At 48.8% G+C, this 55,281-nt stretch carries 67 protein-coding genes and 2 pseudogenes (1 of these 69 only partly in view); 6 read left to right on the top strand and 63 right to left on the bottom strand.

The window, feature by feature from the left end; all coding sequences use genetic code 11:
• From AWJ19_RS17140 to AWJ19_RS17090, 11 genes are all read right to left on the bottom strand, one after another.
• Positions 1-110, bottom strand: partial view of a hypothetical protein gene (locus AWJ19_RS17140; RefSeq protein ID WP_241781786.1) — the 5' end (the start) only. The gene continues 958 nt to the left of window position 1, outside the view; the window shows 110 of its 1,068 coding nt (coding positions 1-110); it begins with the start codon at positions 108-110; its stop codon lies off the left edge, out of view.
• 77 nt (positions 111-187) lie between these two features.
• On the bottom strand, positions 188-1,072 hold the full coding sequence (locus AWJ19_RS17135) for a hypothetical protein (RefSeq protein WP_068725544.1): 885 nt from the start codon (positions 1,070-1,072) through the stop codon (positions 188-190).
• A gap of 444 nt (positions 1,073-1,516) precedes the next feature.
• Positions 1,517-2,827: an ABC transporter substrate-binding protein gene (locus AWJ19_RS17130; RefSeq protein WP_068725542.1), complete on the bottom strand. Its 1,311-nt coding sequence runs from the start codon at positions 2,825-2,827 to the stop codon at positions 1,517-1,519.
• A gap of 81 nt (positions 2,828-2,908) precedes the next feature.
• On the bottom strand, positions 2,909-3,736 hold the full coding sequence (locus tag AWJ19_RS17125) for a carbohydrate ABC transporter permease (RefSeq protein ID WP_241781785.1): 828 nt from the start codon (positions 3,734-3,736) through the stop codon (positions 2,909-2,911).
• A 12-nt stretch (positions 3,737-3,748) separates the two neighbouring features.
• Complete coding sequence (locus AWJ19_RS17120; RefSeq protein ID WP_068725540.1) at positions 3,749-4,627, bottom strand: sugar ABC transporter permease; 879 nt, start codon at positions 4,625-4,627, stop codon at positions 3,749-3,751.
• The gene (locus AWJ19_RS17115) at positions 4,624-5,712 is read right to left on the bottom strand and encodes an ABC transporter ATP-binding protein (RefSeq protein WP_068725538.1); all 1,089 of its coding nucleotides are present in this window, start codon (positions 5,710-5,712) and stop codon (positions 4,624-4,626) included. Before AWJ19_RS17115 ends, AWJ19_RS17120 begins: the two co-directional genes overlap by 4 nt.
• Positions 5,713-5,807: 95 nt before the next feature.
• Positions 5,808-6,551, bottom strand: coding sequence for a glycerophosphodiester phosphodiesterase family protein (locus AWJ19_RS17110; protein WP_068725537.1), 744 nt, complete (start codon positions 6,549-6,551; stop codon positions 5,808-5,810).
• A 5-nt stretch (positions 6,552-6,556) separates the two neighbouring features.
• A complete protein-coding gene (locus AWJ19_RS17105; RefSeq protein WP_068725535.1) occupies positions 6,557-7,291 on the bottom strand; it encodes a glycerophosphodiester phosphodiesterase in 735 nt (244 codons plus the stop codon).
• A 27-nt stretch (positions 7,292-7,318) separates the two neighbouring features.
• Positions 7,319-8,125 carry an HAD-IIA family hydrolase gene (locus tag AWJ19_RS17100; RefSeq protein WP_068725534.1) on the bottom strand — a complete coding sequence of 269 codons (807 nt, stop codon included), beginning with the start codon at positions 8,123-8,125 and terminating at the stop codon, positions 7,319-7,321.
• Between the two features lie 104 nt (positions 8,126-8,229).
• Entirely contained in the window at positions 8,230-8,844 is a 615-nt protein-coding gene (locus AWJ19_RS17095) for a glycerol-3-phosphate responsive antiterminator (RefSeq protein WP_068725532.1), read from the bottom strand.
• Positions 8,845-9,077: 233 nt separating this feature from the next.
• The gene (locus AWJ19_RS17090) at positions 9,078-9,770 is read right to left on the bottom strand and encodes a metal-dependent hydrolase (protein WP_068725530.1); all 693 of its coding nucleotides are present in this window, start codon (positions 9,768-9,770) and stop codon (positions 9,078-9,080) included.
• Between the two features lie 206 nt (positions 9,771-9,976).
• On the opposite strand from AWJ19_RS17090, the gene AWJ19_RS17085 reads away from it, so the two are divergent.
• Entirely contained in the window at positions 9,977-10,762 is a 786-nt protein-coding gene (locus AWJ19_RS17085) for a PaaX family transcriptional regulator C-terminal domain-containing protein (RefSeq protein ID WP_068725528.1), read from the top strand.
• Between the two features lie 72 nt (positions 10,763-10,834).
• Here AWJ19_RS17085 and AWJ19_RS17080 read toward each other — a convergent pair whose 3' ends face one another.
• From AWJ19_RS17080 to AWJ19_RS17060, 5 genes are all read right to left on the bottom strand, one after another.
• Positions 10,835-12,943, bottom strand: coding sequence for a thioredoxin domain-containing protein (locus tag AWJ19_RS17080; RefSeq protein ID WP_068725526.1), 2,109 nt, complete (start codon positions 12,941-12,943; stop codon positions 10,835-10,837).
• 150 nt (positions 12,944-13,093) lie between these two features.
• On the bottom strand, positions 13,094-14,029 hold the full coding sequence (locus AWJ19_RS17075; RefSeq protein WP_068725524.1) for a prolyl oligopeptidase family serine peptidase: 936 nt from the start codon (positions 14,027-14,029) through the stop codon (positions 13,094-13,096).
• Positions 14,013-14,294: a DUF1871 family protein gene (locus tag AWJ19_RS17070; protein ID WP_068725522.1), complete on the bottom strand. Its 282-nt coding sequence runs from the start codon at positions 14,292-14,294 to the stop codon at positions 14,013-14,015. Before AWJ19_RS17070 ends, AWJ19_RS17075 begins: the two co-directional genes overlap by 17 nt.
• A gap of 82 nt (positions 14,295-14,376) precedes the next feature.
• Positions 14,377-15,024: a hypothetical protein gene (locus AWJ19_RS17065; protein ID WP_068725520.1), complete on the bottom strand. Its 648-nt coding sequence runs from the start codon at positions 15,022-15,024 to the stop codon at positions 14,377-14,379.
• Between the two features lie 286 nt (positions 15,025-15,310).
• Positions 15,311-15,583, bottom strand: a complete 273-nt coding sequence (locus AWJ19_RS17060) for a DUF6809 family protein (protein ID WP_068725518.1) — start codon at positions 15,581-15,583, stop codon at positions 15,311-15,313.
• A gap of 115 nt (positions 15,584-15,698) precedes the next feature.
• Here AWJ19_RS17060 and AWJ19_RS34160 point away from each other — a divergent pair, with 115 nt between their 5' ends.
• Positions 15,699-15,917 (top strand): helix-turn-helix transcriptional regulator, encoded by a 219-nt coding sequence (locus tag AWJ19_RS34160; protein WP_082707958.1) that lies wholly within the window; start codon positions 15,699-15,701, stop codon positions 15,915-15,917.
• Positions 15,918-15,973: 56 nt separating this feature from the next.
• Here the strand turns inward: AWJ19_RS34160 and AWJ19_RS17055 are convergent, their stop codons facing one another.
• The 18 genes and pseudogenes from AWJ19_RS17055 to AWJ19_RS16970 all read right to left on the bottom strand — a co-directional run bounded on the left by AWJ19_RS17055 (position 15,974) and on the right by AWJ19_RS16970 (position 31,655).
• Positions 15,974-16,360, bottom strand: coding sequence for a hypothetical protein (locus AWJ19_RS17055; protein ID WP_068725515.1), 387 nt, complete (start codon positions 16,358-16,360; stop codon positions 15,974-15,976).
• 362 nt (positions 16,361-16,722) lie between these two features.
• The gene (locus AWJ19_RS17045) at positions 16,723-16,977 is read right to left on the bottom strand and encodes a hypothetical protein (protein ID WP_068725511.1); all 255 of its coding nucleotides are present in this window, start codon (positions 16,975-16,977) and stop codon (positions 16,723-16,725) included.
• A 36-nt stretch (positions 16,978-17,013) separates the two neighbouring features.
• Positions 17,014-18,177, bottom strand: a complete 1,164-nt coding sequence (locus AWJ19_RS17040; RefSeq protein WP_082707957.1) for a copper amine oxidase N-terminal domain-containing protein — start codon at positions 18,175-18,177, stop codon at positions 17,014-17,016.
• Positions 18,178-18,324: 147 nt separating this feature from the next.
• On the bottom strand, positions 18,325-19,542 hold the full coding sequence (locus AWJ19_RS17035; RefSeq protein WP_198536586.1) for a glycoside hydrolase family 5 protein: 1,218 nt from the start codon (positions 19,540-19,542) through the stop codon (positions 18,325-18,327).
• A 292-nt stretch (positions 19,543-19,834) separates the two neighbouring features.
• On the bottom strand, positions 19,835-20,350 hold the full coding sequence (locus tag AWJ19_RS36735; protein WP_241781784.1) for a hypothetical protein: 516 nt from the start codon (positions 20,348-20,350) through the stop codon (positions 19,835-19,837).
• A 59-nt stretch (positions 20,351-20,409) separates the two neighbouring features.
• Positions 20,410-21,402: a helix-turn-helix transcriptional regulator gene (locus tag AWJ19_RS36730; protein WP_241781783.1), complete on the bottom strand. Its 993-nt coding sequence runs from the start codon at positions 21,400-21,402 to the stop codon at positions 20,410-20,412.
• Between the two features lie 256 nt (positions 21,403-21,658).
• Positions 21,659-22,246: a (2Fe-2S)-binding protein gene (locus AWJ19_RS17025; protein WP_241781782.1), complete on the bottom strand. Its 588-nt coding sequence runs from the start codon at positions 22,244-22,246 to the stop codon at positions 21,659-21,661.
• A gap of 191 nt (positions 22,247-22,437) precedes the next feature.
• On the bottom strand, positions 22,438-23,493 hold the full coding sequence (locus AWJ19_RS17020) for an iron-siderophore ABC transporter substrate-binding protein (RefSeq protein WP_068725508.1): 1,056 nt from the start codon (positions 23,491-23,493) through the stop codon (positions 22,438-22,440).
• A 125-nt stretch (positions 23,494-23,618) separates the two neighbouring features.
• A complete protein-coding gene (fosB, locus tag AWJ19_RS17015; protein WP_068725506.1) occupies positions 23,619-24,056 on the bottom strand; it encodes a metallothiol transferase FosB in 438 nt (145 codons plus the stop codon).
• Positions 24,057-24,088: 32 nt separating this feature from the next.
• On the bottom strand, positions 24,089-24,349 hold the full coding sequence (locus AWJ19_RS17010) for a hypothetical protein (RefSeq protein ID WP_068725504.1): 261 nt from the start codon (positions 24,347-24,349) through the stop codon (positions 24,089-24,091).
• Between the two features lie 271 nt (positions 24,350-24,620).
• Positions 24,621-25,388 (bottom strand): VOC family protein, encoded by a 768-nt coding sequence (locus AWJ19_RS17005; RefSeq protein WP_241781781.1) that lies wholly within the window; start codon positions 25,386-25,388, stop codon positions 24,621-24,623.
• Positions 25,385-26,194: a pyrroline-5-carboxylate reductase gene (gene proC, locus AWJ19_RS17000; protein WP_082707956.1), complete on the bottom strand. Its 810-nt coding sequence runs from the start codon at positions 26,192-26,194 to the stop codon at positions 25,385-25,387. Before proC ends, AWJ19_RS17005 begins: the two co-directional genes overlap by 4 nt.
• 19 nt (positions 26,195-26,213) lie before the next feature.
• A complete protein-coding gene (locus AWJ19_RS16995) occupies positions 26,214-27,047 on the bottom strand; it encodes a MetQ/NlpA family ABC transporter substrate-binding protein (RefSeq protein ID WP_068725500.1) in 834 nt (277 codons plus the stop codon).
• 12 nt (positions 27,048-27,059) lie between these two features.
• On the bottom strand, positions 27,060-28,079 hold the full coding sequence (locus AWJ19_RS16990; RefSeq protein ID WP_068725498.1) for a uroporphyrinogen decarboxylase family protein: 1,020 nt from the start codon (positions 28,077-28,079) through the stop codon (positions 27,060-27,062).
• A 30-nt stretch (positions 28,080-28,109) separates the two neighbouring features.
• Positions 28,110-28,775 (bottom strand): methionine ABC transporter permease, encoded by a 666-nt coding sequence (locus AWJ19_RS16985; protein ID WP_198536589.1) that lies wholly within the window; start codon positions 28,773-28,775, stop codon positions 28,110-28,112.
• Positions 28,744-29,786 (bottom strand): annotated as a pseudogene (locus tag AWJ19_RS16980) (methionine ABC transporter ATP-binding protein). Before AWJ19_RS16980 ends, AWJ19_RS16985 begins: the two are co-directional and overlap by 32 nt.
• Positions 29,787-29,798: 12 nt before the next feature.
• Positions 29,799-30,953 carry an amidohydrolase gene (locus AWJ19_RS16975; RefSeq protein WP_068725494.1) on the bottom strand — a complete coding sequence of 385 codons (1,155 nt, stop codon included), beginning with the start codon at positions 30,951-30,953 and terminating at the stop codon, positions 29,799-29,801.
• Positions 30,954-30,992: 39 nt separating this feature from the next.
• A complete protein-coding gene (locus AWJ19_RS16970; RefSeq protein ID WP_068725493.1) occupies positions 30,993-31,655 on the bottom strand; it encodes a GntR family transcriptional regulator in 663 nt (220 codons plus the stop codon).
• 268 nt (positions 31,656-31,923) lie between these two features.
• Between AWJ19_RS16970 and AWJ19_RS16965 the strand changes: the two genes are divergently transcribed.
• On the top strand, positions 31,924-32,283 hold the full coding sequence (locus AWJ19_RS16965) for a hypothetical protein (RefSeq protein ID WP_068725607.1): 360 nt from the start codon (positions 31,924-31,926) through the stop codon (positions 32,281-32,283).
• Between the two features lie 133 nt (positions 32,284-32,416).
• Here the strand turns inward: AWJ19_RS16965 and AWJ19_RS16960 are convergent, their stop codons facing one another.
• The 8 genes from AWJ19_RS16960 to AWJ19_RS16925 form a co-directional block, all read right to left on the bottom strand.
• Positions 32,417-32,776, bottom strand: a complete 360-nt coding sequence (locus AWJ19_RS16960; RefSeq protein ID WP_068725491.1) for a hypothetical protein — start codon at positions 32,774-32,776, stop codon at positions 32,417-32,419.
• Between the two features lie 245 nt (positions 32,777-33,021).
• Positions 33,022-33,405 carry a hypothetical protein gene (locus AWJ19_RS16955; protein ID WP_068725489.1) on the bottom strand — a complete coding sequence of 128 codons (384 nt, stop codon included), beginning with the start codon at positions 33,403-33,405 and terminating at the stop codon, positions 33,022-33,024.
• A gap of 48 nt (positions 33,406-33,453) precedes the next feature.
• On the bottom strand, positions 33,454-33,786 hold the full coding sequence (locus tag AWJ19_RS16950) for a hypothetical protein (protein WP_068725487.1): 333 nt from the start codon (positions 33,784-33,786) through the stop codon (positions 33,454-33,456).
• Between the two features lie 4 nt (positions 33,787-33,790).
• The gene (locus AWJ19_RS16945; protein ID WP_068725485.1) at positions 33,791-34,567 is read right to left on the bottom strand and encodes a hypothetical protein; all 777 of its coding nucleotides are present in this window, start codon (positions 34,565-34,567) and stop codon (positions 33,791-33,793) included.
• Positions 34,568-34,583: 16 nt separating this feature from the next.
• Entirely contained in the window at positions 34,584-34,715 is a 132-nt protein-coding gene (locus AWJ19_RS37360; RefSeq protein ID WP_277815819.1) for a hypothetical protein, read from the bottom strand.
• Positions 34,716-34,845: 130 nt separating this feature from the next.
• Positions 34,846-35,505, bottom strand: coding sequence for a DUF4304 domain-containing protein (locus AWJ19_RS16935; protein WP_068725480.1), 660 nt, complete (start codon positions 35,503-35,505; stop codon positions 34,846-34,848).
• Positions 35,492-35,872: a hypothetical protein gene (locus AWJ19_RS16930; protein ID WP_068725478.1), complete on the bottom strand. Its 381-nt coding sequence runs from the start codon at positions 35,870-35,872 to the stop codon at positions 35,492-35,494. Before AWJ19_RS16930 ends, AWJ19_RS16935 begins: the two co-directional genes overlap by 14 nt.
• 89 nt (positions 35,873-35,961) lie before the next feature.
• Complete coding sequence (locus AWJ19_RS16925) at positions 35,962-36,489, bottom strand: histidine phosphatase family protein (protein WP_068725476.1); 528 nt, start codon at positions 36,487-36,489, stop codon at positions 35,962-35,964.
• A gap of 243 nt (positions 36,490-36,732) precedes the next feature.
• On the opposite strand from AWJ19_RS16925, the gene AWJ19_RS35910 reads away from it, so the two are divergent.
• A complete protein-coding gene (locus AWJ19_RS35910; RefSeq protein WP_198536585.1) occupies positions 36,733-36,885 on the top strand; it encodes a hypothetical protein in 153 nt (50 codons plus the stop codon).
• Between the two features lie 121 nt (positions 36,886-37,006).
• Here the strand turns inward: AWJ19_RS35910 and AWJ19_RS16920 are convergent, their stop codons facing one another.
• From AWJ19_RS16920 to AWJ19_RS16890, 7 genes and pseudogenes are all read right to left on the bottom strand, one after another.
• A complete protein-coding gene (locus AWJ19_RS16920) occupies positions 37,007-37,486 on the bottom strand; it encodes a DinB family protein (RefSeq protein WP_068725474.1) in 480 nt (159 codons plus the stop codon).
• A 67-nt stretch (positions 37,487-37,553) separates the two neighbouring features.
• Positions 37,554-39,002 (bottom strand): M56 family metallopeptidase, encoded by a 1,449-nt coding sequence (locus AWJ19_RS16915; protein ID WP_241781780.1) that lies wholly within the window; start codon positions 39,000-39,002, stop codon positions 37,554-37,556.
• Positions 38,999-39,358 (bottom strand): BlaI/MecI/CopY family transcriptional regulator, encoded by a 360-nt coding sequence (locus AWJ19_RS16910; protein WP_068725472.1) that lies wholly within the window; start codon positions 39,356-39,358, stop codon positions 38,999-39,001. Before AWJ19_RS16910 ends, AWJ19_RS16915 begins: the two co-directional genes overlap by 4 nt.
• An 84-nt stretch (positions 39,359-39,442) precedes the next feature.
• Positions 39,443-40,108: a hypothetical protein gene (locus AWJ19_RS16905; protein WP_068725470.1), complete on the bottom strand. Its 666-nt coding sequence runs from the start codon at positions 40,106-40,108 to the stop codon at positions 39,443-39,445.
• A gap of 39 nt (positions 40,109-40,147) precedes the next feature.
• Complete coding sequence (locus AWJ19_RS16900) at positions 40,148-40,768, bottom strand: HAD family hydrolase (RefSeq protein WP_068725469.1); 621 nt, start codon at positions 40,766-40,768, stop codon at positions 40,148-40,150.
• A gap of 83 nt (positions 40,769-40,851) precedes the next feature.
• Complete coding sequence (locus AWJ19_RS16895; RefSeq protein ID WP_068725467.1) at positions 40,852-41,139, bottom strand: hypothetical protein; 288 nt, start codon at positions 41,137-41,139, stop codon at positions 40,852-40,854.
• Between the two features lie 137 nt (positions 41,140-41,276).
• Positions 41,277-42,832 (bottom strand): annotated as a pseudogene (locus AWJ19_RS16890) (ABC-F family ATP-binding cassette domain-containing protein).
• A 217-nt stretch (positions 42,833-43,049) separates the two neighbouring features.
• Here AWJ19_RS16890 and AWJ19_RS16885 point away from each other — a divergent pair.
• Entirely contained in the window at positions 43,050-44,918 is a 1,869-nt protein-coding gene (locus AWJ19_RS16885; RefSeq protein WP_068725465.1) for an LTA synthase family protein, read from the top strand.
• A gap of 67 nt (positions 44,919-44,985) precedes the next feature.
• Here AWJ19_RS16885 and AWJ19_RS16880 read toward each other — a convergent pair whose 3' ends face one another.
• The 12 genes from AWJ19_RS16880 to AWJ19_RS35255 form a co-directional block, all read right to left on the bottom strand.
• Positions 44,986-45,384, bottom strand: a complete 399-nt coding sequence (locus AWJ19_RS16880) for a transporter (protein WP_068725463.1) — start codon at positions 45,382-45,384, stop codon at positions 44,986-44,988.
• 239 nt (positions 45,385-45,623) lie between these two features.
• A complete protein-coding gene (locus tag AWJ19_RS16875; protein ID WP_128083630.1) occupies positions 45,624-46,580 on the bottom strand; it encodes an NAD-dependent epimerase/dehydratase family protein in 957 nt (318 codons plus the stop codon).
• 116 nt (positions 46,581-46,696) lie between these two features.
• Complete coding sequence (locus AWJ19_RS16870; RefSeq protein WP_068725459.1) at positions 46,697-47,227, bottom strand: TetR/AcrR family transcriptional regulator; 531 nt, start codon at positions 47,225-47,227, stop codon at positions 46,697-46,699.
• Between the two features lie 286 nt (positions 47,228-47,513).
• Positions 47,514-48,317 carry a hypothetical protein gene (locus AWJ19_RS16865; protein ID WP_068725457.1) on the bottom strand — a complete coding sequence of 268 codons (804 nt, stop codon included), beginning with the start codon at positions 48,315-48,317 and terminating at the stop codon, positions 47,514-47,516.
• A 31-nt stretch (positions 48,318-48,348) separates the two neighbouring features.
• The gene (locus AWJ19_RS16860; protein WP_068725455.1) at positions 48,349-48,954 is read right to left on the bottom strand and encodes a hypothetical protein; all 606 of its coding nucleotides are present in this window, start codon (positions 48,952-48,954) and stop codon (positions 48,349-48,351) included.
• On the bottom strand, positions 48,954-49,592 hold the full coding sequence (locus tag AWJ19_RS16855) for a DUF2185 domain-containing protein (protein WP_068725453.1): 639 nt from the start codon (positions 49,590-49,592) through the stop codon (positions 48,954-48,956). The genes AWJ19_RS16860 and AWJ19_RS16855 overlap by 1 nt, the downstream gene beginning before the upstream one ends.
• Before the next feature lie 69 nt (positions 49,593-49,661).
• Positions 49,662-50,210, bottom strand: coding sequence for a GNAT family N-acetyltransferase (locus tag AWJ19_RS16850; protein ID WP_068725452.1), 549 nt, complete (start codon positions 50,208-50,210; stop codon positions 49,662-49,664).
• 119 nt (positions 50,211-50,329) lie between these two features.
• Positions 50,330-50,701, bottom strand: coding sequence for an iron chaperone (locus AWJ19_RS16845; RefSeq protein ID WP_068725450.1), 372 nt, complete (start codon positions 50,699-50,701; stop codon positions 50,330-50,332).
• Between the two features lie 111 nt (positions 50,702-50,812).
• Entirely contained in the window at positions 50,813-51,061 is a 249-nt protein-coding gene (locus tag AWJ19_RS16840; RefSeq protein WP_068725448.1) for a hypothetical protein, read from the bottom strand.
• Between the two features lie 96 nt (positions 51,062-51,157).
• On the bottom strand, positions 51,158-51,877 hold the full coding sequence (locus AWJ19_RS16835; protein ID WP_068725447.1) for an AAA family ATPase: 720 nt from the start codon (positions 51,875-51,877) through the stop codon (positions 51,158-51,160).
• A gap of 44 nt (positions 51,878-51,921) precedes the next feature.
• The gene (locus AWJ19_RS16830) at positions 51,922-52,590 is read right to left on the bottom strand and encodes a hypothetical protein (protein WP_068725445.1); all 669 of its coding nucleotides are present in this window, start codon (positions 52,588-52,590) and stop codon (positions 51,922-51,924) included.
• The gene (locus AWJ19_RS35255) at positions 52,587-52,778 is read right to left on the bottom strand and encodes a hypothetical protein (protein WP_068725443.1); all 192 of its coding nucleotides are present in this window, start codon (positions 52,776-52,778) and stop codon (positions 52,587-52,589) included. Before AWJ19_RS35255 ends, AWJ19_RS16830 begins: the two co-directional genes overlap by 4 nt.
• A 246-nt stretch (positions 52,779-53,024) precedes the next feature.
• Here AWJ19_RS35255 and AWJ19_RS16820 point away from each other — a divergent pair, with 246 nt between their 5' ends.
• Positions 53,025-53,918 carry a PhzF family phenazine biosynthesis protein gene (locus tag AWJ19_RS16820; protein ID WP_068725441.1) on the top strand — a complete coding sequence of 298 codons (894 nt, stop codon included), beginning with the start codon at positions 53,025-53,027 and terminating at the stop codon, positions 53,916-53,918.
• Between the two features lie 50 nt (positions 53,919-53,968).
• Here the strand turns inward: AWJ19_RS16820 and AWJ19_RS16815 are convergent, their stop codons facing one another.
• Both AWJ19_RS16815 and AWJ19_RS16810 read right to left on the bottom strand, forming a co-directional pair.
• Positions 53,969-54,328, bottom strand: coding sequence for a GIY-YIG nuclease family protein (locus AWJ19_RS16815; RefSeq protein WP_068725603.1), 360 nt, complete (start codon positions 54,326-54,328; stop codon positions 53,969-53,971).
• A 39-nt stretch (positions 54,329-54,367) separates the two neighbouring features.
• On the bottom strand, positions 54,368-54,847 hold the full coding sequence (locus tag AWJ19_RS16810) for a DUF6530 family protein (RefSeq protein ID WP_068725439.1): 480 nt from the start codon (positions 54,845-54,847) through the stop codon (positions 54,368-54,370).
• Positions 54,848-55,281 lie beyond the last annotated feature (434 nt).

Raw genomic sequence — 55,281 nt, 5'->3', positions numbered from 1 at the left:
CTGGAACCCGGTGTGCTAGTAACTGTTACTGAAGCTTCCTTGGACTCGCAAGAAATGAGTAGCATTGATATCCATATCAAACAAAATAAAAGCTTTACTCCTATTTTCAAATTGTCTTCCTCCTTCATAACCGTTTTTACTACTAACTATGCCTATGGGACAAAACCATAGGCATAGTCCAGACATTTTAAAACTGATAATAATATCTACCTGAAAATGATAGGGTATCACTGTAAGTATAACCAAACTGAACATTATTCCAACCCCAGAAATAGTTGTCAAGTACAGCATCAGGAAGTGAGCCTATATCGTTTTTATATACCGTTTTAACAATATTAGTATCCAGTGCTCTAGCAGTGATTGGGGTTCCATGGACAGCATTATCAATCTGCCGTTTGGTTGCTACATCTCCTGCTCCCAATATTTTGTTACTTGATCCCACTGTCCCAGATCCCCCTACACCAGCACGAAAAACAGTAAATCTTCCTTCGCCGGTTACTGCACCTGCTGAAATAATTACTTTTTGTCCTGAACCGTATGTGTATGTCCCAGCTGGTAATCGTCCTGGATAAGGAACTGTCGACGTTGGGATGTCAGCTGCTACAATAGCTTGTTTCGAACCAATATTCTCATCCTGATAAATACGGTTGATATGTCCATCAGATCCATAAATAACTACAGTTCCTGGGGATGGTTCAGGAAGATCATACCCTAGGTCAGTCACTGGCAGATTCTTAACAGATTCCGCCACTGTTTTGAAAAACTCATCTTCAGCTGCTCTTCCTTCTATATCAGGAACTTCTGCTTGTAAAAGATTTGGTTTACTTTTAATAGTAGCATGATCTACTGCACTTGTATCATATGTTATAGTAGGCTCTTGCTCAACATCATAGGTCAATATTGCTCCAGGTTCTAAAGAAGTTGGGATTTGAAATTTTATTGTCTCCAAATCAATTTTTGGCACACCTGAGGTAAAAATTTCAGTGGCATTCACCGTTACAACATTAGATGATAGTAAAATGAACGCTGATAGGCCAACAGTAATGTACTTCATACTTTTTCCTGCTTTCATTCTAATCTCCTCCTTGGTATTGGTAATTAACCAACCGCAAATAGTAATACATACGTTCAACTCTAAAATCTGCTATGACGAATGAAGTATAAACACCCCCTCTAATGTCTAATAATGGTAGTATATAGTATTTTGTTGTAAAATAATGTTACAAATATATTACTTTTTCCCATTATATATATTTTTTAGTTTTTATTCTTTACAAACAATAAAAATAGTATTAATACCTCGCCATATTTACTGTGCTCCTTTAAGTGACATATGATAAATTTTTTTGATGCAAGTACATTTTTATGACCGTCCCTAATCTCTTATATATCCAATTCTGCTGTCTTAACCGTACGCTTCCCTGTGTCTAATAGGCATATACTTACAAAAAAGCCCCCGCCAAAAATCAGCAGAAGCTTTTCCCTCTTATTATTCATCCTAAAATCCCCACACGATCTACCTATTCAAAATCACATTCACTTCCTCAGCCAGCTTATCCAGGCTCTCCTGAATGTTCAGGTTCTCCAGCCAGATTTCGTTGATCCTGCCGCCCATCAGGTCCTCGATCTCGTGGTATGCGCCGGTCATTGGACGCATTTTGCTGAATTCGAGCTGATCAGAAGCTACCTGGTAGCCGGGGAATGCCGCAATGGTCTCCTTCATCAGGTCCGTGTCGAGTGAAGTCAGCCGGGTTGGCAGATAGCCGGTGTTGGCAGAAGCGTAAGCAGCCTGCTCCGTATCGGACAGCCATTTCATGAATTCGAAGGCAGCCGCTTTTTCCTGATCCGATCTGGTGTTAGCCAGGTACGTATTGGATCCGCCCACCGGCACGCCCCGCTTACCGTCTTCTCCTGTAGGAATCATGGACACGCCCAGCTCAAGCCCGTTCTGCTGTGCCATACCTGCGAACGTCTTGTAGCCGCCGATACTGGCAAAGATCAGCGCCGTACTCGGCTTGGCAATCGCGGCATAGAAAGCATCTGAATCGGTCACGCCCAGCACTTTAACCAGTCCTTTGGACTCCAGCTCTTCAATGAAGGTAATCAGCTTAACCGCGCCTTCGCTGTTGATATTCGATTCTGTTTCTTCCTTATTAACAACCGTAGTCCCGGAGTAGGAATGCAGCAGCGCCTCCATCACCCAGAAATCGTAGTTGAACAGATACATCGGCGGTTCGCCGGTAGCGTCATGTGCTGCCTGGAGGTAAGCTTCAAGCTCGGCAAAGGTAGCAGGGCCGTTCGCATTAAGTCCTGCTTTTGCCGCCAGCGTCTTGTTCACATACATCACCGGCACACTTCTCATATGAGGGAAAGCGTATAGGTCCTCACCCACGTACAGGTTGCCTAGATCTCCGATCTGAAAATCAGACCGGTCAAAGTCCGTAGCCTTAATATAAGGCTCCAAATTCACAATAATATCATTGTCGGCAAAACCCTTGGTCATCGCCACTTCATCCACAAACACATTCGGGAGCGTACCGGCAATGGCCGCGGCATTCACCTTCTGCTGCATCTCCCAGTAGTCGCCCTGATACTCGGCATTAACATGGATGTTCAGCTCGGCACCCTTGGTTTCATTGAACTGGTCCACCAGCGCCTGATTCACCTCTTCGACAGCGGAGGTCCAGAACTGCAGCTCGATAGTCTGATCCCCTTTCTCATACGGTGCAGCCGATACTTCAGCATCTGTCTGTGCACAACCAGCTAACCCCATTGTTACAGGAACTGTCATCATCAGGGGCAGAACTTTCTTTTTCCACATACTCATTGTCCACTTCTCCTCCTAGAACCTTCTCTAATGTGTACTGCTGAAGCTATGGATCAGCACGGGAGCCTGCGGACGCTGCCGCTACTTCACTCCCATGTAAGTAAACGCCTTGATAATCTGCTTGCGCGCCACCACAAATACAATCAGGATCGGCACAATCAGCATCATATTACCGGCCATCACAATCTGCGGGCTTAAGCCCTCAATATCCTGCAGCCTCTGAATCCCGAGCGGCAACGTCCGGACAGCATCTGTCGTCGTCCACACCAGCGGAAAAAAGTAACTGTTCCACGTCCCGATAAACGTCAGCAGCGCAAGCGTGGACAGGGTTGGAATCGCGGCAGGCATCATGATCGTGTAGATGATTTTGAATTCTCCGGCATTATCGAGCCGTGCCGCTTCGAGCTGGGAATCAGGAACCTGCATGAACGTCTGCCGCAGCATGAAGATGGCTGTACCGCTGGCCATAAAAGGGATAATCAGCGACACATAGGTGTTCAACAGCCCGGACTTCGCGAACATAACGAAGATCGGCAGAAAGATCAGCTGTCCGGGGATCATCATCGTTGCCAGCACAGTCCCGAACAGCCAGTTTTTGCCCTTAAAATCATATCTCGCAAACGCATAAGCCGCCGGAACAACCACCAGCACCTGACCAATCAGCGTTCCCAGCGTAATAATCAGGGAGTTCCGCGTATAATGCAGGAAATCTATCCGGGTAAAAGCATCCTTAAAGTTCTGCCACTGCAGCGACTGGACCCAAAATTTCGGCGGCATCGCCAGGACTTCGCCCAGTGTTTTGAAGGCGGTCAGGATCATCCAGTAGAACGGCGTCAGGAAGATGACGATCAGCAGCACCGAGATGAGAATTCGCAGCACCAGCCTGGGCGCTCTTATCAATGTTTTCACAAGTCTGCTCCTTTACCGGTAATGGACCCGTCTGCTCACGGCCTTGAAGTAAAAAATCGTAATCAGCCCCACAATCGCCATCAGCACCACCGCCATCGCCGCCGCATAACCGACCCGGTAGTACTCAAAGCTCTGCTTGTAGATACTGAAGATCAGCGTGTTCGTGGCATTCGCCGGTCCGCCCTGGGTCATGATGTTGATCGTCTCGAACACCTGGAAGGAGCCGATGATGTTCATCAGGATCAGAAAGAACAGGGTCGGGGAGATCATTTTGAGCGTGATCTGGAAAAAGACCGACTGCTTCGATGCATTATCCAGCGCCGCAGCCTCATAAAGATGAGCGGGAATCGAGCCAAGGGCCGAGGTGATAATCAGCGCATTGAAGCCGACCGACTTCCAGACCGACACGAGCACCAGTGAAAATAACGCCACCTGCTTATCCGTCAGCCAGCCCACCGGCCCGGCCCCGATCAGGGAGAGCAGATAATTGAACAGCCCGGTATCGGTATTCATCAGCCACATCCAGATTAGAGAGACCGAGATCAGGGAGATGATGTTCGGCGTGAAGCTCAGCGTCTGGATGAAGCGGTTGATGAAGGTGTTTTTCTGCAAAAAGAGGGCTAACAGCATGGCCAGTACCATTACCAGCGTCACATCCATCACCATATAGAGCAGCGTGTTACTCAGGGTTCCGAGAAAATCACGGCCCTTGAACAGCTCGATATAATTATCCAGTCCGGCGAACTTCATTGGCCCGCGCATGTTCCAGGTGAAGAAGCTCAGATATACGTTATAGAGAATCGGATAAATGTAAAAAATCGTCAGGATCATCACCGCCGGTGCAACCAGCAGATAAGGCAGCAGCTTCATGCTCTTGCTACGGTTCTTCATGCTGTGTCTCCGATGGAAGGAACGGTCACGCCTGCTCTGCTGCCGTCTGCGGGAATCCGCTGCTCCTGTGCGTCGAAAAAGAATAAATGCTCCTTGTTCACATACAGCTTAACCGGCTCCAGGCTGCGCTCGGGACTGTCGAAGCATTTGACGGCTACGCTCTGCCCGCTTGCAAGCACCGCTTTGTAAATCACCTCTGAGCCCAGCAGCTCGCGGCTGCTAAGGACAGCATCCAGCTCAAGCATCTGCTCACTCGCAAGTCCCGGCTCAGGCACAAATTTCACTTTTTCAGGCCGGAACCCGAAGAATTTCGCCCCGTGCGGTGCTTCGCTAAGGATGCCGCCTGACCGGGCAAGCTCCAGAAGGTTCATCGGCGGCGTGCCGATAAAATGGCTGGTGAACATATTGCGCGGCTCATTGTAGATCCCTTGCGGCGTATCCTCCTGCATAATCCGCCCGCCGTCCATCAGCACAATCTGTGTGCCCATACTCATCGCTTCCACCTGATCATGGGTAACGTAGATGAAGGTCGCGCCCAGCTTTTTATGCAGCTCAATCAGCTCGATGCGCATCTGCTGGCGGAGCTTGGCATCGAGGTTCGACAGCGGCTCATCCATGAGGAAGACCGCCGGCTTCTTGACCATCGCCCGGGCCAGCGCGACCCGCTGCCGCTCGCCGCCGGAGAGAAACTCCGGCTTTTTGTGCAGGTGCTTTGTTAAGCCTACCGTCTCCGCAATTTCGGTGATCAGGCGTTTCCGCTCGGCTTTGGGTACCTTGTTATTTTTCAGCCCGTATTCGATGTTCTTCTCCACCGTCATTGTGGGATACAGCGCATAGTTCTGAAAAACCATCGCCAGATTCCGTTTGCCCGGCTCCACTTGATTCATGCTCTTGCCGCCGATGGAGATTTGGCCCCCCGTCTGCTCCTCCAGCCCGGCAATCATCCGCAGCGTCGTCGACTTTCCGCAGCCGGACGGCCCGACCAGCACGGTGAAGCTTCCGCTCTCGATTGTCAGATTCAGTCCTTCTATGATGCTTTTATCGCCGTAGGCTTTGCTTACGTTCTCCAGTACAATGCTGCTCATGGTTACCTCCTTTGGCGGGGTTAGTATTCGATATGAACATTTGGGTTTCGCCGTCACTCCGCCTCTTCCCCCAATATGTTTATACTAAGTTCGACCTAGACCGTCACCTTATTTAGCGCCGCCACGCCGACATCCGGACGGTTGGTCATAATCCGCGTCACGCCAAGCTGCTGCAGCCGCAGGATTTCCACTTCATCATCCACAGTCCACGGATTCACCTCATACCCGTTGCTCTTGGCTATTTCCATGAACGCCGCGTCCACGCCAAGATAATACGGATGCAGCACATCTGCCCGGCAGCTGGCCGCATATTCATCCAGCCGGTAGTAGCTTTCCATAAAAGCGATCGCCGTCCGTAGCTCCGGATACTCGCGCTTCAGCCGGGCCATAGCGTTATGGTTAATGGAAGAGATCAGCGTCTGCTCCTGATAGCCGCTGGCTTTTACCAGCTCTGCTGTGCGGATATTTACTTCCCCGTAAGGGTTGGCATAGTCCTTGGTCTCAATGTTGATGTACAGCTGATGCTCTTTGGCGAACTGTATGACTTCTTTCAGTTCAGGAATCCGGCTGCCCTCAGCGCTATACTCTCCCTTGAAGGTGTAAGAGAAGTCGTGTTCCCGCAGTTCCGCCAGCGTCAGTTCACTGACCCGGCCTTTGCCGTCCGATGTACGGTCGATTGTTTGATCATGGATGACAGCCAGCTTGCCGTCCCGGGTCAGCTGCACATCCAGCTCAATCCCATGGGCGCCCATCCTGCGGGCCAGATCAAAGGAAGCCATTGTGTTCTCCGGTGCATAGGCGCTTGCCCCTCTATGGGCCAGAATCGTTGTATTGTTCATCCCCGCTACCCTCTCAGCCCGATGCAGACATCCGGCTTATCCGTAATAATAGCGTCCACTCCGGCTGCCAGCATCCAGCCGATATGCTCCGGCTCATTCACCGTCCAGGCATTGACCTGCACTCCGGCAGCGCGGGCCTCCTCTACAGCTTCACGGTTCACCCCGAAGAACACCGGATGCAGCGCATCAGCCTTGGTCATCAGGGCATATTCAGCTCCTTGATACAGTCCGGCGATGTACAGCAACCCTGTTTTCATCTCCGGGTATTCATTTTTCAGTCTCACCATGGAGTAATGGTTGAATGAGGAGAAAATAACCTGCTCCGTAAGCCCGTATTCCCGGACCAGCTCAGCAGCTGCGGCGGGAAGCCCGGCGTACAGCTCCATTTTGGACAGAATATCTTTGACCTCAATGTTCAGGTAGAGCCCGTGCTCCTTCACCAGCTCCAGCACCTCCCGGAGCGTAGGGATACGTGCGGTTGTATATTTTTCTGCGAATCCTTTATTGAAGTTGAAGGCTTTCAGCTCCTCTAGGGTGTAGGCAGTAATGTCACCCTGTCCGTCTGAGGTCCGGTCAATGCTGTCATCATGAATGACGACGATTTCCCCGTCCTTGCTGAGATTAATATCGATTTCAAAACCGTCCGCCCCCTGCTCAACCGCCAGCCGGAAGGCTTCCATCGTATTCTCGGGAGCGTAGGCGCTCGCTCCGCGGTGGGCCAAAACCTTGCAGTTGTTCATAATCTGTTCAACCTCCTCATAATGGGTCTAGCTTGTTCTTTCATGTATGATCCCCGGCTGCACAATATCGGCCAGCGTGTCCAGCACATAATCCGGCTCAATCTGCATCCGCTCAATATCCATGCGGGAGCTCACTCCCGTTAGCACCAGTGCGGTATGCATGCCGCTGCTATGGCCCATCAGAATATCCGTCTCCAGCCGGTCGCCGACCATCAGGCACTGCTCCGGGGCAAGCCCCAGCTTGTGCAGTGCTTCCCGGGCGTAGTACAGTGACGGCTTGCCCATCACCAGCTCAGACGGCTTCCCCGCTGCGATCTCCAGCGCCTTGACGATGGCCCAGGTATCCGGGATATACCCGCCCGGCACCGGGCAGACCGGATCGGGATTCACAGCGACCAGCTTTGCTCCCGATCTTGCCGCCGTCATTCCAAGCCTCAGCTTCTCGTAAGTGAAGCTGCGGTCCATGCCGATCAGCACATGCGTTGCTGCTGCCGGTTCGTCCGTAACAGTCACGCCGCACTGCTCCATCTGCTTGCGCATCACCTCTTCACCAACCAGGTACAGCCTCGCCTCCGGCTCCTGCCGGGCAAAATACATCCCGCTGACATACAGCGCGGTCAAGATCTCCTTCTCCCGGCAGCTCAGGCCCATTGCGGCCAGCCGGTTCAGACAATCCAGCGGGGTGTGCACCGCACTGTTGGTGAGAAAAAGAATTTTTTTGCCGCGCCTGCGCAGCTCTGTCACTGCCTGCTCCACTCCCGGAAGCAGCTGGTCGCCAATGAACACAGTTCCATCCAGATCAAAGCAATATGCCTCATACGAAGCGATGTCCATCTGCGGCCACCTCATTTCTCTCATGTTGCCGGTACAACCGGAATTTTGCGCACAAAAAAACCAGCTCCAGAAAGGAAGCCCTCCTCTACGCGTATAGGTATACGTTAGATCGGAACACCAATTTCTGACCGCTGGGTTTTCTCATCGTCTCCACCCCGGGGTGCTGTATGTAGTTTCGGTTCTTTCCATAATGACGCGTCGCCGATTGATACATAGTCTGCGCCGCTTTCCAGTGCACTGCTGATCTCTTCCTCGTGCCGGATCAATCCGCCGACAATCAGCGGCTGCTTGATACGCTGCTTCATCTCACTAATAATCCTCGGCATCAGGCCGGGCATCAGCTCAACTTCATCGGGATTGCTCGACTTAATCATGCGCAGCGCCGTTTCTATTGCCGCGGAGTCGATGGCGAAAACCCGCTGGATACTCGACAGTCCGTGCTGTCTGGCGGTGGCGATGGAATTGCTTTTGGTGGTAATAATCCCGTCTACCTTAAAAACCTCAGCCAGATACTGGATCGCCGCCGCATCCCGCCCGATTCCCCCGACCATCTCGACGTGTACAAAAACCTGCTTACCCGCCTCCTGCAAAGGCCGTACAAGCTGTCCCAGATTGTTAATATTGCCGGTCATCAGGTTTACCCTGTTCACCGTGCAGCTTATCGCCTGCCTGATCTGCGATTCTTCTGTAATGGAAGCAATGATGGGGTTATGCTTCATCCCGAGGCACACTCCCTTTCGCTTATCGCTTAGTCACCGGCTTGTATGGCTTCCGGCTCTGAAACCCATGTTACAGCTCTTTTGTTGGCCCCGTATTCGGGCTATGTAAAAGTTAGTGTTAACGAAGCGACAGGCATTTTTCCTTCTTTTAACCAAATGACCGAGAACCGGCCTGCATTTCCGCACACAAAAAGGGCACCACTCAAGTGATGCCCTCTACAAACTTTTTGCTGTTACAGCTCTAGACTCTCTCCATATTCAAGCGCAGTACCGGTAATCCCTGCCTTGTTGAGGGAATCCACAAAGCTGGCCACATCCTGGCGGATCGGCGGGAAAGTATTGTAATGCACCGGCAGCACCTGCTTGGCGTTCAGCCATTTGGCGGCAATTAGCGCATGCTCCGGCCCCATCGTGAAATGTCCGCCCATCGGGAGAATCGCCAGGTCGATGTTATAGAGCTCGCCGAACATTTTCATGTCGCTGAACAGCCCGGTGTCGCCGGCATGCAGTACGGTTTTACCTTCGGCTTCAATAATGAAGCCCGCAGGCATGCCGCCGTAAACAATGCGCTGCTCATCGTCCAGCGTAATGCCGCTGGTGTGGAAAGCGTGGATCATCGTAGCTTTGGCAAACCCAAGGTCCACCGTTCCGCCGATGTTCATTCCAATGGTCTTCTCTACGCCCTTCCACCCGATATACGTAGCCAGCTCCACTGTAGCCACCACCGGTGCGTTATTGGCGATGGCAATCGGCGCAGCATCCAGAATATGATCCGCATGTGCATGGGTCAGCAGCACCGCATCTGTCTTAATATCCTCAGGCTTCGTTACCGCAGCCGGGTTACCGCTAATAAAAGGATCGATAATCAGCGATTTGCCGCCTACCTCAAGCTGTACACAGGAATGACCGTGAAAAATAATCTTCATCTCTTATCTCTCCTCTTCTCTCATTCAAATGATGGACTTACCGTGCAAAAGCATACCGTTTACGTTACAATGACAAATGAGCATGAACAGACTCTGCAACTGTTGCGGACTTCCTTATCCAATCGCTCAATATATCTATTTTCATAACGAACGTCTATATTTATAATATATTCGTTATCACTACCTGTCAAGAGAGGCGTGAGCACGTGCTGTCTGTCGAAAAAACCATGCTCTTCCTGCTGTCCCGCGTGGACCGGATGGGCGCCCAGCAATTTGTCGAAATTTATGAACAAAGAGGCTACACCTCTACCTATATCCGCAACAGCCTGTCCCGTCTGAAAAAAGAGGGCTACATCGCCTCACCGGCCCGTTCCCTGTACTGCATCACCTCTGCCGGACGGGCTTACATCAAGTCCATTAACAGCAAACCGGCCCGTTATGAGCAGCAGTGGGATCATACCTGGGACGTGGTTATGCTCGAAGTGCCGGAGCAGGAGCGCAAGAAACGGGATGCTTTTCGTACTGCTATTCTGCAGCTTGGTTATGGACTTTTGTATAACAGTGTCTACATCTCCCCCTGGAATTACCGCCGCGAAGTGACGGACTATGTGGAGAGCCTGCAGCTCACCGGCAATGTCTCCATTCTGCGCGGCGAGTTTGCGGAAGGAACCATCACGCCCGCCAAGGCCTGGGACATCTGGCAGCTGGATAAGCTCGAAGCACTTTACTTAGACAAAAGCGCCTGGATCAACCGGGAGTTTATCCCGCTTGCAGATGAAGCCATCCGCACTGGCGAAGCACTGCCGCTGTTCCTGCTGTTCCTGCAGATCGGCGAGGAAATGAGCGGCCTGATCATGGCCGACCCTTCCCTGCCGGATGAGCTGTTGCCTGCCGGCTGGCCCGGCAAAGCCGTTATCGCCGAGCTCCAGGCCCAGTGGCGCAGGCTGTCTGCAGCGATGCCGCGGGATTCTTTTTATGCACAGTTTACCTGAGGTAGCAGGCCGGGTGGGAAATCAAGGGAAAAAGGGGCAGCCCCATTGCGGGCTGTCCCTTCTGTGTTTCTATTACACCTGCCGGCCGGTGGCCAGTAGCTCTTTGACTGCCTCAAGACTGGTAAGCGGGGCATGGCAGGCAAAATTACGGCATTCGTAAGCCGTAGCCTGCCCGTCCACAGCCGGCTTATCCTCCAGATGAGGCAGAAGCTTGTGCAGTTCTTCGCCGTCACCGCCTGCATAGTTGACGATCAGGGAGGCATCCGGCAGGTAGGCTTGCTGGACCTGGGCCAGCATGCCATGCAGCACCGGGTCCTCCAGCTTGCCGGACAGCACCCATTCGCGTCCGCCGGACAACAGTGCCAGATGCGCCTGCAGGTACATCGAGTAACCCGGCGGATATTCTCCCGCCGCAGAAGCCAGCACTGCTGCGGTTCGCTCAGCTACTGCCTTCAGCTCTACATCCTGCGTAATCACCGACAGCTTGTACAGCTGTTTGGCTGCTACAGAGTTGCCGGACGGAAGCGCACCGTCGTACAGTTCCTTGGAGCGGATCGGCAGCTCTTCACCGTCTATGCCGGTGAAGAAGAACCCGCCGCCTTCCTCGTCGCTGAACAGCGCAAGCAATCCGTCCTTCAGCTGCAGCGCCCGGTCCAGATGGAGCACTTGGCCTGTTGCTTCATACAGCTCAGTCAGGCCCCAGATCAGGAAGGCATAATCATCCACATAGGCCGGAATCGCTGCTTCCCCGTCACGGTAACGGGCCAAGAGGCGGCCATCCTCACGCCGGCGCAGCTGCTCCCAGATGAAATCCGCCGCCGCTGCTGCGGCCTTGGCATACTCCGGCTTTTGCAGCGCCTTTGCGCCTTTCGCCAGCGCCGCGATCATCAGTCCGTTCCAGGCGGTAAGCACCTTATCATCCTTCAGCGGATGAATCCGCTCCTCCCGGTAAGCGAACAGCTTCTCGCGCCACTCCCCGGTCCGCGTCTTCATGCCAAGCGGATTCATGCCCATCCGTTCAGCCATATCCTCCGGAAGACCCTGCAGCAGGTTCGGAATATTTGCACCCTCAAAATTACCTTCAGGTGTAATACCGTACACATGGCAGTAGGAGTGCATATCCTCCAGATCCAGCGCCTCGGCCAGCTCATCGCGGGTGAAGACATAGAACTTGCCTTCCACTCCTTCGGAATCCGCATCCTCAGCAGAATAAAATGCCCCTTCAGGCGAAGTCATATCACGCCGCACATACGTAAAGATCTGCTCGGCAATCTCCGCATACAGCGGCTTCCCGGTAATCTGGAAAGCCTCCAGATAAGCGATGGCCAGCAGCGCGTTATCGTAGAGCATTTTCTCAAAATGCGGCACTAGCCACTCCCGGTCTGTAGAGTAGCGGGAGAATCCGAAGCCGATGTGATCGTAAATTCCGCCGCGGAACATACTGTCCAGCGTTTTCTCTACCATCCGCAGCGCTTCCGGCTGCTGATAAGTCTGGCTATACGCCAGCAGGAACGAAAGGTTATGTGGCGTCGGGAACTTCGGCGCATTGCCGAACCCGCCATATTCCTCATCGAACTGCCGCTGGTATAGCGAGAATGCTTCATGCAGCAGCTCTTCACCGGGCAGCGCTCCGCTAACCCCGCCTGCCTGCTGGGCATTCTTGCGGTCCAGCTCCTGTAAGCTTGCGAGTAGCTCATCGCCGAGCTGATCCAGCGCATCGCCGTCCTGCTCCCACTTCGTATGAATCTGCTCCAGAATATCCATCAGCCCGATCCGCCCCAGCATCCGCCGTTTCGGGAAATACGTCCCCGCATAAAACGGCTTCTTCTCCGGCGTCAGCAGCACCGTCAGCGGCCACCCCCCGCTCCCGGTCAGCGCCTGACACACCGACATATACAGCCCGTCAATATCCGGCCGCTCCTCGCGGTCGACTTTGATGGCTACAAAGTGGTCGTTGAGGAACTTGGCAACATCCTTGTCCTCGAAGGATTCGCGCTCCATTACGTGACACCAATGACAAGTCGAATAGCCGACGGATAAAAAGATCGGCTTGTTCTCCGCCTGCGCCTTGGCAAAAGCCTCCTCACCCCATGGATACCAATCCACGGGGTTGTGGGCGTGCTGAAGCAGGTAGGGTGATTTTTCGTTAATTAATCTATTGGGTGCATTTTGAGTTGTCATGGGGTATCCCCTCATTTCGGCTGATTTGGGTAAAGTACGTCTAGGGTTAGTTTACCCAATTTGGCGGGGGAAAGCGCATAGTGAACAAAATGGATTGCTTAAATAATGAGGTTTTAGCTTCAATATTTTATTTACTTTTATGATGCGGGCTTATTCCATGCCTTGTTTCCCATTCGAATTAAGCCAATCAATAATATAATCAAATCTTTCTTTCGTCAGTCCATGACCACCTTGATATCTCTTGTGGTACAGGTTATGTAAAGCTTTCAGTTCTAAATAGGCCGGGCTGGCTTTTTCAACGATATATGACGCATCTCTTGAATATTTATCATCATCCGCAGAAACAATAAGCAGTCGTCTTGGTGCAATACAGGATACTAGATCATATATATCGTATTTGCTGTGGAAGTTCGGAATTACGCTCGCCATTTCAATCCCGACATTGTTCATCATGCGATTTTCGTAAGTACAAGCACTGCCGCTGGCACAGCTAAAAGCTATTCGTTCATCTAATGCAGAAAGAAATAGAACAGTATTACCACCATATGAATGTCCAAGTGTGCCAATACATTGATTGTCAACAAAAGGAAGATTAGAAAGCAAAGTTATACCATTCATGGCATCATCGATCACTTTTTTCATCAAAAAATCGCCTTTTATTATTCGATAGCACATTTCATTATAATGCTGCCAAAAGTCACCGTCTTCTGAGACAGGTTCAGTTCCGTGTGCATTTTTACGTCTCTCCTCAAAGCATATTGAGTCAGGAGCTAACACAACAAATCCCTTTTTGACCAATTCAGGTCCGAAAGCCTGCAAAGGATTTCCTGCTAATCCGCAAACTTCGCTCTTTCCTAAATGATGCTCCCTATTGTGCTGGTGATTAATTAGAATCGCTGGGTTTTTATCAAGTATTTCCGGAAGCAAAAGAAAAGCAATAACCTTGTCTCCGTAAGAATCATACTCAATTAATTGTCTTGTATACCCTTCTTCCTTTGTGGAGTTTAGCAGTCGATACTCGATACCAGGTACGGTATGAGGAAGTTTAATTCCAATTGCTTCTGCGATCTCATTTTTTGCATTCACTATAATGCTCACCTCCCTTTAAATAACTCTCTGCAAGCTCCCATATCCGGTTAGCCGTATTAAAACATTCCTCATACCCAAATGGCTCACCAAAACTGGAAGAAAATATATCTTGTATTCTTCTTGCTAATTCTTCGACTGTAGTAGCATCTGTTAGAGAAAGAGCGACTTCTTCAATTTCTGAATCAAATTCATCAACAGGTGCATGTGGAAATAAACCGAAAGGATTCCATTCATGAATTACTTGTCTAACAATTTTTTTCATATTTAACCATCCCCTATTATTTAGTAATCTTATTCAATTAACCCTTTAAGACAGATATCCGTATAAAGTCCACATTAAATAATTATAAAATAAATACAATCGCAATCATCATATACGAATACCGGATATTCTTTTTTAATAATATGTATACAAGGCCGTATAGAATCGACATGAAGAAAGCATAGACACCTGTTTCACTTCCCTGCAGCAAAATGTGTATGAGTCCCCATGTGAGCGCAAGAAAAATCCCTCCATAGGGCAGACCGCCTCTTTTTAAGAGCATTTCACCAAACTTTTGACCAAAAGCAATTGTTAGAAGAATCAAGGCTGCTTCAAACAAATAATAGATATTCTGAAAAACGAATGTAACGATACCATCGTATTCTTGAACCGGCTTCAAGCCGCCCCATACAATAGTCGTAGCTGTTATAGCTATAACAGAAACTAAAATCGCAAGTAACCATCCCTTGGAGTCCGGCGCTTCATTTAACTTCATAACATAAAAGGAATATTTTTTCCTTGAAAGCCTTATCAGAAATAGCGCCGTACTTGCCCACAAAATACATGTAAGCAACCAGTGTATGCAATGATGAATCAGGGTGTATTCAGACCATTTAACCCCAAATATTTCAGGCAAAAGCATTGACAGTACAACTTCAAGGCCGAATCCTGCAAATGCATACAAACCTAACCCAAGATAATCGCTTGCTCCAATTTTTTTGTCTGCCATAACCCGAACCCTCCATCCAACTTAAATTCCCTGCTCTATATATCTTACTCCCAAATAGTCAATAAAAGTATTTTTCTTCCAAACACTGAAGGTACAAAGCAAGATTATTGGGTCCTCTTTCCGTCCTAATGCTGAATTAACAAAAAGTTCCGTTCGCCTCTTTTTATTTTTCTCCTAAAAAATCTAGCTCTCGTTCAATCATGGCATTCAACCGTTGAATAATCGACCAATTTTACGAAAATCCCTCCGCCACGGTACAGCACTATGTCCCTATGCCACCCCAATCTCATTCTCCCCCACTAAGCACCTCAATCATCATCAAAGCACCAATCTTATACCCCTGAATAAAAGATAATGCCGACTGTAAAGAATCCATCTCTATTTGCAATTCAAGCAATTTCTCTAATTGTTCCAAATCCCGATCACCTAAGTTCTGTTGTAGCTTCTGCAAAGCATCTGCAATTTTCCGGTTAAGTTGTTGAATTTCCGGATTATTTGGCTTAACTAACTCATTCGGATGTAGCTTTCCATAATAGAAATCTTCGAGGATAATTTCCATCAGGCCTCCCTTTACTTAAGTAGCAAACTCGTGCTTTGTATAAATTTTATGCGAAAAACGCATAAATAACAATATGCATTTTTCGCATAAAGTAAACTTGCCATGGGTGATCTCTATGTACACAAGAATTCGCAATCTGCGCGAAGACAAAGACCTGACGCAACAGCAAATGGCTGAGCTTTTGCATATTACACAAACCACTTATTCCCGCTACGAAAACGGGAACCTGGACGTTCCAAGTGCTGTCCTTATTACACTCGCCAATTTCCACAAAGTAAGCGTAGACTATTTATTAGGGCAGACCGACACCCCCAAGCGTTATCCGCCAACCTAATGACCCACAACAAAAAAGCTCCAGCGACAGCCACAGGAGCTTTTTCCTTTACATCTTCACATCTTCACTTCACTAACAGATCCGCCAGTTCTTCCGAATTCTTTTTTTCTTAAATCCAGCATCCTCTCACTATTGCTGTCTTTAATAAGGAAGCCGTTTTGGGTTTCAAAATCCATGTATACGCTGTATTGCACAGCCTCAGAATCATCATAGGTAACGGTCATCCGGTAAGAGGGTGGGCCTACATCAACAGCTCCGGGGACTTTTTTTACAGTCCTTATGGCATCTCCGATAATTTGAAGGCTTTCAGCGTCAGTATAAGTAATTGTGGCTGTGTCGGAAACGAGGCTAACTTTAACAATTTCTCGTTTAGGCAGGATCATTACAATGATTATTGTCACCAGTAGAATCAATGAAATCATATAGATGATTTTCCTCTTCATAAACTCCTCCTTCATACCTCAACCCAAGAGCGCCCATAAACATCCCACAAGAATAGCAAGAACTAAATGAATCAAGGGCAACAGAGGCAGCTTAGATACCAGTACAGCACCATTCTTGTTTTTGTTTTTGAGTTTTTTTATCAAATACAGCACTAAACTAATAATATAGGTTATAGGATATGAGCTCGTAAGTATTATGAATAAGATCACGATTGCTTTTAAAATAGATTCTTCTTGCCCTGACCAGCTTCCCGCTAAAGACATAATGTTGGCTATTAAAACGAATGGATAGATAAGCAACGGTACTGCACCCAACACAAAAAACGTTATATACCTTACATTCCTTGACATTAATACACCTCTTATATTCTGATTATAGGTCCTGCCCCTCCCCGGCATAAACCTCCAAATACCCCATCAACTCTGCGTATCCCCTTAAACTGCAGCCTGAGCCGCTCATTCAAATTCTCCAGCGCCAGCTGAAAAGAACGCTCAATCTGTTCATTATCCTGGGTATCCAGATTATTTAGCAGGCTCTTCATGTTGTCTATATAATAGACGGTTTTTCTCAGGCTGCTGATGACCAGTATTTTGCGAAGCTCCGCTACCCGGAACATTCTGAACCCAAAGATGTCATCTTCGACTTGTCATCACTATTCCCCCAATGTATAACTAAACACCGTCTTCACTTTCTTCCCGTTCGTGAATTCGAACTGCAGCTCTGACCCGTTCCCGCCGCTTCCGGTAAACCGGAGGCCATCGTTCTTGAAGCCCGGCATATCGGTAGGGTTAATACCAAACTCGGTGTAGAGCAGTATCGCTTTATTTGCTTCCAGATCAATTAGTGTCAGCAGTCCTTCCGAAGATGACCGGGCTACTAAGTAGTTCTCGCCAATAGCTTCAATAGCATAGCTGACATCAGGTGTGCCTGCTAACTTGGAGATATTCCAGGTTTGTTTAACAGAAGCATCTGGTGCAATCAGCCGGATCGTATGGCCATCGTTCATAACCGCGTTACCGTTGTACGTCTTCACATCGTCGGGGGAAAACTGCCAATAATGCCCGGATGACTGGCGCAGAATGACCCCTTTTTTCACAAAAAGATTAATGACCGTCAGGTTTATGGATGGCTCGCCGCTGGAATTCTGGATGGTTACCAGGTCCGCATCTTCTGCCATTTGCACGGACGAAATCTGGGTAGCAGCAATATAACCCGGCTCAAGCTTGGCCGCTGCGGATACTCCTATAGAACGAACAACGCCTGCAGCATCCCGTTTATATACAGCTCCGTTCACCCCATTGATAAAATACGCATCATTGCTAGTCCTGCCGTCGCCAACAAATTCCGGATAGTCAATCACCGCCTCACGGCTGGCCGTCTTCCAGTTCAGTGTGCCTCCAATCGCATCATTAACGAATCGCAGGGGTACGTACAACTGCTTATTAAGCTGCTGAGGAGCTGCGGAATAAGTAATCTTGTTCCCGTTAACCGTTGCAGTTCGTTCCCCGGCCTTCATGCTGCCTTTTGTGAACATGTTTTCTATAGAAATCACTTTCGTACGTTTATCATACTTAACGGCTAAGCCACTAATATAATAGAAGCTGTCCAGCGGGAGCATGACCGTCCCGTTCACCAAGGAAGGAGCCCCTGAAGAAGAGGTTATTTGATTGTTGTTAAGATAGACCCGGATAACAGGTAAGGCGGAAGACTGTGCTTTACCTGCTGCTGCTGATACGATGGATGGATTAGACTGAATTAACCCGATGAATAGAATGCCAAGCCCAAGTGCTCGAATGAACTTTTTCAAGATTTTCATTGACGGCCTCTCTTTCTAGTTTCAGGAATTTCAGGAATTATTGTCATTAATATAACATATTAGCAGCCCATCAATCTTTTTTCTATGAAAAACGGCGCAGCCCCATTACAGGATTACGCCGTTTTGATAAAATTCCCGTTCTAAGGTTTATTGCATCCCTTGCATAATTGCATTAATAATCCCTTGCTGCGTTACTGTGTTATTCGTACGGTTGAACAGACCAAAGCCATGCTGGCCGTTGTAGCCATTGTCCCAGTAGACCGGTACTGCGCTGTATTTCTTCGCTGCTGCTGTTACCGCCTTGGCAAACGCTGCACGGTAAACGTTATTGCTGGAATCGTAGGCTGTTTTGTCAATGGAGCCGAATTCACCAATTACGACAGGGTAGCCTTGGGTCACAAATTTATTGTACATGGCTTGGAACTGGGAATTCAGGTAATCCTCCTGCCCCCAGGACGATTTCTTGGACGGATTTGTAGCGGATGCCCCCCACTGCGTTATGTTCCCCGATTCCTCCCCTGCAAAATCCCACGGGGAATAGTAGTGTGCGGAAATCATGATTCTTTTCTCGGAGCTTGGAATGGTGGAGGAACGGTACGTATCGGTCGGCAGAACAAAGCCGTAATTACCGGCAGTGTAGTCGATATTCGTATTCCAGCCCGGAATCAGCAGCCATCTTGCGCTATTGTTGCCGCTCGTTTGTCTGACCGTATCCACAAAAATTTGATTGTAAGCATTCAGGTTGGCGTAGTACGCGGCGTTCGGATTGCCATAATTGCCGTCAAACACCTCGTTCATCGACTCAAAAATAAGCCGCTCGTCATAGCCCACAAACTTATTGGCAATCTGCTGCCACACAAGCTTGTATTTCTCTTTGATGGCCGTCTGGTTGCCGCTATTCACTAATAGCCAGCTACCCTGAACGGAATTGTATCCGTCCCCGTGGATGTTAATGACCACATACAGGCCTTCGTTATAAGCATAATCTACTACCGTCTTTACCCGGTTAAGCCAAGTTGTATTTATCGTATAGCTGGGAGCGCTTCCAATGTGATTCAAGTACGAGACTGGGATGCGAATCGTTTTGAAGCCTGCAGCCTTCACCTTCTTGATCAGTTCCTGGGTGACAACGGGATTCCCCCACGCCGTTTCGCTTGGAGTACCGTTGTTAGAGGCCTCAAGCTGATTGCCCAGGTTCCATCCTGCACCCATTTCGCTAACGATTTGTGAAGACGACAGGGATCTGAAATCCGAGGTGATAGGGGTAGCCGCAGCTGCTTTTGCACTCCATCCGGTCACAGCAGCCGAAGCCAGCAAGAGTAGAGCTAAACCGTAAAACCCGTATTTTTTCATTTTGGCCAGCATGTCAAAACCTCCGTATAATTTGTGGTTATGCATCATGCGAACGCTATCAACAAACAAAACGATTGGACCGCAAAAAAATCCGAGTGCCCTCCTTCCCAGGAATCTGGTTTCTGCAAAGCCAAGAACCGGATGTCACTATCAGAATAACATATATTTGGAATTTTTAGTATACTTTTAGTAAAAAAATAGAATAGGCTAATAGGATAATCCGCAGTAAAAAGCTCCTGTGAAAACCACAAGAGCTTCTGCCATTCGTCTATGAAAAATCTTATTCCTTACCGGCTTGTTCCGCTCATGCCAGCAATACACCTTCCACCTGGTCCACGATGTAATTAATCCCCGTCGGACCGTAGCAGCCGATCCAGGTAGCGGCATCCACCGCATAAATCTGCGGCTGCTCCTCTGCATGGAGCATGACCCGGGTACTCTCCTCTGTCGCAGATATCTCCTCGTGCACCTGCTCACTGCTAAGCAGAAAATAGTGATCCGCATGCACCGCAGGCAGTCTGTCGACCGGGATATGATAGGCAGTATCGCTGGTATCTGCCACAAAAAGTGGAGCAGGTAACCCCAGATCCCGGTACAGCACAGCACCGGTGCGGTGCGAAGCGGTGTGAACCCGTACCAGCGACTCACGCGGACGGATCAAGGCCACACTCTGACCGGCCAGCACCGCTGCAAGCTCTCCCGACAGCAGGGCTGTCCGGCGGTGGTAATCGGCTATAATGGCTTCCGCCCTAGCCTGCTTGCCCGTTATAATCCCAAAGAGGCGTAATATCGTCTGCCAGCTTTCATTGCGTCTGAACATGAGGGTTGGCGCAATCCGGATTAAGCGTTCATAATACGGGGCGTGCACCTCGGTGCAGACTATAAGATCCGGCTGCAGCGTTCGACCGCTTCCAGGTCCGGGTACTCATAGCTTCCGGTCATTTCCGTAGCCCTAAGCCTGTCCCTGATATATTGGGGAAAATGTAACGAAGTACTGCCCCCCGTGCCAACACTTCCTGCCGGAGCTATATCCAGGGCCAGAAGATGGTCGGCATACTGCACGTCAAGCACAGCGATTCGTCTTGGAGTAGCGGTGACTCCATATTCACCCCGCATATGACAGATTACCGGGCCTTGCAGTGACTCGTATGAGGCAGCATAACGGTCACTCAGTCCGGTGTGAGCCGGAAGCGCTCCAGTTCCAAAAGCGGCGCTTCGCCGGTAAAGCTGCGGAGGAACCCCGTAATATTTCTTAAAAGCCCTGCTGAAGTAATACATATCACGGTAGCCCGTTCTTTCCGCGATCTCACTGATCGGGGCATCGGTATGACGGAGCATCCGCTGTGCGCTCTCCATCCGCAGCCGGATCACATATTCCATCGGCCCGATCAGCTTCTCCTGCTTGAACCGCCGCTGCAACTGTCTTGCGCTGCAGCCGGCAAGCGCAGCCAGTTCTTTAAGCTCCAGTTCCTGGCGATAATGTCCAGCGATATAGGTAGTGACGATATCCACCATATCCGGCCCGGCACCGCCCCGGCCGCGCTCAACCTCCATCATTAGCTCGTACAGCATGCCTTGCAGCAGTGCATTTACATGAAATCGCTCCAGCCCTTCACCCCTGCCCCATTTCGCTTCGATTTCTTCTGCCGTCTGGTGCAGTCCTGCCGGCAGCTCCAAGCGGTGAATAAATGAAGTGTTCAGCGGGTGATTCCGCTGTGGATACTGTTCATGGGCAGAGTCCGTTATTAGGACAGCTTTATAAGTAATCACGGTATAATGAATGCTTTCTGCTCCGGCAGTCAGCGTAAAGGATGAGCCTTTAGCCGCATGGCAGGCAAAAAAGGCCTGGATACGGCAATCCCCGCCATTCATCACAAGCCTTCCCTGCCCGCCTCCTGCCAGCAGCAGCAGATTGGCAGTTAATTCTGTTTCGCTTAGACGCCGCCGGGCGGCACATTACCGCTGCTCACGTCAAGCGTTTTGATTGCCAGATCACTCCATAAACTTGCCTGCTCCCGCAGCGGCATCTTTCTCATCTCCTGACAATAGCATCCTCTTTACGGCCGCTTCTGAACAGAATGCACTATTCAGGGGAAGCAGCCGTTTTAGAGATAATATGTTGCTGTTGTCATTTTAATTGAGATTCATTCTCATTGTCAATTTTCGGACATTTTACACAATATTCTCCCGACATCCGGTAATAGAAGCAGCAAGTGATCCGCTTGCTCTTGGCAACCTGAACCCCGTCATGGTATTCAGTGAAACGTGTTAACGGATTACGTCTCATGCCAAACAAAGAGCCGGGCGCAGTTTGGGTCAGGTAAGTAAAGTCTCCGCTTATCCGCTGCTGTTCCTGCCCGGATTCTTCTGTTCCTGGAGCATACAGCGGGGCTATACGCACCATAATATTTTCCCAGAGTACAGCCATAGAGACAGGGCCCACTGCGGCCAGATTCTGCAGCAGCGGCGTAAGTTGTTCTGCAAACATCACCTTTACCACCTCATCCCGCCATAGTACCCTATCTTCCAGCGGTGCAGCTACCGTCCGCAGTCCATCTAAGGCCAGGAAGGGAAAATGCGTGTCTCCTCGCCCGGCGGATAAATCCGGATGATAGAGAAAGCTATTATTCATTGAAAATGAGACTTCACGGTTATGAAAGGTCATCGCCGTCAGCAGCGGCGCAATCCACAAATATCCGATTCGTTTAGCCAGCATGGAAGCTGCAACCTGTGTATCCGGCGCGCGATATAGTCTTTGAACCAGCTAATATATGCACGGCACACAGCTTCATCATGCAGCTGACTTAGAGCAATCGTGCGGACACTGTCTGCGGGCGGTTCAGCGATCCTTATACGGTAATCTTCCGTCATTTGCTTCCAGGAGGCAGACGACAGATAGCCGTCCATTTAATTCGCTCCCAGCAGTGCTTCTGCAGCCTGATCGACTATGATGTTAATGGCGATCGGGCCATAATAAGCGATCCAGAGCGTTGCATTCACGTCATAGACAAGGTTATTTTTGACCGCATCCATGGACTTCCAGACCGGGCTGTTCGCCAGCTCCTCTGCATCTTTGGCGAACAGATCATCCGACAGCAGGAAATAGCGGTCCGCTCCGATATCTGCGACAGTCTCCATGGAAATCTCAACAGAGGTATCCTCTGTAATGGCTGTGACAAATTCAGGGGCATTCAATCCCAAATCCTCATACAGAATGCTGCCTGTCCGGTGCTCTGGCCCGTGGACACGAATTCCTTCCGGTCTCGGACGAATCAGCGCAACCGTATCATCACCGAGCTTTGCCGTCAGCTGTTCCCGCAGACCGACAATTTTATCCTCGTAAGCCTGCTGTACAGCCACAGCCTCAGCCTGCTTACCTGTTATCTTGCCGATAGTCGCCAGTGTATCCCGCCAGTCTTCGTAGAAATCGAGCACGATTGTCGGTGCTATTTTGCTGACACTCTCATATGCTTCTTCCTGGAAGTCAGTCATCAGAATCAGATCCGGCTTCAGCGCTACAATAGCCTCCAGGTTTGGCTCATCCCGTGTACCGAGGACCTGAACATCGCTCAGCTTATCCATCAGATAATCCGGGAACGTCGCTCCTTTTGCCCCAGCGACAACGCTGCCTGCCGGCTGCTCGCCAAGCGCTACCAGTTGATCTACGAATTTCACATCCAGCGCGGCAATCACCTTCGGCTTCTCATTCAGCGTATATTCGCCCTTCATATGCTTGATGGTAACCGGGAAGGCTGCAGCAGTCTGTGCCTCCGGTGTTGGCGAAGCCTGTGTTTCGGATGCCGGAGACGGCTCGGCCGACGCGGCAGCAGCTGCCTGTGCAGCATTGCCCGTATTTGCGTTCCCTCCATTAGAATTAGAACCGCAAGCCGTAAGTACAAGTACCAGCGCCAGTATCCATACCATTAATAGTGATGATGACTGCCTCTTTGTTGCTCTGTTCATGCTGACTCCCCCTATTTATGTGATAATGATTTTCATTATCAGATTAATAAGGTGAGTATACTCTACCTTTACACACCGGTTCCATGTACTTTTGCGACATTGAAGCCGGATTATTGCGACATTTGTCACTTCAGGAGCGGATCATCATCATAAAAAATCATATGCTCTTTCTCTGCCCGGTAATAGTCCAGCCGGTCCTGCAAATTACCCGTGTGAAACTCAAACAGATGTCCATCCGGGTCGTAAAAGTAGATAGATTCCTTATCTTTGGCATCCCTTACCCGCCCGGGCAGCACCTCAACATGCAGTTCCTTCAGCTTATTCAGCAGATTCTCATAGTCACTTTTATCAATAGTAAAAGCTATATGCGTGTATGTCCGATTGTCCCGGTCACGCACCACATCCTCCTGATTAAGTGCGATCCAGAGCCCGTTCAGATCAAAATAAGCCAGCTTCCTTCCTTTAACCAGTATCCTGGCCCCGAACACCTCGGAATAGAACTTAATGGACCGATCCAAATCCGAGACCGAAAAGCAAAAATGGTTGATTCCCTGGATATTCATGTTTTGTGATCCTTTCGTTTATATGGATTAAGCTATCTCCCTTTCACCGCATCCACAATATATCTCTTCGCCTCCGCAAGGGATAACCGTGCAGAAAGAATGGACACAGCTAATTCTTCCTTTGTCGTTTCATTGAAAACCTGTTTTTCCCCAAGCAAGTCAAGCTCACCCGTCAGCTGATCCAATAAGGAAGGCAGGCCACGATGAACCACTATTATCGAGAACTCCTTGTTCTCGCACTCTACTGCATAATAACTTAATCGCCTATATTCGATACAGACTCGGCCTTGCATGAAATCCACTCCCTTCAGGCACCATCCGAAACACTAAATACAATAGATTCGACTTTCAGGCTGATTTATCCAAAATCTGTTGTACAAACTGCAATAGAATCCCGCTCACCTTCATCCATTCCAGTAACCGAACTCTATCTATGCCATTATATAAAACAAATTATGGTATTTCGTTTCATTTCTATTACATTTCCTTTATTACTCTCTGCCCGCGAAAAAAAGCCCCCGGAACATAGTCCAGAGGCTTCTGCTTATTCCCCTCAGGCCGTAATCAGGTGAATACATATTCACCTTCGCCTACCTGAATGGTCTTACCTTTTAATTCTGCTGACTCTGCTGCAAATATAACCTGCTTGAATTCGTTCTCGTCTCCCTGCACAAAATCAAACGACTGCACTCCAACCTTCAGGCTGAATCTGCCACCCTCTGACTCTGTAACCGGAAGTCCGAATAATGTGCTCCAATGGTTAGCGGCCGCGGCCGGATCGGAGACGCGGAATACCGCGCTCACCATCTCGACTGCTCCTGCAGGGTGAGGCTGGATGATGCCAGAAGCCGTCATGTTGTCCAGCCGCTCCTCATCGGTTCCCGTCCATTGAATGATAAACGGATAGACCAGGCCGGCAAAATCACCGTCAATCGTCATCATCCGCCACTCGATCAGTCTGCCGGCGTTATCCAGACGCTTACCGTCGATGATCGGCGATAAGGACAAGCCCGCAGCGTGCAGGGAAGCTGCTACGGCATCTATATCATCCGTCCGGAGCACCACTCTGCTCAAGGCTTCATGCTCAGGCAGCAGCTGTACCGCATCCCGCACTACGACATTGTGCTCTGTGGCCTTCGCCAGCTCCAGATTCTCAATGCCGAGGAACTCAATGTATGTCAGTCCGAAGTAGCTTAAGGAATTATAGGTTCCCCACGCTTTATGTGCGCCACCTCTGAAGGCAACCAGCCCATGCTGCCGGAAGCTTTCGACCGGCTGATCCAAATCGTTCACATAATGCACCAGGTGATCCCATGTGATGGTAGCCATCATTTCTTCACTCCCAGCTCCGTAGTCCGCTTAACCGCAGCGAGTACGCTGCGCTGAAGTCCGGCCGCAAAGTCACTGTTGTTGAGCTCGTACAAGCCGTGCATGCCGACTCCGCCGGGCGAATTGTTAATATCCAGCAGCTGCCGCGGATGCAGGCCGGTCTGCCGCAGCATCGTAACCGCACCCAGCATATTCTCCAGCGCTACATTCCACGCCTGCTCACGCGGCAGTCCTGCGAGCACACCGGCATCCACAAGGGACTCGATGAAATAATAGATATAGTTCGGTCCTGCAACGCCGTAGCCTGTGAAGATATCGATGTAGCCTTCGTCCAGATATTGAACCTTGCCGAAGCCGAGCAGGAAATCTTCTACCTGTTCACGGGTAGCATTACTGTTCAAGGCAACGCCGCTATAGCCGTATCCCGTATCGGTCAACGTGTTCGGAATAACCCGGACAATCGGGCGTTCGGCTCCAAAATAACCGCCAAGCTGCGCAATCGTCACCCCGGCTACAATCGAAACGATTGTAGCCGCAGGTGCAGCGTGCTGCTGCACAAGCTGACCAAGCGCAGCCAGATCATCCTGCGGACGAACGGCAATCACAATAATGGAAGCTGCAGACAGGCCATGCTCCTGCGAGCTGCCTGTTTTTACTCTGTACTTGTCACTCAGCAGCTGAAGCCGGGCTTCGTTCACATCCGTTACACTGATCTCCTCAGCCGACAGCGTATTATTTGCGAGGCAGGCGCGGATCATCGCTTCCGCCATCTGTCCTCCGCCGATAAAATGAATCTGCTTCTGTGCCACTTACATTCACTTTCCTTTCTTAGTTGTTATCCCATGCTTCCGGCAGAATGAAGCCGTCATATTTGTCCAGGCCCTTGATGTACTCTTCGAACTCTTTTGATTCATAGGCTGCCTTCAGATCCTTGGCCCACTGGGTATTTTCATCCTTTTTGTTAACCGATACGATAATTCTGTGCTGCATAGGTGTGTTCTCGATTTTCAGTGCATCTGTAATTTTTCTGTCCGGCGAGTTAGCAATGTAGTTACCGTTAACCACACCGTAGTCCACGTCCTGCAGGGAAACCAGAATCTGTGCCGGGTCGAGGATTTTGATATCGATATTGAATTTGTCCGGCTCCATGCTGTTGATGTTGAAATCGGCTACACCGGCGCCTTCCTTGATTTTGATCCAGCCCAGCTCCTCCAGAATGCGCAGCGCGCGCTCCTGGTTAACCGGGTCGTTCGGAACAGCTACAGTTGTACCGTCTTTGACATCATCCAGTGTCGTGTGGTTCACGGAATACAGGCCTTGCGGAGCTCCCGGAACATAAGCAATTCCCGTCATGTCTGCACCAATTTCTTCATTGATAGCTTCCATGTAAGCTGTACTCTGGAAAATACTTGCGTCAATCGAGCCTTCCTTCATTGCCGGGTTAACCTGCATGTTCTGTGAGAAGGTTTTGATGTCTACCTTATAGCCTTTCTCTTCAAGAATCGGCAAAATGGACTGTCGGAATTGCTCTTCATAGGTTCCCACACCAAATCCTACGGTGATCTCTTTCTTGTCTTCTCCTGCGCTCTCCGCCTCTTTATTACCGCAAGCGGTCAGCACCGCCATGACTCCGATTAACATAACCAATAATAATTTCTTCATTACCTTCATCTCCTATTCTAATACTGTGTTTTTAAATTGTTCTAACGCCTCATCTGTTACGTTCAGGGGGATCGCACAGTTTGGCGAGAGAATAAACGGCTGGTCCTTCATCAAAGTCAAAGCATCTTTAGCCTGCTGCCTGATCTGGGCAATATCGTTCACGGCGAACAGGCCATGATCGACTCCGCCTACTTTGGTTGCTTTCAGGTTGGCTGCGAGACCCGGATTGCCTTCGGCAACGGTATCCCAGCTGATTCCGTCAATCCGGTAATCATTGAATTTCTCCGGCTGCGAATAGGCTCCGCAGGTATGCAGGATGTTTTTGCCGTAGCTGGCGGCTTCCAAGACAATAGAATCATAAGGTCTCGATAGCTCATCGAACATCGCTTCATCGAACAAACCCCGATGCGCTGTACCCGTCACTGCGTAGAACAAGCCGTCGGAACCCGCGTGCTGCAGTTCTTTTACATAGTCGGCCAGAGTTAGTGAAATCACATGCAGCGCATGATGCGCTGCGGCGCGGTGCTCCTTGAACAGCGATTCCAGGGTTACAGGCTGCTCAATGCCAAATACCGTTTTGGTAACATAAGCGGAGCGCCCTACGATAAACAGCAGCACCGTCAGCGGGGAGAATACCGTCTGAATCAACGGGGTGTCAGGGAGCCCCTGGCGGATCTGTCGGACAGCCTCCAAGTGCTCCTGGAAAACGGCCGTCTCCGCCGCCTTTTTCACCTCTAGCTCCCACAGGTTCTCCGGAGCAGGAATTACAGTTGTTTTTTGCCGGGGAAAAACGGTCTGATAATCTGCAAAATCATACTGGTTGCCCCAGGCTTCAGCCAGATAGGTCGCTCTCGGATTGATTTTGACCCAGTCCCAATCATATTGCTTGGTGAAGGAAATGGTCGTTGCCGCCAAATCCTCTGCTGTCTGTTCCTTGTCGATAAAATGGCGCCATCCGCTGACAATCGGACGATCTGCCCGCTCTCCGGATAATAAGGCTCTGAAACGGTCCTGCTTACTCCAATTACTCATCTGCCGGCTACCTCCAGGTTTATGTAGTGTTTAGTGACGGCGTATTTTGCGCGCCAGCGTGTTGCCTAAAGATTGAATGCCCTGTACCAGAATAATAAGGATAATAACTGTGGCTACCACAACTACTGTGTCAAACCGCTGGTACCCGTAGACGATGGCCAAATCGCCCACCCCGCCGCCGCCGACTGTTCCGGCCATTGCCGTTGCACCGATCAGACCGATCGTTGCCGTCGTTAACGAGAGAATCAGGGATGCGAACGCCTCGGGCAGCAGGAAGTGCCAGATTACCTGAAACGGGGTAGAGCCCATGGACTCCGCTGCTTCGAGAATTCCCGGGTTGACTTCCAGCAGGGAGTTCTCAACCAACCGCCCGATGTAAGGAGCGATGTAGATGATCAGCGGTACAATCGCAGCAGCTGTCCCGATCGAAGTATGAACAATTGCTCTTGTTAGCGGAATAATAGCTACTAGTAAGATGATAAAAGGCAGCGAACGTACGATATTGATGATCGGATTAAGGATGGTATAGGCTGCTTTGTTCTCCAAAATCCCGCCCGGACGTGTGATTACAAGCAGAATCCCAATGGGAATCCCGAGCAGGGAACCGAAAAACAGGGACACGCCCACCATTTGAATGGTTTCAATAAAAGCTGTTAAAAACTGCTCACCGGTTACTGTGGTCGAGAACACGCGGATCCACCTCCTCTACGTCTACTCCATTGCTTTTCAGGAATGATACTGCCTTATTAATCTCTGCTCCCTCTCCATCCAGCTGAATAATTACGGTTCCAAGGGTCTTCTCCTGAATCTCTGTCGTATTTGCAAATAATATATTGACCTTGACCTCGTTCGCACGGATCATCTCATAGAGCAGCGGTTCAGTGGTTGTGGCTCCGACGAAATTCAGTTTGCAGATCCTGCTGCCGGGTCCTGTTGTTATTGATTTTTGTACACTTGGCGTTATGGTATTTTGAATAACGGTTTTCACAAAATTTTGGGTGGTCGGATGCTGCGGATGTCCGAATACGTCCAGTACGCTGCCTTGCTCGATGATCGTCCCTCCTCCATCACTGCCACCTTGTTGCATATCTCCTGGATGACCGACATTTCGTGTGTAATGATCATCACGGTAATCTTATATTCCGCATTGACCCGCTTCAGCAGCTGCAAAATCGAACGGGTGGTCTGCGGGTCGAGGGCAGAGGTTGCTTCATCACAGAGGAGAATCGACGGATTGGAGGCGAGCGCTCTGGCAATCCCGACACGCTGCTTCTGACCGCCAGACAGCTCATTCGGGTAGCTGCCGGCCTTGTCGCTTAGTCCAACGAACTCCAGCAGTTCCGTTACCCGCTTGCGGATTTCTTCTTTGCTCTTTTTGAGCAGGACCAGCGGAATCGCAACGTTATCAAACACTTTTTTGGATTCCAGCAGGTTGAAGTGCTGAAAGATCATGCCGATATTTTTTTTGGCCGCACGCAGCTCTTTGACGCTATAGGCTCCAAGATCATGTCCATCGACCAGCACCTGACCTTCGGTTGGCCGCTCCAGGTAATTAACCAAGCGGATAAGTGTACTTTTGCCGGCGCCGCTATAGCCGATAACGCCGAAGATGTCGCCCTTTTCAACCTTCAGGCTTACCCCCTTCAGGGCATCAATCGTGATCCCTTTCCGGGTGAATGTTTTGTGGACATTTTTTAATTCAATCATGTTCATTCCCCCTTATGCTTGCAGCTTCTCCAGTGCCCGTTCTGCCAACGCTGCAAAATATTTAGCTGCCGGCAGGATCGCCGCCTCATCTACATCAAACTGCGGGTGATGCAATGCATAGCCCGGTCCGGCTCCGATATTTACGAACGCCCCGGGAATTTGCTGCAGATACAGTGCGAAATCCTCTCCGCCCATCTGCAGCGGAATATCCTCGACCTTGTATCCTGCGTTCGACGCGACCTGTTTCGTAAAATCAGCCCATTCTCCATGATTCACCGTTGCCGGCGGCCCCGGATACCAGAGCAATTTAGCCTCAGCGCCGGCTGCTGCCGCAATGCCTTCGATGATACGCGTCATCTGAAGCGGAATTTCACGGCGGATCTCCTCATTGTAAGTCCGGACTGTACCTTCCAGCTCAACCAGCTCCGGAATCACGTTCCAGGTGAAGCCTCCGTTAATTCTCGTCACGCTCAACACAACCGGCTCAATTGCACTGCTCTGGCGGCTTACCACCGTCTGCAGCATCGTAATCATTTGCGCCGCAGTGACAATCGTGTCCACCCCTTTTTCAGGATTAGCCGCATGGGCACCGACACCTTTTACCTTAATTTCAAACCGGTCTACACCTGCTGTCAAAGCTCCTGACCTTGTTCCAAAGGTTCCTGTAGGCAGTTCCGGTGAATTATGTAATCCGAATATGGCAGCTACGTCATTCAGACCTCCGGATGCCAGTACACTTTCCGCCCCGTGCCCTGTCTCCTCCGCAGGCTGGAACAACACTCTGACCCTTCCCGGCAATTCATTCTCACGGGCTTTCAGCAGCAGTGCAGCCCCTAATATGACAGCAGTGTGGAAGTCATGGCCGCAGGCATGCATTTTTCCCGGTATATCTGAAGCATAAGGCAAGCCTGTATGCTCCTCGATCGGCAGCGCATCAATATCACAGCGTATAGCAACTATCGGCCCGTCTCCCTGTCCGATTTCGGCAATCAGTCCGGTTGCCAGAGGCAGATCTAAAATATGTATGTGAGCATCTGTCAGCCAGGCGCGCAGCTTCTCAGTTGTTCTGAACTCTTCATAGGACAGCTCAGGCTCCCGGTGCAGATTTCTCCGCACCCCGATTAACTCGGCCTCCAGCTCCTGATCATTTTTATAGGTTATGCTCATAGGTTCATAACTCTCCTTTCCGTTGACAGAAGCTTAGGCTTAGACCTCCGCAATCCCTCTCATCCGCTCAAGTGCCGTAGCCAGACTGTTTAAAATGTGCTCCCGCATCGCTTGCTCTGCGCCGTCTTCATTTCTGTCCGCGATCATCTGCAGAATGTAGTTATGCTCTTCATCCGCTTGTGTATTCCAGTCCCCGTGCAAAGAAACATAACGGCAATAACGGAGCGAGCGGTCTCTAAGCTGGTTCAGCACCTTCTCAAAGGTAATAAGCCCGCTTATTTCCGACAGATAATCATGGAATTCAAAGCCGTAGGAGACGAAGTCCTGTTTCTCGCCGAGCTGAAAGGATTGCTTGATATGCGTCATCATCACCGTCAGCTTCTGAATATCTTTATCCGTAGCATTTCTCGCTGCACTTCTGGCAATATGCCCTTCGAGCATGCTGCGAATCTGAAAAATCTCCTCAACCTCTTTAAGCGATAACGGAGCCACCTTCAACCTTCCATTGGGCTGACGGACTAGAAAATCCTCATTCTCCAGTCTCTGAATCGCTTCTCTGAGCGGAGTCCGGCTGACTCCCAGCATAGCCGCCAGGCTTTCTTCATTGACCGCCTGACCCGGCTCCAGGTCGTTGTTTATAATTTTTTGCTTCAAGGCATAGTAGGTATTATCCTTTGACAGCCTTCGTGATCGTAGTTCCATACCTCTGATGCTCCCCTGTATGAGAATTTACTTGATATCATTAAATATAATTGTATAATTGTATACAATTATTATTTTAGCGCTTTAACGGAGTAACTGCCTGCTAGTTTGGAAACTTTTTTCTTCTTTCAAGCTTTTTTTCATACTATAAACCTATTATTCACACTAGTCAAGTATGATTTATAGGTGATAGAAAAGAGGCTCATCTCTCCTCTATTACAGTGTCCTGACAGTGATTAAAATTACAAAATTGAAAGTGAAGGGTTATATGAAGAATAAGAAATTTAAAGTGAACGAAATAATGGATGCTTTATCTAAATCTTGGTCTATAGACTCAAGTTCAAAATGGAGCGAGAACAATCCTGCAAAGGGACAATGTGGTGTAACCACCCTAGTAGTGAATGATTTATTAGGCGGGGAAATTTGTAAAACTAAATTGCCTGATGGGTGGCATTTTTATAATGTAATAAATGGAAACCGTTATGATTTTACAGCTTCTCAATTTACGGAGGATATTATATACACGGATCTGCCTTCGGATAGAGAGGAAGCATATGAAGACACTAATGGAAATCAGTATAATCATCTTAAGCAAAACATGCTAATCAATCTAGGCACTAATCACTAGTTGAAAACACCGATGTAAACTAATTACTTCTAGGAAGTTGCCCTTTAAGCATACAAAAAAGACCTCCGTCAGCCAACGACAGAAGCCTAATCCTTTACTTCTTTCACCATCTCACAACGACATTATGTAGATCCTAAACCTTGAACAGCACAATAATTTCAGTCAGCAGCACCAGACCGGCCGCGGATACACCGAACGAGTTGATCAGCGTTAACGCCTCCGGATAGCTTTCTTTGCGGAATTGGGAGCACAAGGAAACAGTCCACAGAACGGTGAAAAAAAGCCCTGCCGAACCGCATCCCTGCTCTGCCAAGGCTCGTCTTCTGCGCTTAAAGAAGGAGCCCAGCCCCGCAAAAGTGAACAGCATATAAATGACAAGCTCAGCAGTTGAAATGACGATAATCTCTCCGGCCGAAAAAAGATGCATTAAAGCGTACTGAATGCTCAATCCCATAAACACAAGCAGGTTAAAGGAAGCTTTACTTAAGCTCAAGTCCTATTCCTCCATTTGCGTATTAATGTACAGCAGCATTTAGATAACGCTTACATTATAACTGCAAACGGTTTCCTTTTCTGTGATTTATGATTCTCTGTACCTAATATTTCTCAGGCAGCACTCTACCAGGCCGAGACTATAATCAGTACGAATTGACAGTCGCTATTTACGTATTCTTCGTAAGTCTGAACATTGACCACCTTTTCCTGCTTCGCCTGTTACATTCATTTACTATCCCCCTGTCATCCAAGCGCAACTATAAGACTGCTAAGCAGCATTAATATCGAAACAGGTGCCCAGATTCTACGTTCCCGGACGCTTTTGGTAATAAGATTTAGAACAGACGCAATCACGGAAAAAGCAACCACGAACCAGACCGCCACATCCGCAAACTCCCGCCAGCCGGGCAAAAGCATCTCTGCTTTACTCAAAACAATTAGCGCGAGCAGAGCCAGAATGACGATCTGCACCAGGCATGCCGCACGCATAGGAGCCGGAAGCCTGCCGGAAAATTTCCCGCCCATCGCATACTCTCCCCAGGGCATACCTGCAGCTAGTGCTGCCTGAAACAGAATGACTATGCAGATCAGGACTGAAAAGACAGTTGCTGCTAGGGACAGGGTCATTGTTGTTGCCTCACTCTCTGGATGGGTTTGTTAGTACAAACGAATAGTTCAATCCATTTTCACCAAAACTTTATTATATATTTGTGTTACCTCGGCATATCCGACTATCCTGCTTCCCTCCTGAATGGTTAATATTCGGCCTATCCATAACGTTTGAGGGTAATATTCCGGAGTTATGAACGTAATAGTCCCCATTACACTATCCCCTGGCTGCACCAGAACATCACCATAATATTTATGTATACCAGTTGTTAAATAATCATCTTTCATCAAGTGTGCCGGACGGTAGCCTGAGCGTGCCGGCCTATCCCGGCCACTGCCTTTCCCGTCACTTTTCAACAAGGTTATTTTTGCAGCAATATGTGGTAAGTAGAAAACCACCCGTCTACCTCCCCTTCACTGTAAACTTTTCCTTGACGGTCCCATTACCAAATTCTGTTATAATGTGATTACTTACTTCTGCCCGTATGATTCTATTTCCACTACAATCTATAAAGTAATATTCGTCCTCTGCATAACCGGATTCTGATTCTTTATTAGAGACTTTCAAAACTCCTGTAACGGGAATTTCAAATACATACTGATTATTAATCAATTCAATATAGGGATAAGAATCCTGTCCAAAAATAATTTCAACCGGGCCGGCAAATCCATCAGGAATTAAAAATATACATTGCGGACCTGTATCCACCGGCATAGTTTCATAATCTTTATAGTAATCAATTTCATGATAAACCTGAATTGACGTAGATTTGATTTCTTTCAGAAAGAACCTGTTACAATTGTTGCAGCTCCATAACTCTCTGGGCGCATCGGGTAATTCATTTGCAGTTTCGGCATCCGACGTATATCTATCCATTTCTATATCAGTATACGCAACGTACTGTGCAAAATTAGTATGTTCTCCACATAAACAACTGGTAAAATGATCAATCTCTACATCTTCCAGAGCAAACATCTTATCTACTTTGTTTTTAAAAGAATATACTCTTTCGCATACAGGACATTTCCAGATATCATAGTCCTTATCTATTAAATACACTTCCGTATGATTGTTCACAGCATTAATCCAAGTCTGATTCTTAAATACATGGATTTGAACATCATTGGGTACTAAACCATTTCCAAGAACTTCACCACAGTTACACCTGAAGTGCGCCATAACGTATGCTCCTTTTCTAATTTTTGTCCTTTATCTCGCGAAGCGTTTCTTCGATGGCTTCCATTTTTCTTAACATTTTCGCCTGATTCCCAAGCAAGCCCGATAAACCTATGACAACAATAATAATAAGGAGAATTTCCAATTTCACCCCTCTCTCCTCAATCAGTTGAAAAATCTTCGAGTCATATTCCATAGTTGGTTGTTGTGGCGGCCATAAAAATTTAAATTTCCTAATGAAAATATTTAACTTACAGGTAGGTTCATTTAACCATACCCTTTCAATCAGCACGATCGATTATCTCTGTGAATTCCTGATTTAGCCCCGTTGATTTACCAATGTTACTAAGTCCCCAACGTGCGAAATTAGCAGCCTCTTCCGTGTTTCCGAGAAAAGCATGTGTGCGTGCAATCAATAAGGCTAATCGTACATTCAATGGTGCTCCATAACGGTCCAATCTCTTTGTTCGGTGAGATAATTCCTTCGTTGTTATAGAGTTTATCGGGTTAGGGAAGTCTCTGAATTGTGAGAAGTACATTGTGCCTTGGCTAACAATCATGCCTTTCATTTTATCCAATACAGCCTTTGATTCATCCTCTGTATCACCATACCGAAACCAAACTTCATTTGCTTTCTTATTAAGAATTTTTGATTGAAACCATCCTAACTCATGAATAATGCGGGTTCTAAATTCACAGTCATAAACGGTTAGTTTACTAGCTGGAATAAATTGTCCACTCGAATTCGGGAGGAAATCAAAGTGGACTCCCAGTTCCACAACGCAAGAACCGCCGTACTTATCAGCCTGGATCACAATAGTATAAATTACGTGGTTTTGATCAACTCTCACAAAATGATGATCTGTTCCGGAAAAACCAAGCTCATGTAAAGCCGGGGCCAGATATTTCTTGATTAGCTTTCTGAAATCACTGGTTTTCATTATTGAAGTACCTCTTGGCTAATTTCCAGCCTAAAAATTGATTTATATCACTTATTGCATCTATAATCGTTCCTCTGTATTCTTCATTCTGTCTTAATTCCTTTAAAATAATTGGCTTTATTATTCTTTTATCAAGCTTCCCCTTTGTCCTTGCAATATGAGCTAATCCGAATACAGCATTTGCTCTAACATGAGCATCTTTATGCTGGGCTAATTCCAAACACAAATTCTGAGCTATTTTCCAACTATGGTAATACAGGCCCACTGATATTGGTAAAAGAATCAACTCCTCAATGACTTGTTGATCTAGAATTTCTTTAATTTCATGCTCAGTGTATTCTCGTATTTCTTGGTATCTTCGTTCCATTTGAATGCTCCCGAAAATTAGGTTTTAATCTTGGATATTCTTAATCTTTAATCTTTAATCTTTAATCTTTAATCTTTAATCTTTAATCTTTATTTTGAATACTCAATAATTGAAGCATGCGGGATCTCGCCGACCTCTCCTACCAAGGTACGAAAAGCCATGCCGTGTCCGGCGATGATGACCTTTTGAAATCCGGAATACTTGTCTATTACCTGATCCATCCGCTTCTTTAGCAGCTCTTTAGATTCCCAAAGCCTGGGCTCCCCGGGAGGATACACTCCATGATTCGCATCATAATCGTCCCCGAGTTCTTTAAGCCTCTCTAATGAATCATATTCAAAGGTTAGGTCTGGCTGCCATTCTCTTAAATCGAATTCTATCCTTATGTCTAAACCAAGTTCTTTAGACAGTATAGCAGCTGTCTGTAACGCTCTTGGATAAGGAGAAGAGAGTATAATTTCGGCTTGTTGTAAACGATGATCCTTTGCTGCCGCATATACCTGGTCCACTCCTGTGTCCGTAAGAGGAACAAGGTCCCGGCCATGCCCTTTTAGATTATATTGTTCGTTGATATCCCACTGAGGTTCGCCATGCCGAATAAGAAAGAATTGAGTCACTGCAAATCCCCCATACATCCATTTTTTGTATTACTTATTTCGCCTCTACCACTGCGCATTCCTTCTCTGAAAAATAGTCCTGTGCTTACCCTGCTCAACATCACATCACCGCCGCACTCAATATACTATACTTGTTCTTTTAGTTGAACTTTACTAGTGAAGAAGGCACGTCAGCATGACATTCATGAGTTGCTATCAGTTAGCACAATTCCAAAACATATTTGATGAAAAGGAGTACACCAAATGAGTAAAGGTATACGCATAGAGGGTTTTATTTTCGCAAAAGATGGTGATATCGACCCAGATGTGTTTTATGAAACGTTTATTGACCTCATAGAAGCAAAAGGCTGGCTTTTTGGCGGCGGGGTCAGACCTAGTAATGAGGATGAAGAGTAACGGCACAAGCGAATATGTACACACTTCTATAACCTGCCAACAACCCAAAAAGCACCGGAAACCCGCGGCTCTTTCCCGCTTTTCCGATGCTTTTTACAGACATATCACGCCGTTGAACAGGCTAACTATTATACAGGCCCCTGCCGACAAAATTGGCACTGACCGGCTCTTTTCCGATCTCCCGCGCCCAGATTGAGAGCTGACCGATGTGGTGGATTTCGTGGGAGATCAGGTGCCGCATGACTTCGCCGCATGGATGGGGCACCTCTCTGCCGTCATCCAGAATGTCGATCATCATCCGGTTCTCCAGACTTTCATTCCAATTATGGAAAAACGGGGCAAGCTCCGCATGGCAGCGCTCCGAGAACTCTTTTACCAGCTGCACGCTGGCCACCTCCCCGAAGTCAGGAATATAAATCTCACGCTGCTCTATTCCGCCGCAAATCCAGCCGTACTCCACAGCAACAATATGGTAAAGCGTTGGCAGAAAATAACCGATACCGCCGGTACGTTTCCTCATCAGCTCCTCCATACTCACCGTTTCACACCAGTCGAACCATTCCTTGCGGACCTGCCAGTTATATTCGAACAGCTTTTGCATGGTCAGAGCCTCCTGTAAACGTATTGAACTGCGGAATAAGCGCAACAAATCTATGGCTGCATTTGCATTAATAATCCGCTGACAGCATTCCCTCTATACGGTCAATCAGCTGGTGCAGCCCCGCTTCATCACCTGCATACTGGCGGACATCACTTCCAAGCAGCTCATTAACCCGCTCTCTGACAAAAGTAAGGCTGTAAGCTGCACCATTGTATTGTCCTGTGTGATCAGCTAGGCTGTACGTTATGCTATCGACATTATCAATCAGGCTAAAGAGCACAATCGAATTATGGTAAAAAGCATCCCCGCTGATCGCCCTGTTTCGGGTCACCCCGGCAGCGTCATTCAGTTTATACTTGATGGTCAAACCGTACGGCGGAGCCACCGTCTGAAGCTCCATTCCCTGCCCTTCCAGACCTTCAGGTACCGGCAATGCGCCGATCAGCCCGCCAACCTTGCTGGCAGCTCCCACATAGGGGGTGCGGTTCTTCAACAACTGCTCCACACTGTATCCATTATAAGGAAGCTGTTCAGGTGACGCTACAGGCTTAGGATTCACTATACAGACTGCCAGAATAACGGTTATAAAGACAAAGGCTGTCGCGGTGATCCAGGGTGAGGGCTCGCGGTAGGCGAGTACATTTTTAATTCTGGATTTTACATTGCCTTCTCCAAAAGCAAGCGGACTGCCGGAAGGCATTCCACTTCTCCCCGCTGCAAGAGTTAGTAATGAGGTAGAATAGCTCCCTTTAATCCCGCTCCCCAGCTTCCGGACCACAGCTTCATCGCAGGACATCTCCATATCTTTGCTCATGAGCGCATACGACAGCCACATCAAGGGATTGAACCAGTGAATGATCAGCAGCAGAAAGGCAAAGGGTTTGATCAGATAATCCAGCCTGCGGATATGTGTCTGTTCGTGCAGTACGATATAAGGCAGCTCCTGCCTGCTCATTCCCGCCTGAATGTAAATCTTCGGCTTAATAAATCCGCATACAAAGGGTGCCGCAATCTGATCAGACTCAAAAATATTCTCTTTAACAAGCGTAGCCGTACGCAGCTTAACAGTAATCCGCACATACGATACAACGCTGTAGAGTAAAAGAACGGCTGCACCTGCCAGCCAGATTATACTTCCCGTCCACAGGATAAGCTGCAGCGGATTTACACTTGCCATCGGCGCCGCTTCCGGGAAAGTGCTGTTGATCAGCCGGCTGATTCCGCCAATCCCTGTATCCACAGCCGGCTTCATCTGCAGCCCGATATCGGCAGGAACAAATTCGATTACTCCAGTTCCCGCCTGGCCCTGGCTCCGGGGCTGGAACAGCCGCAACAGGCTGAAGCCTGAAGTGAAGGTGACAGGGAATACGAGTCTGACCAACACAGCCGACCATAGCAGGTAGGAGAATATTTTGGGGACACGGCGCAGAAATAACCTCGTTAAGATCACCGCTGCTGCTACATAGCCGGCTGCAATGCTCATATTAAGGACGGTGACGAACAGGCCCGTAATCATCGGGTCGCCTCCTCAATAATCCGCTTCAGCTCCTCGGCCTCCTTTTCAGACAGCTTCTTTTTGCCAAGAAAAGCAGTTAAAAATTGCGGCAGCGATCCGCCGAAGGCTTTTTCCACTACCGTCTGGCTTTCGTATTGCTGGGCCTCTTCTTTTTTGATAATGGCGGTAACGGTTGCGTCTTCGTTCTTCAGAATTCCCCGCTCGCATAGCTTCCGGAGCACCGTATAGGTCGTTGACTTCTTCCAGCCCAGCTTACTCTGGCTCAGCTTAACCAGCTCTGTTGAATTAATCGGCTCGTTATCCCAGATCAGGCAGGCGAATTTGTACTCGGCATCAAACAATTTGTAGGTTTCCATGCAGCTCCTCCTCTTTGTAAGTTTACTACAGTAAACCTCATGACTCGAGTCTATTGCAGTAAACCTCAAAAGTCAAGCCGCTGCTCAGCCCTTTAGCGCACTCATTGGCATTGCTGATCTGGAAATCCTGGTCAGCCTGGCACCAAGCACAACAAACCAAGCCGCAAAAGCCAGCTGACATACAAACATTACGGTTGTCCCGATCAGCCAGGGAAAAGATCCGATCAGATCAAGTATCCCGGCAGCAAAACCCAGATAGGCGGCGGCCTTACCGAGGGGGCTTTTTAAAATGACTAGGCTTAGGACAATCGTTGAGATCCCCATGATGAGCGCCGCTGTATGCAGCCCGCCGTAATATAAGCTGAACATCAGCTTTAGGCTCTCGGCGGATATTTCAATATGGAAGACAGGGTAAACCAGCCGCCCCAGGATGATGACAAGCAATATGTAAACGGGAATGCTAAGCGCCAGAAGTGCGCAGCCCAGCAGGGTTTTTGGCAAATCTGTCTTCACCAGAACTTGGTATAGTGCAGCAATAGCCGGTATCAGACACAGCGGGGCAAAGAACAGCAGCTCGTCCGCCATGGACAAATTAAATTTCCACTCGGCCAGCCATGCCATCAGCTCAGCATCCGTAGTCGCTCCAGGGGCAGGCACCGGCAGCATAAACAGAAATTGGATGAAAAAGAGGACTCCCGCCAGAATCAGCGCGATCCCTCCAAACTTTACGACACCTTGCTTCAATTGCATGTGCTTCAGCTCCATCCCCGGTTAATTTGGAGGTAAGGCTTAATTGAACAGCTCCAAAAGATCGCTCAAACGGTTAATCGTATAATCCGGATCTCGAACCTCTCCAAAGCCGTAGCTGGCAAAAACAAACGGGATTCCGGCGAATGCAGCCGCTTTCTGGTCTCCCGCTGTATCTCCCACGTAGACGGGACTCTCCAGCTTGTTTCTTTGCATGATCAGCCTGATGTTCTCGCCTTTGGACAGCCCGGTCCGGCCCGGATTCTCATAGTCCGCGAAAAACCTGCCCAGCTGATGGTACTCATAAAATGCCTCGATATATCCCTTCTGGCAGTTGCTTACGATGAACAGCTTGTATTTTGCCGATAAAGCCGTAAGTACTGCTTCCAGCTCTTCATATAATGATCCGCCCTGCTTGACGAGGTAATGGCACTCCGCTTCACAGCACTCGTCCAGAAGTCTTTGTTGCACAACCTCTTCCAACCCGGGAAGCAGGATTTTGCCAACCTCGGCAGGCTGCAGGCCCATTATTCCCTGTAAACTCTCCTTCGTAATAACATGCGGAACGTCCCTATACCTGCGCAGCACATCATTCCACGCTACCGTCACCACATCCGAAGAATCCCACATCGTCCCGTCCAGATCAAAAATAATGCTGTCCATGTTAGCCTCCTGCTATAGTTATTTGCTTCTTGAGCGTATATAAAAGAATTCCTTCCCCGCATACTACAGCGCCAAGTTTACCTTTACTTATCCATCCCATTCTTCCTTACCTGATATTCAGCCAGTAACGAGGCAAGAAATGGCTCCAGCTCATCATCCTCCAGATGAAATAAATCAACAATATTATATGGGAACAAAATCCCCCTGCTTTCCTCTTTTTCAAAAAGCTCACGTCTGCCGAATGCATTATTGGCCTTAGAGTATTTGCTCTCGAGCATAGCTATCAATTGAAAAAAACGCATATCAGGCTCCTGCTTCCATAACTGCTGCACCATACTCATTATCCGCTCTATTCTCTCCGGATCGCGCATCCTCTCTCCCCCTAGTTTGTGATATACAAACATAATATCAGCTGCCGTCTCATTTACATATATAGGATTGTGCAATCCGCCGCTTCCACGCAAAAACGGGCCGCCTCACCGAGGCAGCCCGTCACACGCATTACATATTAGAATACTTTTGTCGTCCACGATTCGCAGTTCCAGGTATCGGTTACGATGTCGCGGTAGAATTCCGGTTCGTGGGAGATCAGCAGGATGCTGCCCTTGTACGCTTTGAGCGCACGCTGCAGCTCGTCCTTGGCGTCTACGTCAAGGTGGTTCGTCGGCTCATCGAGTACGAGCAGATTGGATTCGCGGTTGATCAGCTTGCAGAGCCGGACTTTGGCTTTTTCGCCGCCGCTCAGAACCGCAATCTTGCTCTCGATATGCTTGGTGGTCAGGCCGCACTTGGCAAGGGCGCGCGGATTTCAAACTGGGTGAAGGACGGAAACTCGTTCCAGATCTCCTCGATACAAGTGTTGTAGTTGGCTTCCTTCATCTCCTGCTCGAAGTAGCCGATTTCCAGCAGATCGCCCAGTCTGGCGGAACCGGAAATAGTCGGGATCTGGCCGAGAATGCTGCGCAGCAGCGTCGTTTTACCGATACCGTTGGCGCCGACGAGAGCGATCTTTTGTCCGCGCTCCATGCTCAGGTCAAGCGGTCTTGAGAGCGGGGAATCATAGCCTATTACAAGATCCTTCGTCTCAAATACAACCTTGCCTGAAGTACGGCCCTGCTTGAAGTTAAACTGCGGCTTCGGCTTCTCCTTAGCCAGCTCTATAACTTCCATCTTGTCCAGCTTCTTCTGGCGGGACATCGCCATATTCCGGGTAGCTACGCTCGCCTTGTTACGGGCAACGAAGTCCTTCAGGTCGGAAATTTCCTGCTGCTGGCGCTTAAAAGCAGACTCAAGCTGCTGCTTCTTGGCCTCGTACACCTGCTGGAAATACTCATAATCGCCTACGTAACGGGAAAGCGACTGATTTTCCATATGATAGATCAGGTTAATTACGCTGTTCAGGAACGGAATATCATGGGAGATCAGAATGAAGGCATTCTCGTATTCCTGCAGATAGCGCTTCAGCCAGATAATGTGCTGCTCATCCAGATAGTTCGTCGGCTCATCAAGGAGCAGAATGTCAGGTTTCTCCAGCAGCAGCTTCGCAAGCAGTACCTTGGTCCGCTGTCCGCCGCTCAGATCGTTTACATCCTTGTCCAGACCGATGTCGGTCAGTCCCAGACCGCGGGCCGTTTCGTCGATTTTGGCGTCGATCATATAGAAATCCTGGTTAGTCAGCGTATCCTGGATGGTGCCGACATCCTCCAGCAGCTGCTCCAGCTCCTCAGGAGTCACATCGCCCATCTTGCCGTACATATCGTTCATTTCCTGTTCCATATCAAACAGATACTGGAAGGCACTGCGCAGCACATCACGGATCGACTGTCCTTTGGTCAGTACGGCGTGCTGATCGAGATATCCTGCACGCATGCGTTTGGCCCATTCAACCTTGCCTTCGTCCGGCTGAAGCTTGCCGGTGATGATGTTCATGAAGGTAGACTTACCTTCACCGTTGGCCCCGATGAGACCGATATGCTCACCCTTCAGCAGGCGGAAGGATACATCCGTGAAAATAGCCCGGTCACCAAACCCGTGACTCAGCTTCTCTACATTTAATATGCTCATGAAGTTAACACCTTTTCCTTTACAAAGTATACTCGTCATATTATAAAGGTTTTGGTGCCGCAACTCCAGAACGGTTTTCAAATTCAGAAAGAAGATGTATTTTAATTGATTTTTACATAGGAATTTTCAGTATTTTCAGGTAATCTAATAGAGTTGAATTCCGGACCTGCAATGTAATAGAATGAACTAATTAAAGTGAAAAGGATGCGCATAAGCAATGCGGTTGAAAGAACCACGCACACTCAGTAAAAGATCCATACTCTTCTTCTCTATCATTATGCTGGCGAAAAGCTACTTTGCCTGGTATTACCTGTTCGAGGACGGGCCGACCTGGAGTACCTGGTTCAAAGAAATCCCCTTTGTCCTGATTATCTTCTGTCTGATTGAGTGGTTCGCCACCAAGCGGAAGATTGCTATTTACATGCTCGTCAATCTATTAATTACCGTTTTATTTTTTTCTCTGATCGTCTATCACAATCATTTCGGCATTATAGCTACTTCGCAGGTAATCGGCCAGGCTAAACAGGTCGGTGCGGTCAAAAAGAGTATTTTCGCCGTTATCCATCCGCAGTACATGCTGATCTTCCTGGACATCATTATCATCAGCCTGATCATGTTCAGCCGCAAGAAGGCACTGGCCTGGAAAAAAGCGATGTCGCGCCGCAGCAACCGCAAGGTTGTAGCAGCTCTCTTCTGCATCTCGCTTGTCATCTGTATGATGAATATTTTTCCGAACAAAGCCAGTATGAACGAGACGGTTCAGGCAGAGCAGATGGGTATTCTGAATTATGAAGCCTATGCTCTGCTGGCAGGCCAGGAAGAAGAGCTGATCGACAGCTCAGCCATCACGCAATCTGTGATTGATCAGACCAAGGGCATCACAGCCAAGTCTACTCCGATCCTGTATGGGGCAGCCAAGGGGAAGAACCTGGTCATCATTCAAATGGAATCCTTCCAGAATTTCCTGGTTCATCTGTCGATTGACGGTCAGGAGATCACACCGAACATGAACAAGCTGGCGGACAGCAGCATCTATTTCCCGCGCTTCTTCCAGCAGGTCGGCCAGGGCAACACCTCGGATGCGGAGTTTATCGTCAATACTTCGTTTTATGTACCGCCGGATGGTCCGGCAACCGAGATTTATGCGCCAAAAGAGCTGCCAAGCTTACCTAAGCTGCTGCAGGAGCAAGGCTACGATACCGCCACCTTCCATACGAATGAAGTGGATTTCTGGAACCGCGGCGAGCTTTACCGGGCACTTGGTTTTAACCGTTACTATGATAAAGCTTTCTTTGGCGAGGACGATACGGTTTTCTACGGTGCCTCTGATGAAGTGCTCTATTCCAAAACTTCTGCAGAGCTGGCCCGGATGAATGAGAGCAGCGAGCCGTTCTATTCCCATGTCATCTCGATGTCTTCGCACAATCCGTTCACCATTCCGGAGAACAAGTACCAGATGAAGCTGCCGGAGCGGTATGAAGGAACGTTCGTCGGTGATTACATCCGTGCCCAGAACTATGCGGACTACGCGCTGGGACAGTTCATCGCTGAGCTCAAAGAGAACGGCGTATGGGATGACAGTCTTGTTGTACTCTACGGGGATCACCGCGGCCTGCCGATTTTTTCGCTGAAGGATGAGGATAAGGTCCTGCTGGAGGAGATTCTGGGAAAAGAGTACACCGAACGCGATCTGATCAACATTCCGCTGATTATTTCCTCTGCCGGCGTACCTGTTCCGAGTGTACAGAACCAGCTGGGCGGTCAGGTGGACATCCTGCCTACTGTAGCCAATCTGCTTGGTGTTCCGCTGGACAACCATATTCACTTCGGTCAGGATATTCTAAACCAGAGAGAGTACAATCTGCTGCCGCAGCGTTATTATCTGCCGACCGGGTCCTTTGTCAATAACGAGGAGCTGTTCCTGTCCGGCAGCGGATTCGAGGACGGCCAGCATTATACGCTGTCCGGCGACGGCGACAAGCCGCTGCAGTCCACCGAAGAAGAGTTCAACTCCGCATTGAAACTGCTTCAGCTGTCTGATAGCTACGTGTCGCAGCTGCCGGACCGCGAAGTTGCTGAGGAATAAGACCTTTTAAATAGAAACAGCCACTCCTGTCAGACCGGCGGGGGTGGCTGTTTTTGGTTCTATTGCTTTAGAAGCAGGTATACGAGCTGATCCGGTTCAAATCAATGCCGAAGTAGGCCCAGGAGAAACCGAACCATCTGAAGCCGGCAACAGAATTACGTCCGACGAATACAGGGAAGAACCAGAATTGCTCGCCGTTGTTCAGCCATACATAGGTGTTGCGGAACAGGCAGCGTCTGATCCCGCCGGGATCGACGGCATATGCGGTAGCCGTCATTTGCGGTACGAATTGCGGCGGTGGAGCCGTTGGCGCTTGAGCACCGCCAGGTCCGCCCCCTGGACCTCCTGGTCCTCCCCCCGGTATCCCCGGAAATCCGCCTGGAAACCCTGGCCCTCCCGGTCCACCTGGTCCTCCCGGGAATCCCGGAAATCCTTGGCCGCCACCCGGCCCTGGAAAAAATCCCATATGTGATCGCTCCTTTTTCATTGAGTAGGCATAATCATCATATGCATTTGCGGAGAAGACGACTGGGCGGATGCCAATAAAACTCCTCGGGCTGCCAAAGCTGAGCTGCAGGGAAATAGGCTGGCGATCCGCGGGCCAGCTCATACAATGGACGGCACTTCATCTAAGAGGAATTGCTTCACACTAACCAATCTTACTCACATTGTAATTGATTGATCAATTACTTTTATCCGAGAAAATTATTTCTTTTTCTGCAATTCCCGAATGGTCGCCGTGATACCAACCTCAGGTCTGGTTGCCGGAATAGCCCCGACATGGCGTTGATACTTCTCCCCGCTTAAGCGAAAAGGTTCTTCCGTTAAGTACAGCATTTCTACAACTTCCTTCATGACGGGAACGAATAATCCGAGCAGCGACAATCCAACCTTTTTCAGGGCAATAACGGGCTTATTCGTGCCGCTTGCCTGCTTAGCAATGCGGACAATCTCACGGCCGGAGATAATGTCCGAACCAGGGATATTCCAGTTCTGCCCATAAGCCTGCTCGCTAGCCGCAAGCTCCACAATCATCATAGCCGCATCAGGCAGATATACATACTCACGCGGTGTTTTCATATTCCCTACGAAAAAGGCCATTTTCCCGGCTGCGATTGCTTCGAGCGTTCCGCCCAAATATGAAGCTTGATTAGCGGTCGGTCCATAATAATCCGGGAGGCGCACAATCATGGGGTGCGCATGACTCCATCTGCTGCTAAAGATCATTTGCTCAAAGGCAAGCCGCACTTTTCCCTTCTTCGTGTGTGGCTGTTTGGGATGCTCTTCAGTTACGCGATCCATTTGTCTTCGTCCATAGGGGTAAATACCATCAATGACGACAACCTTCAGACACAGCCGGTCGGCCGCCTCCATTACAGATTCACCGAGAGGAATCAGCTTGCTCTCCATCTCGTTGTAAGGGACGTTCGCGCAATGGAATAATACATCCGCATCTTTGGCCGCAGCCGCAATATCATCTGTCCGGAATGCATCCCCGGTTGCTAACAACAGGTGAGCAGGATTGCCTAACCGGTTGGCAAGCTCCTCCAGCTTATGGCGAGAACGTCCGAAGGCAACCGTCGGTACACCCCGTTTTACAAGTTCAGATGTAATAACAGCTCCTGTACCGCCTGTAGCACCAATAACAATCGCTTTTTTCATCATTCTTCAACTCCCATTCAATTTTGTAATTGATTGATCACTAACTATTAATGACACTATATCACTTAGTTAGTAATTGATCAATAACTAAATTTAAAATTATGGCTTTCGCCATATTAAACTTCCCGTTCGATGAGTTCCGGCATATCAAGTGCCCAGGAAATATTACACAACATCCCCCTGGCAAGGAAATTAAACGTCCGGTCCTCTGGATTCTGCAGTCCTTTCTCGCGGAAAGCACTCAACACGATTTGACGTACTTCCCGGAACCCGTTACGCATTGCTTCACGAATCGCCTCCTCACGCATCGTCTGGGCTTGCATCTGCAAGTAGGTCTCATTCAGATGGGAGGCCAAGATCTCCTTGTATGCCTCGATCAGATCGCTCTCTAGCTGCTCGGGGGCTGCTGCGCTTTCCACGACCAGTCGAAAGGATTGTTGAATCCGTTCCCAGGAAATCTCCAATGCGCTGAGCAGCAGTGCTTCCTTCGTTGCAAAAAAACGAAACACATAGGGTTGGGAAATTTTCGCCCGTTCCGCAACCTGTGCCGTCGTCGCACGATAATAACCCGTTTCGGCAAACACCTCAATCGCTGCCGAGATGATTTCGGCTTTCCGGTTTACGCTGCTTTTATCATCCTTTGCCATAAGTCCAACACTCCTTCTCTTTAGTTAGTGACTAATCAATAATATAAAATCAATCAAGTATAGCCTATTTACGGCATCAATGCAAATGAGAGGGTTGGACAAGGTTTTAACATTATCCAGCCCCCTGGCGAACGATTGAATTTTGAATAGTAACTTCCATGAATGTCCTCCACTATGTGTTTAGTGTTAATATGGAATTTTTCTCGAAACTTAGCACATCATCGGTTGCCTTTCCATCAAAGTCCTGCAAGTAATGATACTTGGCAATCAGGCTTTTTTTATATAATTAGGCCATATCAAAATGTAACCTTCCGTCTCGTTCACTTATGTAAGGTTGACGTTCTTTTATGTGAGCATATTCTGGAAATCTGCTCATTAGGTTGCGAAGCATACAGATTATGACAGGGTGAATTGTTTTATCGTGTTCGCTACTCATGACCGCACTCTTTGTTGTCAGCCATGGCATGATTTCATCTTTATATTTGTTAATCTCTGATTCAGCAATTTCAAAGGGTAGTTCAGAAAGGCAGAGCCAGAAATACCATTTTGCAAACCATGGGCGTTTTCTGTCTCCAGCATGACTGTTATAATTATCAATTCTGCCATATATCCAATTTGTATCTTCAGGAGATACCGTTGCAAGAAAACGTAATACAACAAGTGATGTATCGAAGCACTCTCCCACTCCATCATCACAAACACCAAAGCATGTGGTTTTCAGGCGGGTAAGCGTTTTATCCACTATTTCTCGTACATTAGGATTATTAGGTGCAAGGAGGAAAAGTAAGCGGATAATTTCAAGTTCATACATATTAGCAGAGAATATATGGGTTTTTGGTGTCTGATTATAAATCGTTTTGAGCTTTACTCCATTATTATATGGTGGAATAAAGAAAATCGGATACATCTGACGCCCATAGCCGTCAATGTTATTAGGAAACTTGACAGCCTTATAGAACCTCATTGCCTGTTCTGGTTCAGTCAGCGCCGAGAATAATTGACCGACAATATTACATTTTTGTGAGTCAGATAGGCTTCCGCCTTTAATGAAGTAGTGATTTATTTTTATCATTTGCTCATATGCATTCATTTACTTTCACCACTCTCAGCACTAATAATATTCATTCATCACTACCAGGGCTCCTCCCCCAAACCTCTCTACGCGCCAAAAATAGCCGGTTGTTATTATATGTATAGTAAAATAAACGATCATCCGGCTGTTCATACCGCTCAAAGAGTTCCTGAGGTATAACTGCAGCATCAAAAGACCACAGTTCCGCGTTGTTGCCGGTAATGATTGCTTCCCACGGTTTTCCGTCCATAACTTCACTGGTAAAATATACACCGCTCTGCTCATAGCTGCCGGAAAGCTGCGTGATCAAATCCCACAGATACGGCTTAACCTCACCCAGCAGCTCGCCTGTTCTGTAATCTGCTGTAATCTCTTCAGTCCAGAATAACAAGTTAATCTCAAGCCATGACTCTGCCAGCTCAGGAAATACTTCAGAAGTAAGACCAACCACATAAGGCCTTACATGCAGGGAAAGCCCCTCTACAGGGACCTCCTCTGCATCTGTATTGCCTCCCTGATACATAAAGCCGTCGCTGCAGAAATAGCTGTTATCCAGGCCAACCCGGGAAAGGAAAGCGGCAAATTCCTTAAGTACTCTTGTAAAATTGCCGGCGTCACACCTTACATAAGTTTGGATATGCGAATACTCAGGCACTATGATTCATTCTCCTCAGGCACCCAATTCTTGACCTCTTTCCATTCCCCGTCCCTGCTCTCCCGCTCAAAAGCGGAACCCGTCTCTCCCTTGAACGGCTCCAGCAGGCTGGGGTCCTGATCCATGATCGAATAGACATGCATGAGCCTCACATGATCGGAATTGTTAAGATAGGCCTCATCCTCATCTCCGGCGAACAGCCGCCAGCCGCTGTCCTGTTCCCGCTCAGGCGTCTGCCGGTACATCCAGTGCACCGCACTCCCCGGCTCCAGGCATTTCTTGGAGACGAGTGCCAGCTTCTCGCCGACGGCCAGCCATAGCGGATCCCCTTCGCGGAGAAGGGTCCGGGCAATATGCTTGGGTTCGAATTGCACCGTATCTCCAAGCTTCAGCGTCTTCAGAACCTCAGGGGCATTCGTCAGGATTCCCGTGTACTGGCGGCTCACCTGATCCTGGCCGGTAATTTCCACCCACAACCGTTCAGCACGCGGCCCGGCAGCTCCGGGATTCGTCAATACGAAATGTAGCCGGACCATTTTTCCGGCCTGCTGTGTGTTTCTTTCCTGCTCGGAGGGGATGAAGAACGTTTCCGGGTGCAGTAGGCTGGTCTCTTCTACGTTTTCTAAGATCCATTCCATTAGGCATTCCTCCTCAAGCGGTTATTACCCTATTTGCCGTTTCTATCAGCTTATCACTTGACCTTTATTTCAAAATTGTATGCTTGTAATCTTTCTATATTCATGCTCCAGTATAGAATACTGATAGGAGTCATGCCATGCGCCTTTGTGCCACTTGTGCTCCCGCAGATGGCCTTCATAGTGCATGCCAATTTTTTGCATCACTTTGGCTGAACCGATATTGTCCGGCCGGCAGGTGGCGTAGATCCGGTGGAGACCGAGTGTACAGAAGCCAAGTTCAAGCAGTGCTGCTGCAGCCTCACTCGTATAGCCCTGCTTCCAAAATAGCGGGTTGAAGCAGTAGCCGATTTCCCCCTGCCGGTGCTCAGTGAGATGAAGGCCACAGCCGCCCAGCAGCTGACCGGTGTCCCGCAGCACCACAGCAAATTCATAGCCGCGGCGCGGAGACTGATTCTGAAGCTCTATTGTCATGCTGATATAGTCTCTTGTCTCCGCTTCCGTGTTCGGTCCCCAGATCATATATCTGGCTACCAGCGGATCTGATGCATACGCATGTACCTCCGGGAGATCTTCATGCACGAATTCCCTTATAACTAAACGTTCCGTTTCCAGCTGCATGGCCGGTTCACATCCTTTTGGTTATCTGATTAACAGGCTTTGTAATATTCTCTCAGAAATACAAAGAGGCCACAATGACAAGCATTGCGGCCGGATACAATATTATTGAGGCATCGTCATTATTTCCGCCAGAAGGTGGAGCAGTCTGCTTTATCCAGAATGTTAAAGTCGATTATTTCCTCAAGCAAGGCATAGTCCACCGGGCTCCCCCATTTGATCCGCAGCAGCTGCTTCGTATGATCATAGCCTGCTTGTACGATTTTGTCCGAAAAACGATTGATTCCGGCAATTTCCGGGGCCACCGCCAAATGCTGTTTCGATACGCTGAAGCCAATTATAAAGGTACCGTGATCGGTGTACATGGGCTGATTCCAGGCCATCCTGGGCTCCAGACCCGGGAACTTCTCCGCGACCCAGTTCAATACTTCCTCCGTCCGGGTGCGGTGCTCAGGGTTATTAATTCCCTCCAGATACTCTGCAAAAACCTCCATACCAGCCCTCCAGTCTCTTTAGCAATCAGTTTAATTGGATATAACTATATCGGATACAAAAGGGTTAGTCAAAGCAACAGCCACGTGTCAAAAGCAAACTTTAATAAAGGCTCAGTTCAAATTCTTGCTCTTGACCGTAAAGCCGCGCACCTTCATCCACTTACCGCCAACTGCCTCATCGACCGATCCGTTTTTGGTCCGGACACAGAATTTATGCGATGTCCCCCGGTCAAAACCGGTTGCCTCATAGAGCAGATCATCGCCCGACTGCCCCTTGAAATACACTTGCTTCAGGCCAAGCCTGCTTAACAGCTCCTGCTTTACACTTTCGATATATACCCTTGAATATTCTTTGGACATACTTCTTCCTCCCGGGATGTTCATTCATATAAGTCTTTTATAAATAGTTATACCAGTCCGGAGATGCTCCAAACAACCTGTCCGGGCGCTCAGCCTTCACTCATCCCCGTCACTGAACAGCTCCCGTAACACCGCCTTGCGGTTCTCCAGAAATTGTCTTGTAATAATGTAATGCAATGTGTCTTCGTACCGGATCTCCGAGGCAGGCTGGCTGTCAAAGTTCAGGATCTGCGCATCCGGGTAGCCAAGCAGGATCGGTGAATGGGTGGCAATGATAAACTGCGCTTCCTTGTCCAGATCCTTGATGATACGCATCAGTGACAGCTGGCGGGCGGGTGAGAGTGCAGCCTCGGGCTCGTCCAGCAGGTAGAGTGCTTTTTTGCCGAAACGGTTGTTGAACAGCGATAAAAACGCCTCCCCGTGCGACTGCTTATGCAGCGACTTGCCCCCGTAATACTGCAGACTCGCAGGCATCGTATCCAGATGGGAGGCAAAATGGTAAAAGGTCTCGGCCCGCAGAAAAAATCCGTTCGTAATCTTGGGCAGCCAGGACAGCCGGATATGGTCACCCAGCGCGGAATGGGCGGCATCTACCTCATAGGTATTGTTCCGTCCGCCGCCGGCCGTATTGAACCCGCATTGATAAGCAATCGCCTCCAGCAGGGTGGATTTGCCTGACCCGTTTTCACCTACAAGAAACGTAACATTGGTCTTGAATTCAACGGTATGCAGCTGCTTCAGCGCCGGTATAGAAAACGGGTATCGCCCCGGATCAGGGATATTGTGGAGCAGCAGCTCCAGTCTTCGCAGGAACATGTTATCATCTCCAGCCTCTATTGTTAGTCATGAATGCTTAACGCTCAGTCCGCCCCGGTTGCTTCATAATACAGCCCATCCTGCTCCTTAACGAGCACACCATCCTTAATGAGTCTCATGGACTCAATATCCTTACTGGCCGGATAGCTCATCAGTGCCCTGGTCACTGCTTCCCGGTTCTGTTTATTGCTGATCTGATACACCAGGATCGAATTGTCCTCACTCTGCAAAATAAGATCGTACATCCGGAACCCCTCCCCTTCAGCTTTACTAAGCACCGGATGCTCCGTCATCGTCTGCAGATCCATCCAGGACATCACGGAACGGTGAATACCTGATCCGTAAGAGTAGGCATACACAAGATCCCCGGCTCCGTCACCATTCACATCATACGGTACAACGCTCGTTACCCCGCTGCCGCCAAAACCGATCCCCAGCACCGCAGCATTTCCATCCGCCACTACATAAGTCTCCAGACTGCCGCTATCCTTGAACAGCTGATGTCCGGTCTCCTCCCATACATCATCCGGAGTAATTTCAGCCAGTTGGCCCGCCAGGCTGCTGCTTCTCTGAGCCAGCTTCTCCTTAATAATGATCTGCGCTTCCTGTGCGGACAGCTTAGCGGGCTTTGCATCTGTTGTACATGCAGTGAGCAATAAGCCGGCTGCCACCAGACACGCACCCAATCCTGCAAAGGATTTTACAATCATCATATTCTCACCTTCCTGATGTCTTTATTGAACCAGTGAACATACCCGCAACGGTCACAGGTCAGAATATTAGCCGAACGGTTGGCGAAATCCAGATTCAAAAAGCTTAACAAAGCCGTGTTCAGCTGGGCAAAGCCATGGTCAAACCGGTCATGCCGGCAATGAACGCAGATGACACGCAGGCCGTTCACCTCATAGGGGCCGGACCCCGCAGCTCCTTAATATTTTTAGAAAATATTTTAAAAAACCTCTTAGCGCCGTTTGCCACTATACAGTCCTCCTGTCAGTACGCTTTTGAGTGTATACGTCTCCTTAATTTGGAAGTTTCGCCAAAAGAGCCAGTTCAGCGGCTGTATAGTTGTTTACTAGTGTCTTGCAATACAACTGGTAACCTTTTATTCTAAAGCTTATGTTTATCACTACGGGGAGGCTTTTGCTTGAATACGATTCCATATTATATTGTAGATGTTTTTGGCGAAAAGAGATATGCCGGCAATCAGCTGGCTGTGTTCCGCCATACCGCTGATCTGCCGCAGGAGCTGCTGCAGACGATCGCGAAGGAGATCAATTTTGCTGAAACCACGTTTATCGAGTCGGACGAGCGGGTAAACGGCGGCTATAATGTGCGGATCTTTACACCGGATACTGAAGTTCCGTTTGCAGGGCATCCGACCCTCGGGACAGCGTACATTATTCAGCGGGAGATTGAACGGGGGCTTGAACAGGATACCGGCGGCACTATAACTCTTAATCTTGGCGTCGGGCAAATTCCCGTTACTGCGGCAGGCCAGCATGAGCTGTGGATGAAGCAGAAGCCGCCGCAATTCGGGCGGACGGTTGACCCGGCTGTGATTGCAGAAATTTTGGGTATTGACGCCGGAGAGCTTGAGCCGGATTTTCCTGTACAGGAGGTATCCACCGGTCTTGCTTCGATTATTGTGCCGCTTCGCTCCCTGGAGGCTGTACACGCTTGCCGGATTAACCATGCAGCCTTTGAGGCTTTTCTGGCAAACGCGTTCCGCGCGAACATCCTTGTCTTCTGCAAAGAGACGGTTCAGGCGGATCATGATCTTCATGTTCGTGTATTCTGTGAGGATTCCGGATTTCCTGAGGATGCGGCTACAGGAAGTGCGAACGGGAACCTGGCAGGCTATTTGCTGAAATATAATTATCTGGGCGGCAGTGAACTCCAGTACCGTGTTGAACAGGGATACAAGATCGGCAGACCCTCTCTGATTCAAGTCAAGGCTTCATTAAAAGACAGCTCGTATGACATTAACGTCGGAGGACAGGTACATCCGGTTGCCCGGGGCGAGTGGCTCATAGACTAAAAGAACAACAGCAGGCTTCCTGTACAGAAGTTCTTGCTGCTGTTCTTCATTTATCTAAGCAAAGGTTTGTTATAGCCCTTATCCTCATAAGGCTGCAGCTTGTCGAGCCAGTGCTTCAGCATCTGCTTGCATTCCCATTTGATATCGGTAATTTCATCCGCCTCTTTCTGCTCCAGCACCTCATACGTAAAGCTGTCTGCACCAAGCTCCTTCCAGTCCTTTTGCAGGCCTGCATTGGCGAACCGTCCCATATCCAGCTGCATCTGCAGGGTGAACCATTTGTTCTTGAGGTTGGAAAAGGTGTCTACATAGATTTTGCCGCTGACCTTATTGGTAATCTGGATTGCTCCCATATAGGTCTTGATCTGTTTGAATTCTTCCTGCAGCTCCTTGCGCTTGCTTTTGTCCACTTCATCTTCCCCTTTCATTGCTTAGCCTTAAACCTATGCTTAATAGCCCATTTCCTTCAGCACCCGTGCCAGAACACTAAGCCGCTCGCCGATCATTTCGCCGTCCTCGCCGAGTGCCTGGGCAAACAGCTTAATATCATTGCCGATCATCGGGTTGTCGGTGCAGACCGATACATTCATGGCATCTCCCTGCAGTCCGATGCGGTCAATCTGCGGGTTCTCGGGATCGTACATATCGGGCATCCGGTAGGCATCCTGAAAATACAGGCTGCTTCTGCAGATCAGGATCGCCAGATCCAGCACCCGGTGCATCGGCAGCTCCTCTGACTGTCTGGACCACTTCTCTCCCGTATGTCTCCATACCTTGGCTGAAATGTCGACCTTGCCCCGGTCATTCCACTGGGCTAGACCGAGGGACAAGCCCTGGGCGTCTGTATTGCCGGCATACCGGCCGTCTACCTGCTCATAATTTTCGGATACGATCACAGGTTTATGTTTGAGGGTTGTAGGTATTTTCATGTTTGCACACTCCAGTTTTAGAATAGTTAGTTAGACATTCGACTGAGATTTGGATTTAGTAATTTAGTAATTTAGTGATTTACTAATTTACTAATTTACTAAAACCAAATTCATAATACCCTCCTATCCAGCATCTGTCAATCACCATGCAAAAAAAGGAATGCCCGCAGACTAAACGTCTGTAGAACATTCCTTAGTTAGGGGGTAACTCCCATTTCACTCATTTCGCCTCAGCGGCCGAAATCAGAGGCATTTATGCCCTTCATTTCACTCATTTCGCCTCTTCCGCCGAAATCAGAGGCATTTATGCCCTTCATTTCGCTCATTTCGCCTCATCCGCCGAAATCAAAGGCATTTATGCCCTTCATTTCACTCATTTCGGTGCGACCCCCTAATTCCGGAGTCTCCCATATAAAATCGACTCTTGCCGTAGA

The organism is Paenibacillus sp. DMB5 (assembly GCF_001517085.1).
Lineage (GTDB): Bacteria > Bacillota > Bacilli > Paenibacillales > Paenibacillaceae > Paenibacillus_AQ.
The sequence above is the reverse complement of the archived record's forward strand: the minus strand, read 5'-3'. Positions and strand labels throughout refer to the sequence as shown.

What these genes read in the sequence shown, in the direction of transcription:
- AWJ19_RS17135 (WP_068725544.1), bottom strand. Translation starts at nt 1,072, where the DNA reads ATGAAAGCAGGAAAAAGTATGAAGTACATTACTGTTGGCCTATCAGCG.
- AWJ19_RS17130 (WP_068725542.1), bottom strand. Translation starts at nt 2,827, where the DNA reads ATGAGTATGTGGAAAAAGAAAGTTCTGCCCCTGATGATGACAGTTCCT.
- AWJ19_RS17120 (WP_068725540.1), bottom strand. Translation starts at nt 4,627, where the DNA reads ATGAAGAACCGTAGCAAGAGCATGAAGCTGCTGCCTTATCTGCTGGTT.
- AWJ19_RS17115 (WP_068725538.1), bottom strand. Translation starts at nt 5,712, where the DNA reads ATGAGCAGCATTGTACTGGAGAACGTAAGCAAAGCCTACGGCGATAAA.
- AWJ19_RS17110 (WP_068725537.1), bottom strand. Translation starts at nt 6,551, where the DNA reads ATGAACAATACAACGATTCTGGCCCATAGAGGGGCAAGCGCCTATGCA.
- AWJ19_RS17105 (WP_068725535.1), bottom strand. Translation starts at nt 7,291, where the DNA reads ATGAACAACTGCAAGGTTTTGGCCCACCGCGGAGCGAGCGCCTACGCT.
- AWJ19_RS17100 (WP_068725534.1), bottom strand. Translation starts at nt 8,125, where the DNA reads ATGGACATCGCTTCGTATGAGGCATATTGCTTTGATCTGGATGGAACT.
- AWJ19_RS17095 (WP_068725532.1), bottom strand. Translation starts at nt 8,844, where the DNA reads ATGAAGCATAACCCCATCATTGCTTCCATTACAGAAGAATCGCAGATC.
- AWJ19_RS17090 (WP_068725530.1), bottom strand. Translation starts at nt 9,770, where the DNA reads ATGAAGATTATTTTTCACGGTCATTCCTGTGTACAGCTTGAGGTAGGC.
- AWJ19_RS17080 (WP_068725526.1), bottom strand. Translation starts at nt 12,943, where the DNA reads ATGACAACTCAAAATGCACCCAATAGATTAATTAACGAAAAATCACCC.
- AWJ19_RS17070 (WP_068725522.1), bottom strand. Translation starts at nt 14,294, where the DNA reads ATGAAAAAAATTGTTAGACAAGTAATTCATGAATGGAATCCTTTCGGT.
- AWJ19_RS17065 (WP_068725520.1), bottom strand. Translation starts at nt 15,024, where the DNA reads ATGGCAGACAAAAAAATTGGAGCAAGCGATTATCTTGGGTTAGGTTTG.
- AWJ19_RS17060 (WP_068725518.1), bottom strand. Translation starts at nt 15,583, where the DNA reads ATGGAAATTATCCTCGAAGATTTCTATTATGGAAAGCTACATCCGAAT.
- AWJ19_RS34160 (WP_082707958.1), top strand. Translation starts at nt 15,699, where the DNA reads ATGTACACAAGAATTCGCAATCTGCGCGAAGACAAAGACCTGACGCAA.
- AWJ19_RS17055 (WP_068725515.1), bottom strand. Translation starts at nt 16,360, where the DNA reads ATGAAGAGGAAAATCATCTATATGATTTCATTGATTCTACTGGTGACA.
- AWJ19_RS17045 (WP_068725511.1), bottom strand. Translation starts at nt 16,977, where the DNA reads ATGTTCCGGGTAGCGGAGCTTCGCAAAATACTGGTCATCAGCAGCCTG.
- AWJ19_RS17040 (WP_082707957.1), bottom strand. Translation starts at nt 18,177, where the DNA reads ATGAAAATCTTGAAAAAGTTCATTCGAGCACTTGGGCTTGGCATTCTA.
- AWJ19_RS17035 (WP_198536586.1), bottom strand. Translation starts at nt 19,542, where the DNA reads ATGCTGGCCAAAATGAAAAAATACGGGTTTTACGGTTTAGCTCTACTC.
- AWJ19_RS36735 (WP_241781784.1), bottom strand. Translation starts at nt 20,350, where the DNA reads ATGTTCAGACGCAATGAAAGCTGGCAGACGATATTACGCCTCTTTGGG.
- AWJ19_RS36730 (WP_241781783.1), bottom strand. Translation starts at nt 21,402, where the DNA reads ATGAATGGCGGGGATTGCCGTATCCAGGCCTTTTTTGCCTGCCATGCG.
- AWJ19_RS17025 (WP_241781782.1), bottom strand. Translation starts at nt 22,246, where the DNA reads ATGCTGGCTAAACGAATCGGATATTTGTGGATTGCGCCGCTGCTGACG.
- AWJ19_RS17020 (WP_068725508.1), bottom strand. Translation starts at nt 23,493, where the DNA reads ATGAACAGAGCAACAAAGAGGCAGTCATCATCACTATTAATGGTATGG.
- fosB (WP_068725506.1), bottom strand. Translation starts at nt 24,056, where the DNA reads ATGAATATCCAGGGAATCAACCATTTTTGCTTTTCGGTCTCGGATTTG.
- AWJ19_RS17010 (WP_068725504.1), bottom strand. Translation starts at nt 24,349, where the DNA reads ATGCAAGGCCGAGTCTGTATCGAATATAGGCGATTAAGTTATTATGCA.
- AWJ19_RS17005 (WP_241781781.1), bottom strand. Translation starts at nt 25,388, where the DNA reads ATGATGGCTACCATCACATGGGATCACCTGGTGCATTATGTGAACGAT.
- AWJ19_RS16995 (WP_068725500.1), bottom strand. Translation starts at nt 27,047, where the DNA reads ATGAAGAAATTATTATTGGTTATGTTAATCGGAGTCATGGCGGTGCTG.
- AWJ19_RS16990 (WP_068725498.1), bottom strand. Translation starts at nt 28,079, where the DNA reads ATGAGTAATTGGAGTAAGCAGGACCGTTTCAGAGCCTTATTATCCGGA.
- AWJ19_RS16975 (WP_068725494.1), bottom strand. Translation starts at nt 30,953, where the DNA reads ATGAGCATAACCTATAAAAATGATCAGGAGCTGGAGGCCGAGTTAATC.
- AWJ19_RS16970 (WP_068725493.1), bottom strand. Translation starts at nt 31,655, where the DNA reads ATGGAACTACGATCACGAAGGCTGTCAAAGGATAATACCTACTATGCC.
- AWJ19_RS16965 (WP_068725607.1), top strand. Translation starts at nt 31,924, where the DNA reads ATGAAGAATAAGAAATTTAAAGTGAACGAAATAATGGATGCTTTATCT.
- AWJ19_RS16955 (WP_068725489.1), bottom strand. Translation starts at nt 33,405, where the DNA reads ATGACCCTGTCCCTAGCAGCAACTGTCTTTTCAGTCCTGATCTGCATA.
- AWJ19_RS16945 (WP_068725485.1), bottom strand. Translation starts at nt 34,567, where the DNA reads ATGGCGCACTTCAGGTGTAACTGTGGTGAAGTTCTTGGAAATGGTTTA.
- AWJ19_RS16935 (WP_068725480.1), bottom strand. Translation starts at nt 35,505, where the DNA reads ATGAAAACCAGTGATTTCAGAAAGCTAATCAAGAAATATCTGGCCCCG.
- AWJ19_RS16930 (WP_068725478.1), bottom strand. Translation starts at nt 35,872, where the DNA reads ATGGAACGAAGATACCAAGAAATACGAGAATACACTGAGCATGAAATT.
- AWJ19_RS35910 (WP_198536585.1), top strand. Translation starts at nt 36,733, where the DNA reads ATGAGTAAAGGTATACGCATAGAGGGTTTTATTTTCGCAAAAGATGGT.
- AWJ19_RS16920 (WP_068725474.1), bottom strand. Translation starts at nt 37,486, where the DNA reads ATGCAAAAGCTGTTCGAATATAACTGGCAGGTCCGCAAGGAATGGTTC.
- AWJ19_RS16915 (WP_241781780.1), bottom strand. Translation starts at nt 39,002, where the DNA reads ATGATTACGGGCCTGTTCGTCACCGTCCTTAATATGAGCATTGCAGCC.
- AWJ19_RS16910 (WP_068725472.1), bottom strand. Translation starts at nt 39,358, where the DNA reads ATGGAAACCTACAAATTGTTTGATGCCGAGTACAAATTCGCCTGCCTG.
- AWJ19_RS16905 (WP_068725470.1), bottom strand. Translation starts at nt 40,108, where the DNA reads ATGCAATTGAAGCAAGGTGTCGTAAAGTTTGGAGGGATCGCGCTGATT.
- AWJ19_RS16900 (WP_068725469.1), bottom strand. Translation starts at nt 40,768, where the DNA reads ATGGACAGCATTATTTTTGATCTGGACGGGACGATGTGGGATTCTTCG.
- AWJ19_RS16895 (WP_068725467.1), bottom strand. Translation starts at nt 41,139, where the DNA reads ATGCGCGATCCGGAGAGAATAGAGCGGATAATGAGTATGGTGCAGCAG.
- AWJ19_RS16885 (WP_068725465.1), top strand. Translation starts at nt 43,050, where the DNA reads ATGCGGTTGAAAGAACCACGCACACTCAGTAAAAGATCCATACTCTTC.
- AWJ19_RS16880 (WP_068725463.1), bottom strand. Translation starts at nt 45,384, where the DNA reads ATGGGATTTTTTCCAGGGCCGGGTGGCGGCCAAGGATTTCCGGGATTC.
- AWJ19_RS16875 (WP_128083630.1), bottom strand. Translation starts at nt 46,580, where the DNA reads ATGAAAAAAGCGATTGTTATTGGTGCTACAGGCGGTACAGGAGCTGTT.
- AWJ19_RS16870 (WP_068725459.1), bottom strand. Translation starts at nt 47,227, where the DNA reads ATGGCAAAGGATGATAAAAGCAGCGTAAACCGGAAAGCCGAAATCATC.
- AWJ19_RS16865 (WP_068725457.1), bottom strand. Translation starts at nt 48,317, where the DNA reads ATGAATGCATATGAGCAAATGATAAAAATAAATCACTACTTCATTAAA.
- AWJ19_RS16855 (WP_068725453.1), bottom strand. Translation starts at nt 49,592, where the DNA reads ATGGAATGGATCTTAGAAAACGTAGAAGAGACCAGCCTACTGCACCCG.
- AWJ19_RS16850 (WP_068725452.1), bottom strand. Translation starts at nt 50,210, where the DNA reads ATGCAGCTGGAAACGGAACGTTTAGTTATAAGGGAATTCGTGCATGAA.
- AWJ19_RS16845 (WP_068725450.1), bottom strand. Translation starts at nt 50,701, where the DNA reads ATGGAGGTTTTTGCAGAGTATCTGGAGGGAATTAATAACCCTGAGCAC.
- AWJ19_RS16840 (WP_068725448.1), bottom strand. Translation starts at nt 51,061, where the DNA reads ATGTCCAAAGAATATTCAAGGGTATATATCGAAAGTGTAAAGCAGGAG.
- AWJ19_RS16835 (WP_068725447.1), bottom strand. Translation starts at nt 51,877, where the DNA reads ATGTTCCTGCGAAGACTGGAGCTGCTGCTCCACAATATCCCTGATCCG.
- AWJ19_RS16830 (WP_068725445.1), bottom strand. Translation starts at nt 52,590, where the DNA reads ATGATGATTGTAAAATCCTTTGCAGGATTGGGTGCGTGTCTGGTGGCA.
- AWJ19_RS16810 (WP_068725439.1), bottom strand. Translation starts at nt 54,847, where the DNA reads ATGAAAATACCTACAACCCTCAAACATAAACCTGTGATCGTATCCGAA.